Raw genomic sequence first — 57,671 nt, 5'->3', positions numbered from 1 at the left:
TTTGTTACCGGCGATGCAGAGGATAATTTCGACTAGGGCATTGAGTAAAAGAGATCCTAGAGTGTTGATTTTATTGCCAACACGAGAACTTGCTAACCAGGTTTATGGCCAGCTTCGTTTGTTAGTCGCCAACACGCAATACAAGGCGATGAAGATATTGGGCGGTGAGAACTTTAACGACCAGGCAAAGTTACTCGCTCGTGACCCACACTTCGTGGTGGCGACTCCGGGTCGCTTGGCGGATCATCTCGCCCAGCACCATTTACATCTAAATGGTCTCGAACTGCTTATCTTAGATGAAGCCGACCGTATGTTAGATCTTGGTTTTGCCGAACAGCTAAAAGCGATTAACAAGGCCGCCGATCATAAACGTCGCCAAACCTTGATGTTTTCGGCCACCTTAGATCATGGTCAGATTAATGATATTGCCGCCGAATTACTTAAGTCTCCTGAGCATGTGGATGTCGGTGCAGGTAATATCGAAAACCTAGATATTACCCAACGTATCTATCTTGCGGATCACTTAGATCATAAAGAAGCCTTGCTCGACAGTATCTTAAACAATGAGACTCATAAGCAGATCATCATCTTCACCGCGACTCGTGAAGATACCGACAGATTGGCGACTAAATTAGCCGCATCCGGGCATAAGACCGCATCTCTGAGCGGTAACTTAAAGCAGAATGACCGCAATCAGATAATGGATCAATTTAGCCGCGGCCTGCAGAAAATATTAGTCACCACAGATATTGCATCACGAGGGCTAGATCTTCTCAATGTCTCTCTGGTGATTAACTTCGACATGCCAAAGTTTGCCGAAGAGTATGTCCACAGAATTGGTCGTACGGGTCGTGCCGGGGCTAAGGGTGATGCCATCTCTTTCGTCGGACCTAAAGATTGGCTCAGCTTCAAGCAAGTACAGGTATTCCTGCGTAAGACATTCAAACTCACGGTTATCGATGGTTTAGCCGCTAAATTCTCTGGTTTGAAAGATAAGCCAAAAACCAACAAGAGAACTAAGGCAACAAGCAAGAAAGCCACGGAAAACAAGGCCAAGCGTAAGGCAAAGACTAAACCTAAGAAGCAAGATAAGCGCTTCATCACAGGTATTGATGTCGGTGATGCTCCTATGCTAAGAAAGCCAAAATCAAAGCTTCAGGAAACACCAGAGTAAACTAAACAGTTATACCATTCCGAGTAAGTATCTGATAATTCAGCGGGAATTCAAAGCACTGTAGGCAAGGTGAATGTTTGAAGCTAATAGTTATTCTATATCGAGAAAATTAAACGTAGCATAAAGGGCTTTGAAACCCGCACTGCGTGAGTCTCTGAACTGAGCAGATACTTATATGGAATGGTATTAAATAGTCGCTAGATGCGTTTGGCGGCTGAGTATCAATTTACGATTATCAGCTAACGTAACATAGCGTGATCAAGAATATTTTTAAGGGTTAACATGAGAGTTTGTGGCGTAGAGTTAAAAGGCGGTGAAGCGGTAATTAGCCTGCTGAGCTATGAAGGTGAGACATTTAATATACCAGATTGTCGTCAGCAATCATTCATCATTTCACATTCGGAAGCTACCGAATCGATTCGTGATTTTCAATTCACTTTTAAGAAGCTAATGGAAGATTACCATGTCGATAAAATCGTGATCATTTCACGTGAGCAGAAAGGTAAACTGGCTGGTAGTGCCACTAGCTTCAAGGCCGAAGCCGCCATTCAGCTGCTCGACTTGCCAGTTATCTTGATTTCGCCAGTGACAGTCAAAGAGCGCCTGAAACGAAACCCACCTCAGGTAGATTTCGAAGGTCTGGGGCTTAAACGATTCCAAAAGCCTGCATTTGATGCGGCATATGCTTACCATAATCAGCATATTTTTAATGTTTGGGGTGATGACCAATCAGACAGCTAAGTTTTTATGACTTAAGCTGCTAAATAAATATGAGGGCTAAACGCCCTCTTTTTTATGCCTTTAAAAAACAACCTATATCAGATTAACTCATGGAAAATCAGCTTAAATACCTCAACGGTTACCGCCAAGAAATAAAAGATCAAGTGGCTAGCTTACTTGAAAATGGCAAACTTCAGTCTGTGCTGTTGAACCGTCATGGGGATATCCACAATATTCGCACCGACAAGGCCCTATACGATTACACCATAGCAATAAAGAACCGCTACCTGCGTAAGTCTCAGCCCCTGTCGAAAGTCCAATATGACGATAAAATATCCCTCAGTCATCAGGCATTGGGATTACACTCCTTTGTGTCCCGAGCTCAAGGCCGTAAGACTAAGGCAAAGAATGAAATTCGCATTTCATCCCGGTTAAAACGTGTCCCAGAATCTCTGCTAAGAATGGTAGTGGTGCACGAATTGGCGCACCTGAAAGAGAAAGATCACAACAAGGCTTTCTATCAACTCTGTTGTCATATGGAAGGAGATTACCATCAGTTGGAGTTTGATCTTAGGCTGCTACTGACCTTAGTCGAACACGATCAGAATCCCTATACCTAATAGACATCAAACATAGGACAAAAAAATATCAGCCATAGGCTGATATTTTTAATCATTCATCTTATTGAAAGGCGTGAATCAAATAATAAGCTTAAACCTGACCCATCATCATCTTACGTACCTTGACCAGTTGCTCGAACTCATCCATCTGCTTTTTAGACAACTTACTGGACATAGGAATATTGGCTGTCATTGGGTTCACTGGACGACCATTAACATGAAACTCATAATGAAGATGCGGGCCAGTTATGCGCCCGGTATTACCCGAGAGAGCTATTACCTGACCACGAGTAACACGTTGTCCTTTATGAACTAAGGCTTTCGACAAGTGCAGATAGCGAGTTCGGTACTTATTACCATGCTGTATCACCACATATTTACCGGCATACCTATGGTTAGTCACCAGAGTGACAATACCATCACCGGGGGCAATGACCTTAGTACCGATTGGCGTGGCGAAATCTGTACCATTATGAGGGGACGTCCGCCCTGTCACTGGGTGATGGCGATGACGATTAAAACGTGAGCTTATACGGTAGTTCTTCAGCAGCGGAATACGCTGAAATGCACGTGACAGGCTGCGGCCCTGATCATCGTAAAAATTACCATCACTATTTTGAAAGGCGGTAATGTCACTGCGGCCACGATGAATAGTAATACCTAAAATATCACTGACACCCGTTGCAGTGCCATCGATAAACTGATCGTTCATCAATACCGAGAATCGGTCACCCGCACGAAGATCTCGAGCGAAATTGAGCTTCTCTTTTAGCAGAGACTCGATGCGTTGAATCTCTCCAGCATTCAAACCTATCTTCTTGGCCGAAACATAGAAAGACCCATGGATCTCGCCAAAGACACTGCGATTACGCCAGATCCCTTCGATATTGATATCATCGACATTAAAACTGCCGTCATCGAAGCGAGTAAACACCACTTGATGTGCCGCAGAGAAATAGAGCTCTAATTTTTCAAGTTCTCCCTTGTCATCGAGCCAGAATTTTATCTGGTTACCCGGCTTTAACGTATCTAATGCCAACACATTTAAGTCGGCCTCTAATACCCGGTACATGGTTTGTTGATCCACGCTAGCCTGCATGAAGAGTCCACTCAGAGTATCGCCACTGGTGATCTTATGAATAAAATCTGGCCTTGTGATGATATTTTCTGTTTGAGTAGTAGGTTTAAGCTGAGCAATCAAGGTCTCGATATCTAAATCGATCGGAATGCGCTGGGGCATTGATTCGTTATTCGTCGGCCATAGAATGGCTGCAGCGATGATTAGTCCCCCGCCCAGCATGACTTTTTTGTTAAAATTAGACTCTTGTAAAGACAAGAGTGCCTGAATAGTCGATAGAGGTGACTTTAAAAAAGAAACCTTAAGAAATGAAAATTTACCCGTTCGCAACTTGTAGCCCCATCTAACTTATTTTGTTTTAGTACAAAAAACCGGAGCTATCCTGTCAACAAAGTGTCATCCATTCTTGGAATGAGTGATATAAGTGGTGTTATATCAAGGCATGACACACGGTTTTGTTACATTTGTATAAATTTGGCTTGTTCATCCATAGGGATAAACAATCGAGATAACTTATACCAAAATTAAGACAAAGTACAAACTGATCGACTAGAGAATTTTGAATAATTATTCTTAATGTGATTTAACTTGCATTGGAACCCTCTATTTGAACAGAACCAATGTATTAATTAACTGACTTTGAGCAAGCACTCGTTTAAGGCAGAACGATAACCGTTTCACTGCCTTGGGCTGTTTTGATGATATCGATGCGGGTGCCTATCTGCTCCTTCATCTCGGAGACATGAGAGATAACCCCTATCATGCGGCCAGAAGATTGCAGATCCATCAAGGTACGAATAGCTAAATCCAGTGAGTCTTGATCTAAGCTGCCGAAACCCTCATCGATAAACAGGGTATCGAGTTTAATCCCACCGGCATAGGCCTGTACGACTTCTGATAACCCCAGCGCCATAGAAAGCGCTGCCATAAAGCTCTCTCCGCCACTCAGGGTCGCCACGGGGCGCACCTTAGAGGTGTAAGCATCTTCCACCTCCAGCTCGAGTCCTGAGGCCTTATTGCCCTTCGCCCTCTCCTCTTTACGTATCAGTCGGTAACGCCCCTTGCTCATCATCTGTAATCTATGACTCGCCTCGAGCAGCACATCATCGAGCAGCACACTCAAGACGAAGCGCTGTAAACTTATCTTATTGCCTGTCTGTCCATTAGCCACTTCAGATAAGGTACCGATAACGGCATACTCATCCTCAAGTTTCTTGGCCTGAGAATCGGCGTCGTTTAGCTGCTTTTGAGTCTGAACCAATTGTGTGACTCTGCTCTGAATGAGTTGCCAACTATGCTCAGCCGCTTGCAGCTCTGCCTGACTCGTCGCCACCCGCTCCTCAACATCGATTAATTGAGGCCTTACTTGCCCGTCAAGCTTCTCACTGAACTGAGTTAGGGTCGTCTGATTGGCAATACAAGCCTGCTGATAGTTAGCGATTCCATCGGCTATATCTTTAAGGACTTCACTGGATAACAAAGCATGGGTCAATGCCTGCTTATCACTAAAACCTGAACTCGATAATTGGCTACTTAGCTCCGCATGAGCCTCATGACTTAACTCCCTTGCCTGAGCACTGTTCGACAGAGCACTGGCTAAAGCTGCAGACTGTGCCGCATCTTGCTCCAGTGCTTGTGTATGAGACTGGCGTATGGTGTTTATGCTTTGGTGTAGCGCCGTAACATGGGCATTAGCTTGGCGAATCGCATTTTTGAGTACATCTAGGCTACGATATTGATCAGGTATAGCGGCTGATGCTTGCTCCACTTGTCCTTTAAGACTCGATACGAGATTCTGCAGCTTTTGAAAATGCTCTCGTTCAGCATCGAGCTCCGTTTGCAGATCCCTCTCCTTCGATTGCCAGTTTTGTATTTGCTTCCTTAGCTGAATTAATTGCTGAGCGGCAGTATTGGCTTTAGTAAGCTGCTGCTGTAACTCCTGCAATTGTGACTGCAAACTTTCAATGGGTTGAGTACAGCTGTCGCCAATTCTTTGCTGAAGTTCATCTAATTGCTTCAACTGCACTTGATATTGAGTGTTTAAGCCTGAGTAATCGGCTCTAGCTTGGTTAAGGGCTTCATTTGCCAATTCTTCAATTCGCTGAGCCTGTTGCAGCTCCTCTTCAGTTGGCAGTTGCTCCTCACTTTGAGCGGGATTGGGATGTTCAACGCTACCACATACCAGACACGGCAGCCCAGGACTAAGCTGCAATGCTAAACTTGCTGCTTGCCCACGATGCCAAATCAGCTGCAGTTGTCGGTGGCTCGTTTGCGCTTCGCTAAAACGAGACTTGAGTTGTTGACCTTTCTCTTTTGCCTGTTTCAAGGCCTGTTCAGTATGACTAGATTCGATACTCGCCTTTTGCCACTGCAGATAACGCTCAATCAAGTCGTTTTGAACAGTGACAGCTTGCTGGGCATTAACCTGCTCACTAGCACCTTGCTCTAACTGAGAGATTCGTTGCTCTGCGGCATATTTTTCAGCTGCTAGAACTTCTAATACTCCCTTCTCTTTAATACCTTTTTCTTTGGCTTGATCACGTTCACCTGTTGCCTGACTGAACGATTTTTGTAGACCATCTAATCCTTGAAGCTGAGGCTCCAATTGAATTAACTTTTGCGCTTCATTCTGTGCTCGTTGCAGTTCCACATCCAACTCAGCCAATGAGTCAAACTTGGTTTTGCTTAAGGCCAGTGCCTGCTCACTGCTCTGCTTAGCAGATTGAATTCGAGCCAGGCTATCTTGAGCTTGAGCGACTTCTTTTTCACGAGACAGTGAAACATCTAACACTGGTTTTAATTGCTGCGCCTTTTGACCGCTTTCTAGCCTTGCTCTGTCTTGCTCTATCGCCTGATTTTGCTCATCTAATACTGCAGCTGACTGTTGCAATTTTTCCAGAGCATCGAAATCATTGGTCAGTAACTTGGCAGACTCAAACTGCTTATTGGCATCAATAAAGACAAGGCTCGCCTTCTCTTTACTCTCAACGGCTTGAGTTAGTTTAGGTGAAAACTCGGCAAGCTCAGCGTTTAACGCTTCATCTGACTCAAGCTCGATATTGTGTAAGATCCCATCGCGTCTGTTGCGGTGATCCCGAACCTCAGCTTTAATTGCAGAAGCCTGAAACTTGAGTTTATCTTCAATCTTACGATAAATTTGAGTCTGAAACAGCTGACTGAATATCTTCTCTCTGTCTTTAGAGTCTGCCATCAGGAGTTCGCGGAACTTACCCTGGGGCAGCACCATGACTTGACGGAACTGGTCGGCATCCAGACCTGTGAGTTGCTCAATTTCAGCGGTAGCCTCAGAGACCTTACTCGCCACCAACAGATGCTCGCTACAGTCACTATCGATACGGTAAAGCTGAGCCTCAGGTTTCTGCACCGTGTAACCATCACCATTTTTCTTGGCGCGTTGCTGTTCGGGTACACGGCGGATGCGGTATTGAATATCACTCAGGGCAAAACTAAAAGTCACCTCGGTGAGTAGACTGTCAACGGCTAAGTCGCAGCGCATCTGACTGCCTTCACGCTCATCACCTGTGGTCTTACCGTATAGAGCGAAACAGATGGCATCTAAAAGCGTGGTTTTACCCGCGCCAGTTGGTCCGTTGATCAAAAATAATGGATTGGTGCCCAGCGCCGAAAAATCGGTTTCCTGGGTCGACGCGAAGGGGCCAAAGGCCGACATCACCAGTTTTAATGGCCTCATGATGCACTCTCCACTTTGTGTAACTCATCGATTGCCGCTGTCATCGCCTGTTGCTGTGCCTCTGTCATTGGCTCTCCGGATACCTGAGAGAAGAAATCACTGAACATATCCAACTCGCCCTTCTTGATGTGATCCCGGCTAAGCTCTACTCTGCCATTATCCGCCATCAAGCCCGTGCGCTCCAAGTGCAGCACATTAGGGTATACGCTTCTCAACTTACCCATGGCATCTAAAATGGCGGTTTTATCTAACAGTCTCACCATCAGGTAATCTTCACGATTGACGTCTGTTTTTCCTTGCTCGAGTAACTCAGCCAACTCCCCTTCGATGATGCGCACATCCCTCATCGCAGCCAGTGGCAATAGCTCTACGTTAGCTTTACCTTGATTATCTAACTCGACCAAGGTGACTGATTTATTTTGATGCTGCTCACTGAAAGAGTACTTAAGCATGGAGCCGGAATACCTGACATGCTCAGCCCCCTTATACTGCGGCCCATGGAGATGACCCAGCGCCGTATAATTAAACGGAGTAAATAAACTTGGAGAGATTCTATCCGCGCCGCCTATACTCAGCGGACGCTCAGACTCAGACTCGCTGCCGCCATCGAGGAAACAGTGGCTAATCACCACTTTGGGTAAATCTTGGCTGTCATGAATATGCACTTGCTCAAGCAATTTAACCATAGCCTCTTCATGACTCGTCACTTCACACTCAAACACATGACGCACAGTGGCAGGATCGGCGTAAGGCAAGCCATAAAAAACGGCACTGCCCTGCTTGCCTTTAAGCTCTATCGCCGCAACGTTTTTGGTCAGCGGACCTATGATATACAAGCCACTATCTGTCATCTGTCTCGAGGCAAAGCCAAGACGTTCATGGCCATCATGATTACCCGCGATCATGACTACGGGTATCTTAAGTTCATTAACGAGACGATTCACCACCTCATCGAGCAGCGCCACGGCATTAGCTGGTGGAATAGATCTGTCATAGATGTCACCGGCAATAATCACGGCATCGACATCATGTTCGACGGCGAATTCAACGATCTGATTTAACACGAAGCGCTGATCTTCGAGCAGATTCTGGTTATGTAGCTGCCTGCCAATATGCCAGTCAGAAGTGTGGATAAATTTCATGCATTCTCGATTAAAATGAGGAAGATGGAGAACCTGTTTTTTGATTTAGCTATAGTAAGAAAACTATCGCCGTTTCACAAGCATGATAACCCTGTGACAATCACTTTTGCAGCTAAAGATGTGTTAGTCTTTTTTGAGTTAAGCTCATTTAACTGCTCCCCGTGATGACTAGATTCTGATGCAATAAATACCTAGTTTAAGGATTAACTTTTTGTAATGATTCATCCACGTTGGTGCAAGGGACAACACGTACAATTCAGTTCTCAACCAACAACCCACTAGGATAACAAAATGAAATATACTAAATTAATCTGTGCAGCGCTGGCCTTCACATCACTATCAGCATTTGCGGGTCGTGAAGACGATGCACTGTCCGCACTAGCATTACAACGCGCTAATTTCACTTTAGAGCAGGCGATTGAGAAGGTAAGTACAGATTACGCTAAGCACATTGTCGAATTTGAAATTGATGATCATCATAATCAAGCAACCTATGATATTGAAGCTGTCAATCTTGAAACAAAAGAAAAGCATGACATTGAATTAAGCCTTGCAGATGGTGCGGTGTTAAAACATAAAACTAAAAATAGCTTAAGTCGATTAGATAATGATGACCTGTTAGCGTTACAGGAGTTACAAGCGTCAAAATTTAACTTAGGCGCGACCATTGCCCAATTACAGCTTAAATACAGTGCTGATGTTTTTGAGTTTGAATTAGAGAACAAAAAAGGCATTACATTCTACAAATTTAAACTCATGGGCGAGCAAGGCCTTACACGTGTCATTGTAGATGTAACTACTGGCAAAGCCATTCCAGTAATGAAGCGCTAATTCAGTCAACATTTATAGGGGAGTAGCACTCCCCTAGGGAAACTTTTTGCGAATTCTTGTTATTGAAGATAACCAGACGACTCGTCAATACCTACAAAAAGCCCTTAAAGAACAGGGCTACGAGATTGATCTAGCGGATAATGGCCAAGATGGTTTATTCTTAGCGCTTGAAGGCGACTACCAATTAATCGTGCTTGACCGGATGCTACCTAAATTAGATGGCTTAACGGTATTATCGACGTTAAGAAATGCAGGCAAACAAACACCAGTACTTATTTTAAGTGCCTTAGATAGCGTCTCTGAACGTGTAAGAGGGCTGCGTGAAGGCGGTGATGATTACCTAATCAAACCTTTTGCGCTTTCTGAGTTGCTCGTGCGTATTGAGATCTTAATTCAGCGCAAAGGTACTCACAGCGAAAAGCTAACCAGCGTTTTGCACGTTGCCGATCTAAAAATGGATCTGCTTTCTCATAAGGTGTTCCGAGGGTCAACTGAAATCTCCCTGCTGCCAAAAGAGTTTAAGCTGTTACGTTATTTGATGGAGCATAGCGGACAGGTGGTATCTCGCTCGTTATTGTTTGAAGCAGTTTGGGACTATCAATTTGATCCACAAACGAATGTTATTGATGTTCATATGGCAAGATTGCGTAAAAAGGTAGAATTTGATGGTCTTACCCCTTTACTGGAAACAGTACGTGGCGTCGGTTACAGAATGGTGGAGCAGCGTTAAAACCGCCCACTCGGTGTGGCGTTTAACTCGTTTGTATACTGGCTTGTTATTATCGGTGGTGACCATCTTACTGGTAGTCTTGTATCAATTGAGCATTGGTCAAATGAACCGCCAACAAGGGTTACAAATGGCTAATATTATTGCTCAGCAAACATCACTTGCTGAGCAATTAAGTACAGAGCAGTTTATTGAACAATTTAAGCTACAGGCTCAAAGTTCACGTCAATACATTCTGAGTTATCAAATAGAGCAACAGCTCATTGGTAGACTTAGCGCCCCCCCTACGACTTTATCGCAATGCCCGAGCTTATCGCGTTTCCCGATTTGGTTAGACCAATTTGATGAGATCAGGCTGGTTTCCGGTTGTGCTCAGCCTATGGCCTCTGGAACGCTCATAGTGGCTGTCGACGATGAATCATTATATGAACTTAAAGCACAATTTATCAGTGCCTCAGCCGTTGCATTATTACTGGCCGTATTGCTCGGCATAATAACGGGCTTAGTTTTCTCAATGCGGGTGTTAAAACGCATTAACAGCTTTAATCAAGTCGCCTTACGGGTTGAATCAGGTCAATTGAACGCACGTGTCGCAGTATCGGACCATAATGATGAATATGATCATATGGCCTTACATATCAATACCATGCTCAATCAATTGCAACACTCCTTTGAAACGGTTTCCGGGATCACTGATGCGATTGCTCATGATTTACGCACGCCACTGAGCCATTTAAGGCAGCAAATTGAATCGGAGATATTAACTAAACAGCAACTGAATCACCCCAGTGAGCAGCTAGAATCTATGCTAGATAAGCTCGACGAGATATTATTTACCTTTAGTGCAATGCTTGAATTGACTAGGCTCCAGCAACAGAAAGAGAGCAACACCAAACACTTTAAAACGGTTGATTTACAGCAAGTCATTATCGATGCTGTGGATTTAGTAGAGCCGCTTGCAGAAGAGAAACAGCAAGTTGTCAGTATAGAAAGCGCTGAGCCCTTCTCTATTCAAGGTGATGCAACGCTATTGTTTCGAGCCATATATAATCTGCTAGAAAACGCCAGTAAGTACGCCGGAAATAAAGCACAAATCAGCGTTCAGTTAACACCCCGTGGTTTTACTGTTAGCGATAATGGACCTGGTATTTGTGATATCGAAAAGGAAAAAGTATTTCAGCGCTTATATCGCATTGAAAAAAGCCGTGGTGTGGCTGGTTTTGGCTTAGGCTTAACCTTAGTCAAAGCCATTATACAACTGCATAACGGGAAAATAGAGTTACTGGATAACCAACCAGGCTTAATTGTACAAGTCGAATTTTCGAACTAAAAAATACGATTACTGGTAAAGCATATCTATGAGACAATTATAAGCGAGTGATAAGAAAACAGTGCCGTAACACACAATGAGTCAAAGCTTGATAGCCCATCCCTGAACTCTCAAAGCCGCATCTACACTGTATTGGGAAACGGAATTCCTAGCTTTTAGTGTTCACCATAAAAGGCACTACATCAACTCATATCTTCCCCCTATTCCCATAAGCCTAAACTGAACAAATAAATTGCGATTTATTTCGCAAAACATGATGGATTGCAAAATTAGGCACTTAAAAATGAAATAATGAGTGCGTTTCTTACTGAATATTGTTACTACAGGTATTCATAAGAAATTACGATTTTTAGGTATTAGGCTCATGCAGTATTCAAAGTTTGGTGAAAAATTTAATCGTAACTCCGGCATTAATCAGTTGATGAATGATCTCAATGATGGGCTACGCACACCAGGCGCCATTATGTTGGGCGGTGGCAACCCTGCCACTATTCCTGCGATGCAGGATTATTTTCACCAAGCAGCAAGCGAGATGCTGGCAAACGGTGAGTTGATAGCGGCATTAGGTAACTATGATGGTCCTCAGGGTAAAGATACCTTTCTAACAGCCTTAGCGGGCTTGTTACGGGAGACTTATGGCTGGGATATCAGCGAGAAAAATATCAGCCTGACCAACGGCAGCCAAAGTGCCTTCTTCTACCTGTTTAATCTGCTTGCTGGCAAGCAAGTTGATGGCAGCCACAAGAAAATACTCTTACCTCTGGCACCTGAATATATAGGTTACAGTGATGCCGGACTGGACGATGATATATTTGTCTCTTACCGCCCCGAAATCGAGATGCTAGATAACCGCATGTTTAAGTATCATGTGGATTTTGAGCAGCTAAAAGTGGATGACTCGGTAGCAGCAATATGTGTGTCTCGCCCCACCAATCCCACGGGCAACGTGTTGACCGATATTGAGATATCCAAATTAGACCTCTTAGCACGCAAAAATGACATTCCTCTTATCATAGATAACGCTTACGGCACCCCTTTCCCGAATATCATCTTCGAAGAAGTGACACCATTTTGGAACAGCAACACCATACTGTGTATGAGTTTATCCAAATTGGGTTTACCCGGCGTGCGCTGCGGCATCGTGATAGCCAATGAGGAGATCACTCAGGCGCTGACGAATCTTAATGGCATTATCAGCCTAGCCCCCGGAGGATTCGGCCCAGCCATTGCCAAGCACATGATTGAATCAGGCGATCTATTACGTTTAAGCGAATCGGTGATCAAACCTTTTTATAAAGAAAAATCAGAGTTTGCACTGTCTTTGTTACAGCAATCCATCACAGACAGCAGGTTCAAAATTCATAAACCAGAAGGTGCCATGTTCCTCTGGCTCTGGTTCGATGAATTGCCTATCACCACTATGGAGCTCTATGCCAGATTAAAGGCTCGTGGAGTATTGATAGTACCGGGAGAATATTTCTTCTTTGGACAGAAAGAACAATCGGAGGAAAAGTGGGAGCATGCCCACCAATGCTTACGAATGAACTATGTGCAAGATCAAGCCAAGATGCGTGAAGGAATTGCGATTATCGCAGAAGTAGTTGAGAAGGCTTATGCAAACTCTTAGGCTGCCGTGCTTACTTGTCAGATAACAAGTGTCAAATATCTTCTTAGGTTTGTTTCATTGAGCTGGTTTGGTATTTGGTCAATTGGCTAAATACCATAGCCTCAAATAACTTGCGAAAATGTTGAGAGATGAAAGTAGGTTAAGAGTGGCGAATCTTAAATGTTAATAAAAATTGATGCATTGTCCATTTAGACATCACCCACTAAAAACTTATTGGCACATAATGCCCAAAGCAGTCGGCACGCATTAACGTGTCCGACTGCCTTTGCATTTTATGTGCAGCTACCTATCTAAACAGGAACTACTTTATTTGCACAAGGACCTTTTTGACCTTGGCCAACTTCGAATTCAACAGCCTGGCCATCACTCAAAGTTGCGTATCCGCCACCAGCTTGAATTTCTGAATGATGAACAAACAGATCTTTGCTGCCATCTTCAGGTGTAATAAAGCCGAAACCTTTATCTGCGTTGAACCACTTAACTGTACCTTTAGCCATTATATTTACTCATAATTGTTGGTGAAAAACAAAAGTTTATATCCGAATTCACCGTTCGAATATAAATGTAAAAGTATACGACAAAACACATAAAAGCTTAGTATTTATGCGTTGCGCTGGTTACCAAGCATAAATTGCTTGGTAAACTTGGCTGCTGCCACATCTACATTATGGGGTATGCTATAGGAGTTTTCTTTTTTACGGTAGTCGTTTTTAAGCTTATACGATAAAAAGGTCAGACAGGATAATGTCGAATGGTCTTATAGATCAACTTATGTAGATGCTGCTAGCTTCAAAGCAGGGTCAAAGATGATCCCACATTTTCGGGAGTCCCATCATCTGCCCCATATAAATATGGGAAATGTCAGGAACACTTTATACCATATTAAGGTAGAAGTTTTGGCAAAATCCACACTCTCAAGCTCAGTTAAACCCAAGCAAAAAGATCATATTGTGTCGACAGTAGCTTTACACTCATGGCGATAGACATAGTGACGACCAATGGCTTGATTATTTTTGTCCCCTTAGTCAGGACGAGTCTGGAGCCCAGAGTGGCTCCGATTGCCTGACCAACGAGCATGACACCTCCGAGCAACCAAAATACTTTGCCACCGATGGCAAAAAAAATGAGTGAGGCAATATTGGTCGAGAAGTTGAGCACTTTGGCATGAGCTGTGGCTTTGGCGAGGCCAAAACCAGCAAGAGACACGAAGGCTAATGCGAAGAAACTGCCTGTTCCCGGGCCAAAGAATCCATCATATAACCCAACGCCGAATGCTGCTGTAAAACCAAACATAACAGGTGTAAAGACTTGATGTTTGTCCTCTTCGCTGATCTTCTTTGAAAACAGAAAGTAGCCACCTATACCTAGAATTAAGAAGGGTAATAATGTCTCTAAGAAAGCTGTGTCGACCATCTGTACGGCTATGGTACCAATAGCGGCACCGACAAAGGCACAAGCGATAGCCAACTTCATCTCACCGAGTTTCACCATGCCTTTACGCACAAAGTATAGGCTGGCAAAGAAACTGCCACCACAGGCTTGCAGCTTGTTGGTCGCCAGTGCTGCTGTAGGCGGAAGACCTGCCCACATAAGTGCTGGAATAGTGATTAAACCACCGCCTCCCGCAATCGCGTCGATAAAGCCTGCCAACATAGCCACGCCAAACAGGAGTGCGATAAGTTCATAGGATAGTTCCAATGGCATAGATAAGTCTCAAAATAGTTTACACGCGTAGAATGGTATTATTAGACGATATTTGCACAAGATGTGCAAAGGAGTTATCGTCCACTTAGAGTGAGATATTCTCACACAAATAATCAGCGGGCACATGATGCATTCACCTCTTCCACCACTCAATTCACTCCTGGCTTTTGAATCTGCCGCGAGACACTTGAGTTTTAGCAAAGCGGCCAACGAACTCTTCGTTACTCATGGGGCCATCAGCAAACAGATCAAGGGATTGGAGTCATTTGTAGGCGTCCCCTTATTCATTCGCCAACATAGAAAATTATTGCTCACTGATGATGCCCAACGTTACCTCGTTCAGGTGCAGTCGGCGCTGCAGACCATAAATAATGCGACAGATGAGATAAAGTCACAACAGATGCGAACTCAGACGCTCTCTATCAACGTCTTGCCTAGCCTCACCATCAATTGGCTTATCCCCCGGATGGAGGAATTTAAGCGGCGACACCCTCATCTGTATGTGGATCTCTCCATTGGCGATTTTGCGGTAGATTTCGATAAGAGCCGTTGTGACATCGCCATCAGAAGTGCTCAGAATGAGCCGACAGATGCCAACTTTATCAAGCTAATGGATGAAGATCTCTGCTTGGTATGTTCCCCTCTGTTAGCCGAACAACTTAACACCGTCGAAGACATCAACAAGATGACCTTGCTTAAACACACGACCAGGCCAGAGCTTTGGCCCTACTGGTCACAGCAGGTTGGACTGGCTTTGACCACAGATAAGAAGTTTGGCATGGAACATTTCTATATGCTCAGCCAAGCAGCAGCTGGTGACATGGGAGTCGCACTTATTCCAAGATTTTTTATCGAAGAGCAACTGGCTGATGGAAGTTTAGTTATCCCCTTCGATACAGGTTTCACCAGTCCTTACATCTACTACGTGTTGACCCCAAAATCCAGTAACCTGTCACTCAAAGCCCAAGCCTTTATCGATTGGTTATTAGAGATATTCGCCCCCTACCGTAACTAGCAACTCCTAGCTCCTAAACCCTAGCGTCACAGAGTATCAAACATAAAAAAGAAGCCCAAATAGAGCTTCTCTTTTTATGTTTGAGGGTGAAAATACCCCTTAAACTAAACTATCTACCACATCGAAGGCTTGAAGATAATTCATTCCCGGCGTAGCCTCGAATTCAAAATTTAATACCTTCATGCAGGTATCGAAGGTCTTCTCACCAAACCACTGCTTATCGAAAGAATTAAGCGCTTGAATAATCCCCTCACGTCCTCCGTCTCCCTGCAATGACATAGGTGCCAAAGTGGAGATAAAGCCGGCCACTAAACCATAAAGATCTCTCTCAGCATCACCTTCTGCGGCCCAGAGTTTAGGGTCGGCATAGCGACTGGCGTAGTGACTAGTCGCAATGTCTAAGCCGATGCCAAAGTTGACTAAGATAGCTTTCTCTTGGTTACAGATAATATTTTTAGGACAAATGGCACCATGATAAATATCCATCTGATGCATATATTGCAATCCGCTTAGCAGCTGCGTAAACCACATCACAGGCTGACCCAATTGAATTTCAGGCAGCTCATCCAGAGATACGCCATACTCCCATGCTCGTGCGATAAAGAGCTCGTCACTCAGGGGCAACTGGCCAAAACCCAACACCTTTTCGACATGGGGGTGATGTAATTTAGACAGGCTACGATATAAGTTACTCAAGGTGGGCCATTTGGCCTCTACCTTAGTATAAATTGAAACACCACACTGATATTGCCCCTGGATGTGGGTTGCACGCCAGAACTGGCTATTAGGCGTTGCCGCGATAAATTGCTCCAGCTTATAGTGGTGATCGATTATCGCCCCAGTGGTGATTTCTACTCGCTCCGGCAAGGTATCGCAAACGCCATTATCTATCAGTGCCGACAGATCACATCTAAGGGCATCAAGATCGACTGTGCCGCCTTTAGCCGCCAAACGATACCATTGGTATACACGCGGTTGTTTAGTCTGCTCAGCTAGAGCCTGGAATCCTGCTGCATAAGCTTGAATATCTTCACTGCTATTGAGGTTATCTTTGATATCAATAAACTCGACATCCCCCAGATCAGATACAAAAATACAGTTCCCTGTCCAGCCACCAACAGTATATCCTCTGCGGTGGATCTGCTGCAGACCAGAGACTGAGCGCCTTAAGATCTCAAGCAGTTGATAGGTCGTTAATGATTCAGCTTCAAGTATGTTTAATGGTAAGCCTCTTGGCATCCTTATTGGAAGTACTAGCTGCTCACCATCCTGTATAAGCGGTGCGCAATAGGGAACGCCACTACAGCCAGTGAGCGCTTGCAGACGCTTAAACTCAGATCGCAAACGACTCTCATGTTCCTCTGACTGCTCTTTATCGACAAACTGAGTCGGTATCAGAATTTTCAGTAACCAGGGAGCCGTCCACCCACCAGGATTGTACTCTGCCTGCCAGACCTCTAAGCCACTTTGAATGAACAGACACTTGAGCTTAGTGAAATCCTGGATCTTATTATTACGTTGCTCAACAAGGGCGACCTGACCTATGGTTTTAAGCACCATCTCTTTTTGCTCATCAGTCACCTGATGGCTGCGAGGCGCTGTAAGCCCCCACTCCTTGGTCAGAGCGGCAACGATCTGTTGCGGCGTATAGATACTCAAAGACCCTTGTTGCTTCTCCAGCTCAATCTCCTCACCCCTGCGTCCGGTCACAAATACCATTCCCTGACACCAGGGCGCATAGACACCAACAGGGATCTTATGCTTGACGTTACCCGCCAGAACGCGGGCAACATAGTTGGCCTTGGCCAGACTGTTATCCACCTGCCTGCCATCTAAGGACCAGGCATGAAGTCCGGCATCTAAGCGTCCTATATAGCCTTTGACATCGACGACATACACACCCCATTCGCCGATAACCAGCGCATCAACTTCCATGGCTTGCCCGGATTTAGTTGGGATCTCCACATTGGTGAGTAATATGTAATTATCGGGTAGCTCATCCGCCAACAAGGAAAAAGCCCAACGTTCGGCATCATTGACTGGAGTTCCAAAACTTATCTGCTTTGCCATTCTCTCTGGTCCTTCTGTGGCTATTACCCAACTTGTTAAATCTAGGTGTGAGTATGGTAAACCATTTGATGCTACATCATGAATTAGAGGCATAAAAAAAGCCACTCAAATGGTGGCTTAATACAAAATATCTGTCATCTCATCGCTTAGCGATGTAAACCCAATAAAAACGCCACCAAGTGGCATCAATCGAGATGCGTAGCAGACTGATTAGTGCTTACACTCGTCACTACATTCGTGCTCGTCATCGGCAAACTCATCGTCGCCCTCTTGATGCTGCATCACGCCCCAACCATCGGTCACGCCGCCGAACTCTTGGGCAAATGTATTGAGCTCAACTTCTCGATCGACTATGGCTTGATACTCAGGAACCATGGGAATACAAACAATCAGCTCCCACTGGCCAAGCTCGTCGTTGAGATGAAGCTCAAATTCACCTTCAAGCCCAGACTTTGCCAGCTCTTCACTGGCATACTCGGCATCTCTTTGGTCATCAAAAACAAGGAAGAAGTCGACATCAAGTTGCTTGGTCAGATCAATACCCGCATCGGCCATCGCTGCGAGCATCTTGCCATTGTCATCATCTGGAAATTGCATTTATTACTCCACTTAATTGTTATTCAATCACCAATTAAGGTGCAATGACTATCTGTACTGACTCGCCATTGAAAGAAACCACTTCACCAGCCCGGACTTTTTTACGCTTACGGGTCTCAACTTCACCGTCAACGGTTACCTTGCCTTCACTAATAACGAATTTAGCTTCACCGCCCCCGCCAATCATGGCCTGGACTTTTAAAATTTTATATAACTCTATGTACTCTTCACCTGGCAATAGGGCCAAGGTTTCTATTTGTGCTGTCACACGTATTACCTTTAATCAAAATTCTTATGAGATTATAGCACCGAGCTTAGACAAGGATAATACCTATTCGCCTCTTTCATGGCTCAATAGGCCATAAGTACAATCATCAATCCAGATATCATCGATTTTATAGTTGTCTCTCAGCACGCCTTCCAGTTGGAAGCCATTTTTCTCCAACACTTTTACCGATGCGATATTCTGTTTCGCACACAGGCCGATAAACTTGTGCACCTGAAAACTTAAGCAAGCCCAGTCAATGACCGCCTTAAGACCCTCAGTAGCATAACCCTTACCTTGACCTTCGTTGGCTAACATATAACCCACTTCGGCGCGGTCACAATCGTGATTAACGCAATATAATCCGGTATAGCCAATAAATTTATCGGTTCCAATCTCCTCTATGACCAGAGTCAACCAGTCACCGGATTCATATTGCCAGGGTACTAACCTATGCTCGAAATTTTCCAGAATCACAGACGCCACGACCGGCTGTCTGACAAATTGATTGATGATAGGATCTTGATGAAGCATCAAGAAATTATCCCAATCATCGGCTCTGAGACTGCGAAGCCTGAGCCGATCGGTATAGAGTTCGAGCATAGAGTATGACCTTTTGCTAATTATCCGCGGCTTGTCACTTCAAGCAGGTGATAACCAAATTGTGTCTTAACAGGGCCTTGAACTTCATTCAGAGGCGCATTGAACACGACTTCATCAAACTCTTTAACCATCATGCCTGGGCCGAAAGAACCAAGGTCACCACCTTGAGCACTCGACGGACAAGATGAGTTAGCCTTTGCCACATCACCAAAATCTGCACCGGCTAAGATTTCCTGCTTAAGTGCTTCACATTTATCTTCGCTGCTAACTAGTAGATGTCTTGCTGTGGCTTGTACCATGGTGTAACTCCTAACGTTGTGATGAATTTGCCTGCCAGTATCTAGATACCTTAGCGATGACAAATTTTAGAAAAAATAAACCCAGCCAGTATATTGATAAAAGCCGGGTTTAAAAAGCTTTAGCTGATGAAACTGTGTTTAACTAATCTCGTATTCAATTACTTCTGAGTTTCTATCCAATGATGGATCTTCAACTCCATCACCGCCATAGGCAAAGAGCCTGAGGTTAAGATCTGATCATGGAAGACTTTTAGGTCGAACTTATCGCCTAATTCAGCTTCCGCTTCAGCTCTAAGAGAAAGAATCTTGAGTTGACCCACTTTATAGGACAGTGCCTGTCCAGGTATAGCCATATAGCGCTCAACTTCGGCGACGATGTCCGACTCAGCCATGGGCGAGTTATCTTTCATGTATTGAATCGCTTGTTCACGTGTCCAGCCTTTAGCGTGAAGGCCGGTATCAACCACTAGGCGCATAGCGCGTAGCATCTCATCAGACAGCTTACCAAAATACTGATAAGGGTCATTGAACAGCCCCATCTCAACCCCTAAATATTCGGCATACAGGGCCCAGCCCTCTTCGAACGCAGTGTAATTGCCAAAACGTTGAAACTCTGGCACTCCAGTTAACTCTTGCTTTATGGCTATTTGGAAGTGATGTCCAGGGGCAGCCTCATGCAGAGACAGGGTCGTCATCCCCCACTTAGGCTGCGCTTTTAAGTTAAAGGTGTTGATATAGAACACACCAGGACGAGAGCCATCAACGGCTGGAGATTCATATGATGCACCAGCCGCAGACTGCTCACGGAAGCTTTCCACTGGCTTAACCACATAATCGGCCTTTGGCATTATATTGAAATACTCAGGTAGCTCAGCATTTATCTGCTCTTTAAGGCTCATATAACCATCGATAAGGCCCTGGCGATCAGTGAAGAAATATTCTGGCTCAGATGACAGAGATGCGAAGAAAGCCTTCAAATCTCCCTTAAATTTAACCTGCTCACGTACCTTATCCATCTCAGACAAGATACGAGCCACTTCACTCAGACCAATCTGATGGATTTCATCCACTGGCATCAGGGTAGTCGTGTGGGAATTAGCCAGATGCTGATACCAAACTTTACCGTTAGGTAAGTCCCACCAACCATCGCTAGCGCGGGCAACAGAGAGATATTTAGTCTCGAAATACTCAGTTAATGAGGCTAGTGCCGGGATTAACTCTTGATTGATAAGTTGAGTGTAACTCGCGGTGAGTTCAGCTTTATCTGTATCAGAAAAGCTCTGCGGCAGATTATTTATTGGCGCGTAGAATAAGCTCTTACTGGCATCATCGACAAGCTGAGCCTTAAGCTGAGGGATAATGCGCTCGACTAACACCCGAGGCAGAACGACCTTGCTTCTTGCTCCCTCGTCCATGCGCTCTTGTGCAAGCTTAGTCCAGGCGATGAACCCAGATAAACGAGATGCCCAGTTATGGTAATCTTCGACGGTATTAAATGGTTGAGCACTTTCACCACTGCCCAGTTGTACCATACTGATAACTGTGCTGTAGAACTGATTCATTGGCATGAAACGAGCTGGGAATGTTTCATCTACCAGAGCGACATTTCTATCATAGGTAAACATGTCATAACTTAGCTGTAGCTCAGGAGATAAAGCACTTCTGTCTATCATCTTGACTCTTGCCAAATAACTGGTATTTAAATCATGACGCGTCTTCAAATACTCATTTGTAAGATCACCGCCAAACTGATCGTTATAATCATTGACCCCAACAAATGTGGCATAGATAGGCTCAAGCTTAAGATAGTCCTTAAAGAATTCGTCCACCAATGCCAGGTAAGCCTGCTCTACAGATGCTTCTTTTTTCTGGCTGGTTTGTACGACTTCAGAAGAGGTACTGATTGCGGTTGAACCTGCGTCTTTGCTTACTTTATTTTCATTATCTGAACAGCCTGTGATCCCCAGTACTAACCCTATTGATACGGCTAAAAAAGCTCTTCTCATCTGTTTCTTTCCCTATATTCGGTGCAATTGCTTGTTATTTTCTATACTTATTGCAAACGTACAAAATTATTTGTACTGCTATATTTATACAGCTATCTCAATCTTCTTCTTTGTAGGACCGAAAGGAGCCAGTCTATGATCTATTCATTTCGCAACTCAGGTTTCAGAGATCCAGAAACTGGCGTCTATAATCAAACCTACTTTATGGAGGTTTTCAACCGCGAATGGCATCGCCATATCAGAGATCACCAAAGTCTGGCTCTATTGTATCTGTGCCCGCACATACATGAAACAGTTAAGCAACCTCATCTGCTCGAATTCTTTATGAAACAGGTACAAGAAGCCATCTTAAGAACAACAGACCTAGTAGCGAGACTCAACAATAACAGCTTTGCATTAGGGTTATTCAACATTGATGAGGCTGGTACTCAGATTGTGTTGCATAGAATTGAAAAGAAAATTGAAAACTTCAATATAGAATACGGCAAAAAACACACGAGTCACATCGATTACGAACTCGCTGGCTATACTTGCACGCCGGCGCGTAACCTAAGCATAGAGTTGATTTTTCAAGACGTAGAGAATTTAACTCATGAATTAGAGATGGAAAAACATCGACATATTGAGTTGAGGCAGATGCAGTAAATGAAGGTTCTAAGTTCTAGTAAGATTGCAGTTTTCTAGGAATTCACAGCAATAAAAAAGCCCCTTTCGGGGCTTTTAAAAACTCATTTAGTCAAGTTAAAGTTACAGTGTTACGTTATGAACACGTGCCTTCTCTTTGATATAAGAGATATAACTCTTCGCTGAACGAGCCGTCTTCTTATCCTTCGCCGCTAACTTAGCACGCGAATAAGCAGACTTATATTGCTTAAGGTTTAAATAAGCAAGTGCTAGCTCAAATTGAGCCTCACCCGGATTATCAATGCCTGCGTCGAGTGACTTCTTAAACGCGGAAACAGCGGCTTTAGACTTACCATCCAGAGACAGGATTCGACCCTGTCTTAGATAATATTTGCCATTGTTGCCCGCATCTGCAGCCTTACCATAATATGAAGCAGCTTCTTTCAACTCTTTCGCGTTGTGATAGAAACCAGCCAAAATCCCAAGAGTTTTCTCTTCCTCTTTGATCATGCCCGACTTCATGTGCTTCTCATATATTTTGGCTGCACGGTATGGCGAACCATTCTGTGCAAGTAGCTGAGTTAAACGAGTAATGTTACCCGCAGTCTCAAGAAAACCATTTTTATAAGCAAGATCATAAGTGGCTAACGACTTAGTGTACTTTTCAGTCATCAAATAAAACTGAGCTAACTGAACCCAAAGACGTTTATCATCCTGGAAAAGTGGCACCATGGTTTCTAGCACTTTTACCGCTTCCGGATACTTCTTCTGATTGAAGTAAGCCGTTAGCTTCATCTGATACAAACCTTTATCAGGCTTATCAGACAGTGATAGTCCCTTGTTAGCGGCCTCAAGAACCTTGTTCCAGTTCTTCTGCTCTGAGTAACCAATACCTATACGACGGTAGACTTGAGCATCCTCTTTACAGGTAAACTCCATCCACTTGTAGTAATAAGTGATCGATTCTTTAAACTTCTTCTCTTGAATCAAGAGGTCGGCATAAAGTCTCAGCGTCGCAGCATGGTCACCGCCACCTAAGATATCGGCATCGACAGCAGTCTTAAGATACTTAATTGCTGTACCCATCTGAGACTTTTCGGCGTAGAAATTACCCAACATGCGGTCAATATATGCTTTATCGAAATCACTCTTAGGGTTGGCCTCGAGTAATATCGCGATGGCTCCGTCAACGTCGCCTTCAGTATAAGCTTTGAAAGATTTTTGCACTTTCTTCGCTGCACTTTGACCAACGGCTTTAGACTTACGACTCTCGATAGGACACTTCTCGACAGCCGATGCTGCCGGAACTAGTGCTAAACTACCACCAAAAGAAAGTAATAAAGCGGCAGCTATACTAGTCGTTCTTAAACTAAGTTTACGCATCGTTATCTGCCTCCTTTGTCTAAGGTGAAGTCCAACTGAACTTTCATACCAGTTTGTCTAAGTGCCTTACCGTCAACAATCTTCGGCTTATATTTCCACTTTTTAAGTGCGCGCCTAGCTTCTTTGTTAAACAATCGCTTAGGTTCAGCCTTAATAATTTTAACGTCTTCAACACCACCGAGTTCGTTAATGGTAAAGCTAAGCTGTACCCAGCCTTCTTTACCATCGCGTGCTGCGGCTATCGGATACTGAGGCTCGATGCGAACGATAGGTGTAGCATCACCATCGCGCGTCATCATGTTACCCAGTTTAAAGCCTGTGTTTGCACCACCAGTTTCAACACCACCCATGTTAAATGACATGTTTGTATCTATGTCAGATGAACTGTCAGGCGGAGTTGTATCCGGCTTAGGTGGCTGCTCAGGTGGCGCAGGAGGCTTAGGTTTAACCCTAGGTTTCTTCTGTGCTGATGCATCCTCTTTGCTCATGGTTATTTCGATGATAGGTGATTCTGTTGAAGCATCGTGGCGGGTTGGACCGCCACCTATCAAAAATGCCATGAAGACAAATAAGGCATAAGTCACAGCACCACCAAGTAGTAATGATACTATTCCTCTAAGCATATTAGTCTTTCCCCGCCGATACAGATATCTTATCTACGCCCGCCTTCTTCACACTATCCATTACCTTGATAACCAGACCATGCTTGGCATCTTTATCGGCTTGGATTAGCACGGCCGCTTCTGGAGCCTCTGCAAGCATACGCTCTACGTTTGCAGTTACACGCTCGATATCGACCAGACGGTTCTCCATCATAATGGTTCCTGTCTTGCTCACACCGATGAAGATGTTAGCAGAGGGCTTCTTAGTCGCTGTAGACGCTTCTGGCTTGGTATAATCAAGGCCTGAAGGTTTAACAAACGAAGTTGTTACAATGAAGAAGATCAACATGATAAACACGATGTCTAGCATCGGTGTCATATCAATTTGAGCTTCCTCTTCCACGCTGGAATGCTTTCTACGTGCCATGTTCAATCTCTCTCTAGTGGTGACGCATGCTGTCTTTTAGCTTTTCTAAACTGATTTTCATCTTAGCGTCCAGACGAGTACTAAAGAATACCCCCGATAACGCCGCTACCATTCCCGCCATTGTCGGCATGGTCGCCATTGAAATACCAGCTGCCATCATACGAGCATTACTCGTCCCATGAACTGCCATCACATCGAATACCGAAATCATACCTGTCACTGTGCCTAAAAGACCTATCATAGGGCAGATGGCAACTAAGGTTTTAATAAACAGCATACGTGCATTCAAATTTTGTTTCGCTTGGGAAAGCCAGGCTTCACGGATGCGGTGTGCATACCAAGAGGTAGAATCCTCTCGGGCATCCCATGAGGTTATGATTGCCTTATGTTCGTTTGGTGATATCCAATTGAGATACCAGTAACGTTCAAGCATCAATACCCACATGACAAACAACACTGCCGCGACCAACCAGAGAACATCGCCTCCGGCGGCCATAAAGCCCCTGACGGAATCCCAGATATCCATCAGGAATAACATTAGGCGTTCCTCTTCTCAGCGTGAGTCGCAACCATGCCTGCACTCTGTTCTTCAAGTACCTGTACGATTGACTTACTGCGAGCAATAACAATTGCGTGCATAAGCATCAGAGGTAGAGCAGCGACCAGACCCTGTACAGTAGTCATCAATGCCATCGAGATACCGCCAGCCATAAGCTTAGGATCGCTAGTACCAAACAACTGGATGCTTTGGAAGGTAGCAATCATACCGGTTACTGTACCGAGTAGACCCATCATAGGTGCGATTGCAGCGAGTACCTTAATGATCGAGATACGAGCCTCTAGTGCCGGTGTCTCTTTCAGAATGGCTTCATCAAGCTTAAGTTCCAGCGTTTCAACATCGACATCTTTGTTGTCGTGGAAAGCCTTAAGAATACGACCTAAGGCATTGTCACCTGGGTTATCCAGATTTTTGCGTTGGGCTTTAACTTTAGCGCCTACAAGAGTAAGCGTGACTATACGCTCGATAGAGATGATGGCACCGATAATAAGCAGGCCAATAATGATGTAACCGATAGTTCCACCCGCTTCGATACGATCTTCAATAGTCGGCTTCTGCGTGAAGATGCTCAACAACACACCCTTAATAGGATCTATGTAGAGAGGAGCGATACCAGAAGTGATATCCTGAAACTTAGACACAGCTTTGACTTGGTAACCGGATGGTTGCTGCGATAGCTCCTGAATCAGACCAAGGTCGGCGTTATAAACAACATATTTACCATCGGCAAGTAAGTTAAAGGCACCCACTCGTGTGATGGTCGTATTACGGATATTACCGTCGATATCGGTAACAGCACCTTCGAAGTTGACAACCTTGCCAGACTGCGCCATTTCAAATAACTGCTCTTCCCAGAAACGCTCCAGTTCGTCGATCTTTGGCAGTTGCTTACGCGCACCAAGTTCTGCGATGAAGACATCACGTCCAGGATATTGAGCACTGATGTTAGACGCTACCAGTTTACCGGAGAAATCACCGGCATCACCTTTAACGACACCGAACATCTCACCCAAGTCACCTTGAGCCGTTTTTAGGTTCTCTTCCAACTCGCCAATTTTGCGCTCGTTATCCAAGAAAGCTTGGCTTAAATCTTTACCGCGTTGACGCTCGGTAGCTAAAGCATTCTTTTCACGTTTAAGTAGAGCGGCCTTATCGCCACGTTCATTTCTGAACTCTTGCTCACGCTTCTTGTTTGTCTTCGAAGCATTAGCACGATCTGTTTGAACCTGCTTAAGCAGCTGGTCGATCGTTTTAGGCGCATCTGCTGCACTCGCAATACCTGAAGATAAAACCAGGGTTGCAGCAACGATTGCTGTAGTTATTAACTTCTTCATTATTGTGCAGCCTCCGCAGCAGGGATTGGTAACGAGAATAGATCCGGAGCACCCTGTTTACGTGCAATGCGGATGCCTTTAGTCAGTTCACGAAGATAGCTTTCATCTAGCTCATCCCATGCCTTAGTTTCATCGTTAAACATCCAAGCTGACTTCTGGTCTAAGCTCTGTGCATAAAGGGCTACTCGGCCTAAGTTGAAGAAATCAACCAAGACCTCTTTACCATTGAGTTCAAGCTGACCGGTTTTAACGGCAACGAAACTGCCGTATTCACGCTCGATGCTGTATGCATCAAGGATCAGACGAAACTTCTCGGCAAGTGTCACTTCTGCACTGTTCAATAGTGCCTTAAGATTGTTTACGCGCTCAATACGAGTTTCTTGATTGAAAGGAAGATCCAGAGCAATAAACTGCTCCAGTGCGTCAACCATCTTAAACATAAGAGGAACAACACCTTGACGAAGTGTATCAACGCCATTGATGTCATCTTGAATTAATTTCATTGTTGCTTCTTGATCTGCTACCAGACCAGCAACGTAATCATTGTAAGATTTTAGTGATTCGCGCTCATCTGCAACTGAACCATACTCGAACACCATGTCCTGAGCTTGGTCAAAGTACTTATCTACTTTCTTTTGAGATGTTGCTGCTTCAGCGTGAATTTTGCTGTCAGCCTTCTGAACGTCAGAAAGAGGATCTGCAATCACTAAGTTTGAGCCAGCTAAGGCTAGTGCGCCTACGAGCGCTGTAGCGATTTTTGTTTTATTGCTTACCTTGGACATAGTTCCCAACCAATTTGAAGTAAAATTAAAAAGGTTTAACTTATTAACAACATGGAATTCCGCTTATATTTGCGATAATTTCCTGCTTATAAGTATGTCTTTCTCTTGTGATTGTTAATTATTATCTTATTTTTCTACACCGAATAAGGTGTAGCACCGCTGGCATCATTTCACAAATTGTTGACCTGTGTCAACAATTGAAACGACCTAAAACTAGTGAAAAAAGGCATTAGAGGGGGGAAAAGCTACAAAAGGCAGGTTTTCGAACAAGTCATATATCATATGATTAACAGGAGTCAGGGCTTAAAGACAAAAAAAACGCTGTAAGACTTTGGTTTTAATTAACAATAACGCAGCAACAAACTGGCAATATTATTCACAATCTCGCAACAGTTGCTGGTTTTACCAGTAAACTAATTATATATTCTCCTTTAAAAGCAATCCATTTCTTTGCTAAATGCTAATGTGTAGATTCAATTACATCCAAGATTCACACCGAGCGCACGACAAGGTTTGGCGTGACGCAGATCACAATGACAATTCTCTGGTGAGTGACTTAATTTCGACAGAACAGGATATTAGGTGATAATTCCATCATTTTCAATGTAGAGCGTTTCACTGAACCCAAATGTGATGCTATGAAATATTCACAAAAACGCGCGATCTATTCTGTTGCGTTTTAGCGGTAAAAAATCAAGTCTTCAATACTATTTCTATAGAGTTAGGGTCTACTGCTTCGCGAACTCAATATTGTCTCTCTTTTTATCTACACTCCAAAATATTCTCTGGTTAAACAGTGTAGAAAGATAGGTCAGAATGGGAAGTGGTAAAATAGAGAGGTTTAAAAATCATCCATGGCAGATCTATGTCCAAATTTACTATCCATACATATGACTGCACGACTAGCAGGCTCAGCTATTTAGAAGAGCGATTTTAAATATTGTCTCATTACTGTACTCCTGAAGTAGAAGAATCAGCATCTTATTTTGAAACCAAAAACTACCGAGATTAAACTCTTCTTTGATGTATTACTGGAGAACGTTGCCTATTAATCGCCACCATTTGCTTTAACCTTGCATTCAATTGTTGTTTTTGTTCATGAGAATAGTTTGTAGGCCTGTTTAATGGCTAACTAGTGGTGCATAACCAAAATATCGGTTACACATCTGACAAAGAGATACTGAAGTAATTCTAGAGACATTTTAATATAAAAAATGCCTATCAGTGATCACCGATAGGCATTACAAAATTAAAATCTATATCTTAATTATTTAAAACTTTTGCGATATTCTTACAAATGCACCACGACCATTAACTCTATAAGTTTCAGGGATTGTGCTAGCGTTAAATCCTTGATCAAGATATGGAGCTTTTTCATCGGTAATGTTAGTTACACCAAGAGTTATCTTTGTATTAGTTGGGAAAATATATGAACCCGTAATATCATGATACAACTGCGACTCAATATGTTGGTCTTGTTCATCGAAGAAGAAATATGGAGACTCAATTGAAGATATATATTCAGCACTATAAGTAATCGAAATATCTTCTAAACCCCAATTGAGAAAGAAATTAGCTTTATCAGTTGGATAAACATCTCTTGCAGTAGAAGTATCGATTCGCCCATTCAATTCAATTACATCAGCACCTTCATATGCAGTTTTCTCACGCTCAATTAAATGCGTCCAGTTTAAGCTTGTACGCCAATCACCAATACTAGTAGAAAAACTGTAAGTAATCTCAGTATCTAAACCCGTCGCTTTTTCGTCTGCAAGGTTAAGGTTGGTAGTATTGATTGTATCGATATTACCACTTGGCATACGATTTATCTGACCACAAGCTTCATCAATTCCTTCTTCATAACACAGATCCATAGTCGCTTGAGCACCTAAACCATCGATGCCTTTAGTTAACTCTATATCCCAGTAATCAACGGTTAAGCTAAAACCATCAATAAACTCTGGAGACCATGCCAAACCAACCGTAAATGTATCACCTTCTTCAGGTTGCAATTCTGGGTTACCACCAGAACGACCACGAACCTGAGTATCGGTTTGCTCATATCCACCAGCAGCTACACCAGATGCCATACAACGTGCTTGTCCATCAGCACTTAAGCCACCGTAGTTAATCGTACTACATGGATCGACAGCTTGGTCGAAATCATCGGCTGGCGAGCTGAACAGCTCATCTACAGATGGAGCTCGGAAAACATTACCCGCTGTAGCACGAACAAGTAAACTAGAAATCGGCATATACTTCAGTGAACCTTGTACCGAAGTATTACCACCAAATGAACTAAAGTTATCATAACGAACACCGACATTAGCTTCTAAGAGTTCAGCACCCGGAACACCAGCTAAAATAGGAACAACAAACTCACCAAAGAGACTGTTTACACGGTAACCGCCTTCAGTACCCGCTCCTTTGTTACCTGAAACTGCACCTTTCGCTTTACCCGAGTCAGGTGAATAAGTGTACTGTTCATCACGATATTCATAACCTACACTCATTCCAACATAACCTGCAGGTAATTCAAACAGTTCTGAATTAGTGAGGTTAAGAGTTAATACATCTTGACGAGTATTGTATGTATCTGTGAGGTCGGCTTCAACATAGTCCAATGCTTCTTGAGAAATATTTCCTTCCCCAAACATGTTCATTGGAGTACAACCTTCGATAATCGCACCAGCTTCACCACACTTTACGACACCATCCGTGTCCATAAAAGAAGCACCTAATGCATTAGCAATGTTTGCAGCAACAAACTGACCTTTATCTATATCTGTACGTGTACGGTAGCCCCAATTATAAGTGGCATTCCATTCCCAAACCTCAGCGAACTCACCAGAGAAACCTGCAACAGCTTGAACGTTAGTTACATCTTGTGAGAACTCTCGGTTACTTTCAGTAACACGACGTCTAACATCTGTTACATCTACACCGAATGGGTTGTAATAACTGTCGGCTGAAATACCTTGAGCAGCATTACCGTCAGCATCTCTCACATTTGCACCTGGATCAAATCGAGAATCATAAGGCATTGGAGCTAAACGCTGAATAGATTTACGATTACTCAAACGAATTGCACTTTCAAATCTCACAGAATCAGAGATTTCGAAATTCCCTTCAGTAAAGACGTTGATGCGTTCAAACGGGGTTTGTAGGTAGTTTACTGGAGAGTAATTATAAAAATCATTATTTGCATCACGGAAACAACTCGTTGATGCAGGGACACTACCACTACATCCAGCTAGACTAGGATCAAAAACTTGTCCGCCAGTAGCACCATTAGGTAAGAATCGACCATTTGGAATACGTGAAGACCCCCAAAAAACAGAGTTATCATCAGTTAGGCCATTCTTTTCAAAATCTTCAACATCCCCTACGTGCAGAGGCTCTTGGAAATGCTTAACACCTTCGTACTGTCCCTGTACAGCGCCTTCTTGCTTGTTGTACTCTGCACCGAAAACGATATTACCACCGTCAAAAGCTTTACCCGCGATTAATGAAACAGAATCGTTAGCGGCCCCATCAGTGATTTCTGTCCACTCTTTTCGCTGAACACTAATTTCAACACCTTCGAAATCATTGCGAGTAATGATGTTTACAACACCAGCAACGGCATCTGCACCGTAAATAGCAGAAGCACCATCTTTAAGAATTTCAACACGCTTAATCATAGATGCTGGAATAGTTTGAAAGTCACCACCATCAACCGTACGTTTACCATTAATAAGGACTAGAGTTCTAATTGATCCCAAACCACGTAAGTTTACAGTTACAGCCCCCGAACCGCCATTGTTTGTCGTCGAAGTAACCACACCACCGTTCATTGCTGGAAGTTTTTGAATTAGCTGACCGATATCAGTGATACCGAGATCTTCAAGCTGACTTCTTTCAATTACTGTAACTGGGTTGGCACCTTCAATATCTACTCGTTTGATACGTGAACCCGTTACTGAAATTCTCTCTACGTTTGCAGACTCATCAGCCGCAAAAGCTGTTGGAGCTGTAATTGCTGCTGTTGCTGCAGCACCACTAATTAGTGCGAAACGCACTGAATTAGCTAATAAGCTATTTTTGTACATGTTGTTTCTCCCTGGACTCTTATTTTTTATATTTTTTAAATGCATTAGAATGAACACAAATCGTTACATTGGAATACATTCGCAAACAAATAAGACCACACATGAAACATTTAATCAACAAGTACACGCTAACTTTCACAGACGTTCCAGTTTATTGATTATTTTGTATACAATAAAGATTTATAAGCTGATTTAAATCCTCACAAGAGTTGTAGTAAAATGCTCAGCGGTAAGAGAAGGAATGAACAAGAAGAAGGGATTAACTTTCGACATTATTAATTATCGATTTAAAAACAGCACATTAGAGTCACGAGAAAACATGGATATCGCTTTTGAATTTTTCATTCCCCTCATAACAAGATTAAATTAAGAGTGTTTTGACATAATTAAACTTGTATATGTCGACTCTAGCTCTCTACCACAGTTCTCGTTTACGTAAACTTTAATGTACGGTTTGTCAGTTTTTGTTTTTCAATCTGGAAAATAGAGTCTAGGAGATAGTAGTCATATATATTTGATGGGTTGGTTAATTACACAAGAATATTTACCCATATGAAGTATTCTTCGCACATAAAAAAACGCCCGTATAGGGCGTTTACAACAAGCTAAGTAGCCAGCTTATTACATGTAGTATCTAATGCCGATTGCCACGCCATCACTCTCATCTGGAGTCTGGTTTGCAACATTGAAGTCACTCATGTCTTTACGGGCTTCGATGTAAAGCATTGTCTGCTCATCCCACACATAGTGAAGACCCGCTACAATAAACTGACGCTTAAACTCGCCATCATTATAAAGTGCTTCATAAGCGTCGCCAGCCTTTAGGTAGTTATAAGCAAAGATAGGCTTAAGACCATTATCAAACTTGTAGCTGAACAGTGATTCAAGACCTACAGCATCAGGCATTAAACGACCAATGTTATCTGTATCATGGAATTCGTTCTTGTTGATGTTAATCGCCGCATAGAAACCAGGTTGTTCAAACCCGCCCCAAGTCAAACCAGCACCATAGATGTAGTCTGTTTCAGAGATACCTTCACCAGACTCCAAAGTACCGTCAAACTCACCTAAGTTAAAACCAGCAGTAAGCGTTAGCATATCTGTGGCAGCATAAGTGATAGAGCCACCAACAGTATTGTTGTATTCAATTGTACCTAAAGAGTCACCCGTAATAGCCATTGGGCTACCGATCATCACGCTATTATCAGCTGTCGGGAACATTAAAGAATTATCTTCAATCAGATCAAAACTATCTTGCTTTAGCTGCACTTGCAGGCCGAAGCTGACATCACCGAATGCATTACGGTATTGAACTGTGTTATCACCACGACCAGTACCGTTTACTGCACCATCGGCCTTGTTGTAAGTGTAAGTACCCGACGCATTACCATCCCAAGTGTTTACCAGGTTGGTGTTATAGACTACGTCGTACCAAACGCCCCACTGCTTACCGATAGAGAGTGAACCATACTTATCGTGTGCAAGACCTGCATAACCGAGACGGTTGGTAAGGAAGTCACCACTTTGAGATTCGAAGTTACTCTCGCTACTGTAAACAATGTCACTAGTACCAAATGGGTTTACACCCCACTCAAGTTTTACAAATGTTTTCCAGTCATTATCCATGTCACGGGTAAAACCAAAGTTGATACGTGATGAACCATTTACCACCTCTGTAGCACCTTGAGTGTTGATGATGCGGGCATCCATCCAACCGCCGATCTCTACTGAGTTTTTGTCATCTTTATAGATTTCAATTGCCGATACTGACGGGACAAATATGACGGCTGCCAATGCCGATGCTACTAAAGTTCTTTTCATGTGATGTCTAACCTTTATGTTTTCAGTCTGCTTGGTTCTATTTTTTGTCATTCCATTGTTCTTTGTCTTCCTAGTTGCAGCTGAGGTTAGCAAAAGATTAGTTATCGCTCAAAGACGAAAGTCACAAAAACCACCTGTTTTTTCATCATTTTAACCAAGAAAACCTTTTTATAGCAGACGATAAACCATTTGTTAACATAAAAGCAGAACAATCTTAAGAAAGTACTCACTAAATTAACGACATCTGCTTAGAGCTGATGTCCGAGAAGCGTTTATCGAGCAAACCTAGAACAGGTTCGGCGATGGGGGCAAGCTGCCTTGTTAAATAGTAATGATAATCAATAATAGATTGACGATACTTAACCGGTTCGGCGCCGTTGAGTGTCATAAGGTACTCAATTTTAGTCCCCCTCTTTGAGAAACGCTCAGAGCCTGAAAAGTCGCACATCATTTTCGCCGCCTTAACATGAGGAGATGACTTAGCCGTATAATCGGCAATATCTCTACGCAGGCGCTTACTAAAGACGAGTTCTTCATCCAACTTGCCTTGCATCAAGTCATTGACCACCTCTTGTAAGAAGGCCATCACATCTTCTTTAGAAAATAGCCGGTAATAGAGTGCCTCTTGTATACGTCTGGCAAGCGGACTCCAGTCACTGCGCACTTGCTCCATTCCTTTAAAGACGAGCTGCAATTCTCCTTCATGATTAGTAAAAGCACCTACGTATCGTTTCTTAGACCCTTCAGTAGAACCTCTGAGAGTTGGCATAAAAAACTGCTCATAATGACATTCAAATTCCAACTCTAGATGACACGCTAAATTCATCTCTTTATCTAACTTATGTTTCCATCTAGTGTTAATCGTTTCAACTAAGCCCTTACCTATCTTATCGACATCGATATCCGTCGGATCTTTCCCCAGCCAGACAAAGGTTGAATCGGTATCGCCGTAGATGACCTGGTAGCCAAGTTCCTCAATCCAGGCTCGTGTCTGTTTCATTATCTGATGACCCCTTAGGGTAATAGAGCTAGCAAGCCTGGCATCATGGAATACACAACCACGGGAGCCTAATACGCCATAGAGAGAGTTCATAATTATCTTTATGGCCTGTGACAGCGGCGCATTATTTTCGCTCTTCGCCTCTTCCCTATGCTCCGAGAGTGTTTTAATCAGCTCTGGTAATATGGGAGAATCCCGGCTAAATTTTGCTCCCAAGAAACCCTCAACATTATCTGCTTCAGGTTCCGACAGTCCCTTGATAAGTCCTTTAGGATCGATTAAGAAGGTTCTGATGATGGAAGGATAAAGGCTCTTAAAGTCGAGCACTAAGATATGCTTATAAAGGCCGGGGATAGAATCCATCACATAGCCACCCGGACTCTCTAATCCTTGGCTAGTAGCCATTGCGGGGGCAACGAAACCCGCCCTGTGCAGGTGAGGCAAGTATAAGTTATTGAATGCCGCTACCGAGGCGCCGACTCTGCCGAGCTCTAACCCGGTCAGCCTAGAACGCTCTAAAGCAAACTCAAACAACTGGGTTTTCTTGAACACATCCCACACCAAGCGGCTATCGGTTAAATTATAGTGGGCGAGCGCTGCTTTATTATGATGAAATAGCTCGGTTATCTCCTCTCCTCGATTCTCAACCCCCTTCTTACCGCTGGGCAATGCTTTGCCCTCCTCGAGCAAGGCACGTGCAACAGACTCTAATGAGAAACTATCGAATCGATAGAATGCCGCCTTTAACCAATCAATGCCGTCTAACACAACTCTGCCGGGCAGAGAAAGAGTCTCAGGACGGTACTTATCCGGAATTTTCCAGCTCAGTTCAGCGCCTCCCCTGCCGATTGCAAGCTTGATCCCATGTAGTTTTGCTCTTCTATAAACAAGCGCCAGATCGAACGTCACCACGGCCCAACCTATGATGATGTCAGGATCATACTCTGCAAACCAATCAATTAAACTGAGGATAAGTCCTCTCTCATCAGCTACCCACTCTATATAATCAGCTTGGTCATCAGATATTGCCGATGTATCGCTGCTTATCTCACAAGGTGAGCCCACCATGATCACTTTCTTATACTCGTCATTTGATGTCTTGCCGTAGAGGCCGACCGAGTAAAGCTCGCCCGACATACTGCATTCAAAATCGAGAGATATGGCTTGAAGTTGGATATCAACAGAGTTTTTTCTTGCTCGAGTGGCAGTAAAACTGGCCAGTCCTCCCTGCTTTTGAGGATCGAATTGACCGATAAACTCTACATCCAGCGCTATGTATCTCTCTATCAAGTATCTGTGTTCTGGACGAATATCAGTTTCAAACAGAGGAATGCCGAGATCGACAGCGCCTCTGATCACCTGTCTGAATACTTGTGATGAGCTCGCATAAATGGCGGTGACAGGGTCGCTATTAAAGTTATTAAGCGGCAGATCCACCAGTCTTAGTTTTGCTGACTGCGGCAATGCTTGCAGACTGGGCACAGCAGATGTTGCACAGAAACACATATATTCAGCATGAGGAACTTTGACTAAAACGGGGCCATCGGTGGTTTTAATATAATAATGCAGCCAAGCCATACCCGAATGCTGCACCGTATGGCGAGAAAGAATCCGCCCCTTAACCGATGAGGTTCCACTGAGCTCTAAAGAGGGCTTTACTGACATAATTTGTCTATCCAAAACAAGGACTCGATGAAAATGGGATCACATTTAACTCAATAATATAAAATTAGAGTAGTTAAGGCTATGCAATCACTGTTATTATGTACAGCTCTATTTCTCTTCCATATATACCTATGCTATCGGCCGACGTAAAAACACAGATCCGCTCCATATATAAAGGTATTGCAAACTCCTTGCCTGACTTTCGTCCAAGGCGTGAGCAAAACTACATAGTCGCCGAAATATCTAAGACCTTAGCCGGTGAATACGATAAAAGCAGGCGAATTATCGTGGTCGAAGCTGGCACAGGGATAGGTAAATCATTAGCCTACATATTAGGCTCTATTCCATTGGCACTGGCCAGTAAGAAAAAAGTCTGTATCGCCACTGCGACCGTAGCCCTGCAAGAGCAGCTGTTGCACAAGGACCTGCCCTTCTTTTTACAGCAATCTGAGCTAAACTTTACCTTCGGTTTAGTCAAAGGTCGGCAACGCTATGTTTGCCTATCTAAATTAGAGATGTTAATCGGATCCGATAACAGCACTCAGATGGCGATGTGGCAGACCAAACCCGACAACAGCCAGATAAAGCTGCTGCAGACATTATTGAAGCAGTACCATGAAGGTAAATGGAACGGCGAGCGTGACACCTTAGTCAAACAGCTCCCCGACCACCTATGGCAGCAGATAGCTTGTGATAAACACAGCTGTCACAGACAACTCGCCAGCCACAGGAATTGTCCTTTCCATAAAGCACGTGAAGATATCGATAACTGGGATGTGTTGATCGCTAACCACAGCCTCTTGTTTGCCGATCTGGAACTAGGTGGTGGAGTCATTCTGCCCGATCCCGAAGACGTGTATTACATCATAGATGAAGCTCACCACCTGCCAATGGTTGCCAGAGACTTCTCCAGCGCACAAACCACACTCAGGGGCGCAGTCGACTGGCTGGAGAAAATAGAGAAGACCTGTAGCAAGTTACAAAACCAAATAAAGAGTAACCACATCATAGGCCCGGCGCAGGCAATGCAGGACCATATTACCGATCTTACGGGTCAACTCACTCAGATAGCTCATTTTTGTGATAGTCAAACACACAGGTTCGACAATCCTGAGAATCGTTTACGCTTCGAGCATGGCAAGCTACCCCAGGCGCTGCTTATCCAGGCAGAGAACTTAGCCACGGTATCGACTACGGCCCTCAAGCAGTTCAATAAGATGTTAGCCTTGCTCAGTGAAGCCATAAAAGATGGCGATATTCCAAAACATCAAGCCGAACAGCTGCTCACAGAAACGGGCTTCATGTTGCAGAAGCTGGAAAATCTCCAGAAGCTGTGGAAGATGATGGCGAAGGAAGATCACCCCAAAGGGGCTCCTATGGCACGCTGGATTGAAATATTAACCGGTAAACAGACAGATTACCTGTTCAGTGCATCCCCCATAGAAGTCGGCTTCATGTTAGAAAAGCTACTTTGGGATAAGGCCGCAGGTGTGGTGCTTTGCAGCGCGACTTTACGAGCCTTAAATAATTTTAATCATTTCACCCATCAAGTTGGCCTGTCACTCAACGACGGTAGCCGCTTTCTAGCCATGGACTCGCCCTTCGACTTTGAACAGAATGCTACCCTGTTTCTGCCTCAGATGAACAATGAGCCTACGGACGAAAAATTCACCGAAGAACTCGCCCAGCAGATCTTAGCCCTGATTGAAGGTGAGATGGCCACCTTAGTCTTATTCGCATCTTATTGGCAGATGGAGAAGGTCGTCGATATGGTCGAGAGTAAGATCAAAACAGGCTTACTGATCCAAGGCACTATTTCCAGACAAGAAATTTTATCGGCCCATAAGAAACGATGCGATAACGATGAACCTAGTATCATATTCGGTACAGGTAGCTTCTCTGAAGGATTAGATCTACCGGGCGATTACCTGACTAACTTGATCATCACAAAACTGCCTTTTGCGGTGCCCACCTCTCCCGTCGAACAGGCTCACGCGGAATATATCAAGATAAAAGGCGGAAATCCCTTCATGCAGCTGACAATCCCCGATGCTTCGCGCAAATTAATACAGAGTTGTGGTAGATTACTACGCAACGAGCAAGACTATGGACGTATCACGATTTTAGATCGACGTTTAGTCACTAAACGGTATGGAAAATCACTGCTCGATGCACTCCCCCCCTTCAGACGCGTAATTGAGTAGGATTTTTTTTTGGATTTACTGTTTGAACCCAGCACTTGGGCCATTCTAGCCGGGATCGGTTTACTCGCAGGTTTTATCGACGCCATCGCGGGAGGTGGAGGTTTACTCTCTATTCCGGCCCTTCTCGCTTTGGGCATCAATCCTCATACGGCACTGGGCACCAATAAATTAGCCGCATGCTTTGGGTCTTCTACGGCTGCCTATACCTATTATAAACAAAACCTATTCACGCCTCAGTTGTGGTACTACACCTTTATAGCCACTTTTTTCGGCGCGATAGCTGGCACCTTCATCGTCTCTCTTATCGATAGCCGTTGGTTAGAAAAACTGCTACCACTGATGATCATGATTATTGCGATTTACACGCTACTCAAACCCAATGCCATGGGCTGCAATACATTCACACCACTTAAGCAACCAGCGTCTAAAATTAAGCAATGGCTCCAAGGCTTTCCACTTGGATTTTATGATGGCTTCGCCGGGCCTGGTACAGGCGCATTCTGGACTATAACCAGTACCACTTACCATAAGCTGCCGCTTCTTCACAGCTGTGGCTTAGCCAGAGCAATGACATTCACCAGTAATCTCACCTCTTTAGTGATCTTTCTCACACTTGGGCAAGTGAATGTCATTATCGGTCTTTCAATGGGTCTATGTATGATGCTAGGTTCCTTTATCGGTGCAAGAACGGCGATAAAATTCGGCGTCCAGTTTATCAGACCCGCATTTATCACTCTGGTATTGTTGATCGCGGCAAAGTTAGCTTGGGATGCATGGGTCTAACTATGAATACGAATGAACTCCTAAGGCAGTTATCAGTCCAATTGAAGCAGCTAGAGCAGGACGTGCTTCAACACGATGCTAATTTGCCCAAGAGAGAGCAGAAACTGCTTAGAGATACCGACAGATTTAACGACCAACTCTTTATCCAATCCGGCGCTAAGCTTGCGCCCTGTATAGAACAGATAAACAAGAGTATTAAGCAGCTAGGTCAGCTGATAAAAGGTAACATATCTACCCATACCATAGCCTTGAGCTGTGAACGTATCCAAGATAGGTTTACCGCCGTAAGAAGAGCGCTAAATACCACCTCATTAGGGGCCAATTCGGCATCGCAGCAAAGAGCTTTTCGAGTCGCCCAAGCAAAGAGGCGTAGAAATAAGTCCCACGATGAGAGCGGCTTCAATTGGATCGCCGCCGGAGTCATGCATAATAGTCACCAACTGTATGCAGAGCTCAACAAACATCTCAATTGGGTGAGTAAATTTGAACAGAAAATCCTCATTTTGCAATCACAACTGAATAACTGTCATAGTGCTGACAAAATCCAGATGCAAAATGAGATCCTGTTGGTTCATCGACGACTAGGAAAGTGTCGACAAGCCATCAGCTATATAGAAGATCGCATTCAAGCGTTTGAGCGTCCATTCTCTCAAAACTATAAGCCTTTTAATCGTTAAGGAGCAACAATGAAGTCACTCATGTCTATCACCGCAATCTTGGCTCTGCTGGGTTCATCTTCGGCCCTGGCAGCTAATTTGAATATCCCAATGTCATTTGAATATCTGGCCATCGACGGTAAGAAAGTCGAAAGCAGTTTATTCAGCCATAAATCAGATCTTGAATTAGGCCAGGGCACACACAAGATTGCGATCCGTTACCATGATATGGTTCAAGATGATTTCAGTGACAGTGAAAGCTTTATCAAGTCATCTCCCTTCATCGTTACCCTTGCAGTTGATGGCGACTATGAGTACACATTGAAGCCCGCCGATGGCGACATCGTAAAACAACCTAAGTCTTTCGCTAAATCTCCGCAGGTGGTGATCACCCGCACTGACAAGGGGACTGTAAATTATAAGGTCCTTCAAACAGACTTCACCGAAGACTCCTTCGTGACTAGCCTATTTGGTGGCGGAAATAAACAAGACATTGCAGCGATAACGACTGCTGCTACTGGTGGAGCTGTGATTGCAGCCTCGGCAAGTTCGACACCGACGGCTCCAGTCAGTATCCCGGCCCCAATTGATGCTATGCCAATGGTTCCGGCTGCAGGGAATAAAGCCGATAAAGGCGAGCATGCCCAACAGATGTTGCAGTACTGGTGGCTTCATGCCGATGATAAGACCCGTAAAGAGTTTATGGGTTGGGCCATTCAGCAGCTATAAATACAGCGTCCATCTCGCATAAAAGCCAAACGCCAGCATAACTTGCTGGCGTTTTTGTATCCGGATTTAGTAGAGGTGAGAGGCATTAATGCCGAATTAGCGCTAAAGTTATCTTTGAAGATATTGCACTTTTCTATTGCCGCTATATAAATATGATTGCAAACTAAACTATCTTTCTTATTAGACACTAACTGTCACGGAGCATCTGCATGCAATTAGAAATTCGAAACTATTACGAAGTCCTTCTTATGGAACTCTTGTCCGATGAAGGATTACTCGATGAATTACCGGAAGACTATCTGGCAGATCTTTGTTGTGTCACTCTAAACCAGCTCCCGGTTCGCTATATACGGCATCTGGTCGATACCTATTTTTTTGAGGATTACAGTGAGCTGTCCGAAATGAGATCTGAAATCCAAACCGCATTGGAGAAATCGAGAGCATTTCTCAAGGCTAACTTGCATAAGAAAAACAGCTGAAAATAATGGTTAGTCACTGAAGAAGTATTTTGAAATAGAAAAGGATGAACTAGGGGAGATTGGAGGTTCCCCTAGAGCCACACATCAGTACATTAGTCACTTGCAGTGCTCCCTTGCATCTTCTTATAAAGTTGACCAATACTTGCAGTGACTTACGAGCAGCTTAAAATCTGTCTTTGGTGGCTAATGACTTTCTCAGCTCGCGCTTGCCAATACTAGAACGCAGAATTTCAGGTACGACTATACGCGCATACCATAACCAGATTGGAGCAAATAAGGAGAGTTTGTACTGAACTGATTCTCACGAAATGTACCACCAGAGGTGATTATGACGTAAGCTATTGATGTATAGGATATTGATGTACCAGGAGATTGGAGGTTCCCCTAGAGCCACACCCCGGCACATGAGTCACTTGCTGCGGTTGCTCCCTTCCAGGCCTGGCCGAGTTCACAAGTTATCATTGCGAGGGGACCCTAAGGTCACCATTGCTTTCTTTGAGTAAAATACCTCAGAGAACGGCGAGCATTATCTACTAAGCCCGCCGAGCAATCAAGTCCTAAACAGCAACTATCGTCTTGTTGACTGCTGACTGCTGTTTCTATAAACAGATAGTCTATAGATCTGAGCTATAAGCTTAGAAATACCCTATTTTTCTCAACAAGCTTAGGCCCGATACCCTTCACATTTGAAAGATCACCGATCACCTTAAACTTGCCGTTAGTCTCTCTATATTCGACAATCGCTTTCGCTTTTGATTCACCTATTCCCTTAAGTAAAACCAATTCCTCTATTGAAGATGTGTTGATATTGACATTAAGCTGTTGAACTTGGCGTGCATTTTCATTTTGATGGGTCGTTTTCGATTGGCTAGAAACCTCACCAGCGTAGACGCTGAGTGAAAAAATTGCAGCCATAAGTGTCGCAGATACGAGTGTGCTTTTCATAGTAACTCCATGTTGAGTATTATTCCGTTAATATGCAGCCGTTAATCCATTTATCCCTAGCCACTCATTAAATGTAGATCAAGCCCTCACTTCTTGCCATTTTTAGATCTAACGGCAACCCAAAAGAAGTTAAACCGGACGGGTGTCACAGTTTTTAGTTTTGGAAATTTTCATTTTGACAAGCTTTTAAGAAGGTGAGTGCAAATTTGAAATTCAATCACATATTTTTTCGATCAGAGCGCCGTAAGACTTGTCACACAAATGGCTAAAACACCATACCTGTCACTCAATCATTTCTACTTGAATGTAACAAAGATACACCTCAAATTATTATGCCGAAGTCCTCGTCTAGGTTAGTGTGTGCTAAATATAATAATGAGAAAGAAGGTCGAACTTAGATGGAACAGATCAAAAAAAATACCGGTGCCCCACAGAAAAAACTGGTCATATTATTCACCGATATTGTCCTTTTTATCATGCTGTATAACTTTCTTCCCTTCGAAGAAGGCATTAATACTGGTTTATCAATTCTGATCTTCGCTGCCATCTTGTGGTTAACTGAAGCGATTCATATCAGTATTACAGCAATATTAATCCCTATTCTTGCTGTTGTTCTCGGCGTCTTTGAAACCAAAGTGGCGATGAGTAACTTCGCTAACCCAATCATATACCTTTTCTTCGGTGGGTTTGTACTAGCAGCGGCCCTGAACCATCAAGGAATAGATAAACTCATAGCACAAAAGGTGCTAACCGCCTCGAAAGGAAAACTTAGCATTGCTTGTATGTTACTTTTTGGCATAACGGCTTTACTCTCTATGTGGATAAGCAATACTGCAACCGCAGCCATGATGTTGCCTCTGGCACTGGGAATTCTACAGCAGCTTGATTTCAAAGAGCATAAGAACACTTATCTGTTTATGCTTCTTGGTATTGCTTACTCAGCCAATATCGGCGGTATAGGGACTCTAGTCGGCAGTCCTCCTAATGCCATTGCCGCTGCACAAGTTGGTTTAAGTTTCAGTGATTGGCTAGAATTTGGCTTGATCACCGTCGCCTTGATGCTACCAAGTATGCTTATTGCTTTGTATCTGTTCCTTAAGCCCGATCTTTCGGTGATATGTAAAATACCGACTTCTGATACTAAGCTGAATTTTCAGGGTAAATTAACTCTCCTGGTTTTTATTATCACAGTTTGCTGCTGGATATTTAGTAAGCCTATCGCTCAAGCACTTGGAGGCATTGCCCAGTTTGATACTGTGGTTGCACTCGGCGCAGTCGTCACGTTAGCGGGTCTTGGTCTGGTTGAATGGAAGAAGATTGAGCGAACCACAGACTGGGGGGTCTTGATCTTGTTTGGTGGTGGTTTAACATTAAGTGCAATTTTAAAAGCCACTGGCACTAGTGTGTTTCTGGCACACTGGGTTACTGATATTTTCGGTAACACACATATGGCATTATTTACTTTAGCTGTCATCTTCTTTGTAGTGATGCTCACCGAGTTTGCAAGTAATACAGCCAGTGCCGCATTACTAGTACCTGTATTTGCAGCAATTGCCGAACCACTGGGGTTATCCCCTATCATGATATCTGTGCTTATTGGTATTGCAGCCTCTTGCGCCTTTATGTTGCCAGTGGCGACTCCTCCCAACGCCATTGTTTACGGCTCAGGTTTTATCAAGCAGTCAGAGATGATGCGTGCGGGTGTGATAATCAACTTTATCAGTATGTTAGTCCTATACGTTGTTGCTCATACTTTCTGGAGTTTCTAGGCATTATCCTTATAAAAAAGCCACTTCATGAATGACATGATGCGGCTTTTTTATATAGGCTCCATAATGAAATTGGACAAATGTCGATTGGTATTGAGTTATATGTTAGCTAAGCCTTGTTCCAGATCGACAATAAGATCTTCAACTGATTCTAGCCCCACAGATATACGTAATAAATTTTCTCCTATGCCAGCGGCTTCCCGCTGCTCTTTCTCATAGGTAGCATGGGTCATAGAAGCTGGATGTTGTATGAGAGATTCGGCATCACCTAAACTCACCGCGATAGAAAATAATTGCAGACTATTGATAAACTCGATGGACTTGTCTAAGTCTGCATTGAGCTCGAAGGCAATCACTCCACCACCCCTGCGCATCTGTTTACCAAGAAGATACTGACCATAGCTCCCCTCGATTCCCGGGTAATACACCTTAAGTACTTTCGGATGAGATAACAGATATTCGACCACTCTGTCGGCATTATCACAATGCCGTTCCATTCTAACATCTAAGGTTTTGAGCCCCCGCAAGATCAACCAGGCATCATGGGGAGACAAGACTCCACCTAAATCTTTCATGGTCTCAAATTTTATCTTCTCTATCTGCTCATCACTGCCACAGATGATTCCGGCAATGACATCACCGTGTCCGTTGAGATACTTAGTCGCACTATGAACAACCAGATCGATCCCGTGAGCCAGAGGTTGCTGTAGTAAGGGAGTCATAAAAGTATTGTCTATGACGCTTATCAAACCATGCTTTTTTGCAATAGACGCCAGTGCATCCAAGTCAAAAACATCAAGGTGAGGATTAACTGGTGTCTCACAAAAAAGCACTCTGGTCTTATCGGTTATCGCTGCAGAAATCGCATCGAGATCCTTAAAATCAACCAATGAGACGTCGATACCAAACTTGTTTAACTGAGTACTCATGAGTGAAAAGGTACAGCCGTATACGGCCTTGGAAGCAACCAGATGATCGCCTTGTGAAAGGTTAGCCAGCAGCGCCGAAGAAACCGCCGCCATGCCAGAGGCCGTAGCCGCTGCCGCTGCGGCACCTTCGAGTCGAGCCATTTTGCGCTCTAACTCAGCTGTGGTCGGATTACCCAGTCGAGTATAGATATAGCCAGCTTCATCGCCGGAAAACCTGGCACCTCCCTGTTGTGCATTATCAAATACGAAAGTCGCACTCTGGCACAAGGGGGTAACGAGTGCCCCTGAACTGTCTTTGATACGTCCAGCGTGTATGACTTGCGTGGCCTGCTTCCACTTTTCTTGCATAAAATTTCTCCGAGGTCTGCACTTGAGTATCCACCGGCGGTTAATTTTATTATACGTAAATACCGATAGTTATTTAACCATGTACCCAGACACTATCCGGAGTAAACAGCGGATGAGAAATAATCAAGTTCAAGATGTAAAGTCTTTATTACATTTGACTTTTTCTTTGACCTTGCCATTAAATACCGAAGAAGATAACTCCTTAAGATCTAACAATAACTCTTTATGTATTCCTGAAAGCCTTGGCCTGGAAGACTCTTTAAAGGAGAGTGGTCTACACAGTGCCATCGCTTGATAACCTAGACGTGCCGTCAGTAGGCCGCCACCGAGTCCTTGTCCAAGACGGGCGGACAACTTACCGGACATCTCAACTGAAAGCAATTGAGTGCCAAGATCTGTGACAATTTCACTGGTGCCAGCATAGATGATGTTAGTGATAACACCTCTTATCAACTTGATACGGCTCCAATAACCCAATTCAATACCATAGCAGTGGGCAATCTTGACTATCATACGTTGATTTCGCCAGAGAATAATGGCCATATCGAGCACTGCCAGAGGGCTTGCCGCTAATAACAGCGCCGACTCTTGAGCGAAGCGGCGAACAATTTTCTTTGCCACTTTATCTCTATCACTCAATATGATCTCATCGAATAAAATCAACTTTTCAGCATCATTATGCCCATCTCGGCTGGCGTCATGATACTTATTAAAGTCAATGCCTTCAGGTAGATTAGTGATGATATTACCGATAAATTTATCGGCTTCACCCTGCTGCATACTTTGAGCGAGTCTATCCCCGGTTTGTTGCGCCTCTTCCACCGACTTTAGCCTGAGTAAATGACGCCATTCACGAAATATGAGTTTCCCCGCCCATAACGTGATCAATAAAGTCACACTGGAGTACAAACCGAATAACCAAGGGCTCTGTAACCAAGCGTCCCTCAGTCCCAGAGTCGTCTCTGTGATAACCAGGCCGATGAGTCCCATGATGATAAGTTTGGCAAGCACAGACCATCGAGGTTTGACTGTACGTTTGGAACTATTTTCAAATAATCCAGAACGTTCGGATAAGCTGGAGGCGACTTCATTATCTATGACCTCATCGGTCAAGACCTCCTCCTCTTTATCATGAGGGGTCTCAATAAATTGAGCTTGCTCTTCGAATCGCTCAGCTTCCCGAAAGCTTGGCGCTACTTCACCCGCTCTGGATTCAAATACCTGCTTCTGTTTTATCGTATGCTCAGCCTCTTTTTCACTATCTTTCTTATTCTCTTGCGAAGAGGCAGCTTCTCTATCTTTCATATGATTCTCTCAACACGGCCAACTATTTAAGCTTGTCACCGAGCAAAAATTGCAGCAAGTGGTCTAGTCGTATATGTTCAAAATCGGCTTCATCTGATTGAGGAGCATAATTAGGTGGCGCGAAGCTGGTAAACTCAAACCCCTGAGAGCCCCAAAAGTTAGCCCCAGGCAATGATTTTGGCACTTCCCCCGGAAACAGGGTAATTGGCTCTCTCTCATTCAAACTGACACCTTTGACGACTTCTATTTCGCCCTTACCCGATCTGATCATTCCGTGCTGGGTAGCCTTGATGGCACTGATGGCCATGGTCTCGACCTCACAGCCTTCAAACTTCGCCTGTCTCTGACTCTGTTTAACCAGTTGGGTCAGTAATGACAACACATTACCTTGTTGATCCCGGGTGATATGATCTACCTTACTCGCCGCGAAGAGCAGTTTATCGATTCGGGGGGAAAACAGGCGTTTTAATAGGTTAGATTGTCCAAATTTAAAACTCTCCATGATGCCATTAAGCGCTTGTGTCATATCATCGAACTGCTCCTTGCCTCTGTTTAGCGGCGTAAAACAATCGACCAGTAGCAACTGACGGTCAAAGGTAGAAAAATAGTCTTTATAGAAAGGCCTTATCACCTTGTCCTGATACTCTTTGTATCGGGTTTTCAATACTTGATAGGCCGAGTTAGCATGGGTGTTTTCAAGACTTTCCCGCGCATCTTCGGATGTATTTAGCAAAGGAAAAAAAGCCAATACTGGGGAGCCGGCAAACTCACCGGGAAGGAGTAATCGACCCGGCTGAGCATAATAAAAACCATGTTGATGCACGCAATCTACCAATACCTGTCGGTATAACTCGGCGATGTGCTTTAACTCTGCTTCGTCGGCATTAGACCCTAATTCCAGCGAGTCCAAGGCCGTAACAAAATCCGGATAATATTGTGACTTAGCCAATATCGGCTTACGCAGCTCCTGCGCCATGGACCAGTGCTCATAGCTTTGTTTGAGCATAGGCAGGTCGAGTAGCCATTCTCCGGGATAGTCGATAATGTCCAGATACAGGCTGGCGCTATCGGTGAATTTAGCCAATATTCCTTGGCTAGGTTGATATTTGAGGGTTAACCTGATTTCACTAATATTGCGTGTCGATGCAGGCCATTGCGGAACGGCTTGCTTTAAGGCATTCATGCCTAAATCATAGTCGAAACTTGCCACGGTCAAGTCAGGCTGAAGCGCACGCTTTACGCCATACAAACGCTCATCTCTGGTGACTTGCCATAAAGGAAGGTTATTACTCTTTCCTGAGAGACCCGCGTTAAGAAGTTGATTAACAAGGCCTGTGATGAAGGCTGTTTTTCCTGAACCTGAGAGTCCAGTGACTGCTAATCTGATATTTCGATCTGAAGCCCTATGGGCGAATGATTGGGTTTTATTACTGACTGTTTTGCCAAACTTAGATAAAGAGCGGTTGATACGACCCATAGCCTGCACTTAAAGTTATGTGGGCGACAGGGCCGCCCATTGGAAGGATTAAAGGTTATTGATCTCTTGTTTCAAGTCGAAACTGTCCGAGGTGACATGACGTTCCAATTTTTGAAGCCTGATTTCCAAACTTCTAAATTGAGAGTTTACATCACGCAGAGCCATCTTCGGAGGCTCACCCGATTGCCAAACCTTTTTCTTTATTTCTATATCCTTATGCGCTTTTTTATTTTTGTCGGTCCCGGGTTTAATATCTAAAATCATCCAAAGTAATACATAGATGATCAACACAATTCCCGAGCCACCTAAAAGAAATATTGAAGCGGCGACGACTCTTACTAGCCAGGTTTCAAAGCCGAAATAGTCTGCGATTCCAGAACAAACCCCAGCTATTTTACCTGATTGAGGAATGCGATATAAGGTACGTCCTCTAGTGTCACTCATTTCAATTCCTCCGCGTTAAAAGGCCTGCCTCGCCGATTGTAACCACCCTAAGTCTGTTGCCACTATAGCTTACTGCTACTCCCCGATTTAAAGAGTCTGCCCCGCCGGTTGAAACCGCCCAAAGTCTGATGTCACTGTTACTCATTGCGTCCCCTCCATTGTGGTGATTCGCTGTCTAAAATCGCTTCCAATGTATCGATACGTTGAGCCATTTTATCGGCTCTGCCAATGAGCTCATTAAGCTGTGAATACTCTTCTTCAGTAAGTCCCTGGCTCACCTGACGCTTACTGCGGTAGTGAAGTATCAGCCAAATGGGAGCCACGATTATCAGAAAAATAATAATTGGGGCCATTAAAATATCCATGTTCATAACTCACCTCTGAATTGTAATTATTTGGCTTTAGTCTTTGCCTTGCTGCTCTTTATTTTGGCTTTTAATGCCTCAAGCTCGGCATTGACAGAGTCTTCAGCTTCCAGTGCTGCAAACTCATCACTTAAACTTTTCTTATTGCCCAGGTCATAGGCATCGACTTGTGACTCGAGTCCCTCTACACGACGCTCATACTGCTCAAACTTACTCATAGCGTTATCTATCTTGCTAGAATCAAGTTGCTTCTTCACTTCTAAACGTGAAGATGCTGTTTGCTTACGCATAATGATGGTCTTTTGACGAGCCTTGGCATCGGCCAGCTTCTGCTGCAGCAAGTTAACCTCCTCTTTTAAGCGAGTAATCTGCTCTTCAACAACCACAAGTTCATGAGTCAAGGTATCGGCAAGCTCACTCGCCTTCTGTTTTTCAACCAGAGCAGCTTTAGCAAGGTCTTCACGGTCTTTCGACAATGCAAGCTCGGCTTTTCCTTCCCAGTCGTGGACCTGCTCCTGCACCTTAGTGATGCGACGGATTATCTCCTTCTTCTCTGCTAATACTTTGGCCGATGTAGAACGAACCTCTACTAAGGTGTCTTCCATCTCTTGAATAATCAAGCGAACCATTTTTTCTGGATCTTCGGCTTTATCCAGTAATGAAGAGATATTTGAATTAATGATATCTGCGAAGCGAGAGAAAATTCCCATAATGCTGTCCTTAAATTAACGTTGGTTTCGTAGATATTAATCCACTTTCTGTGCCAACTTTTCATATTTCATAAAATACAGTAACTTAACCAATATATTAACTTTTTCTTTCTTTTAATAACAGAGGGTCTTATTATTATTTTCACCAACTATTAGCGTTAAAGACTAAAACTTACTGTGGCAAATCAATTTCAGCAAGATAATCTTATCGGTCAATCAAATGCGCTCCTCGAAGTATTGGAGCATGTTTCACAGATCGCACCTCTGTCTAAGCCCGTCCTTATTATTGGCGAACGTGGTACAGGTAAGGAGCTCATTGCAGAACGCCTCCATTTCCTGTCCACACGTTGGGATCAAAGCTTTATTAAACTTAATTGTTCTTCACTGAGTGAAAACTTACTCGAAAGTGAGCTCTTTGGCCATGATGCCGGTGCTTTTACTGGCGCAAATAAAAAGCATGAGGGTCGATTTGAGCGCGCCGATGGCGGTAGCTTGTTTCTCGATGAACTCGCTAATACTTCTGGGCTGATCCAGGAAAAATTGCTTCGCGTAATAGAGTACGGTGAATTTGAGCGAGTAGGTGGCAGTAAAACAGTACGAACAGATGTCAGGTTAATCTGCGCGGCTAACGAAGATCTTCCCACCTTAGCCGAAGCCGGTGAATTTAGAGCCGATTTACTCGACAGATTGGCCTTTGATGTGATCACCTTGCCTCCTCTGCGTCACAGGCAGGAAGATATCATGACCTTAGCCGAATACTTTGCCATAGGAATGGCAAGGCAACTAAAGCATGAGCTATTTCCCGGCTTCAACCCCAGAGCGATACAACAACTGATGGATCATAACTGGCCGGGTAACATACGAGAGCTTAAAAACGTGGTGGAGAGAAGCGTCTATCGAAACCCTGACACCGAAACGCCTATTACCAATATCGTGGTCGACCCTTTTGCCTCCCCCTATCGCCCTACAACAAGAGTGAAGACACGCGAGAGACAACATCTGGCTAGCAACCAAGCTCCGGTTGCGAGCAGCGATGCAGTGTCATCGGACTCAGCTGAACTCAGCTGTGACCAAATAACCTTCCCCATTGATTTTAAAGAACATTGTGAAAGTTTGGAAGTCTCACTTCTAAAACAAGCATTAGAGGCGGGTCAATTTAATCAAAAGAAAACCGCCGAACTTTTAAACTTAAGTTATCACCAATTACGCGGCATTTTAAAAAAATACAACTTACTCGATAAAACTTAATACGCCTTAATAACATATGTTCATTGCTCATCGACGATCAGCACTGCTAAAATGGCCACCAAAGCCCTGAAAAATTGATCTGTCGATGAGAGTGCTGCTTAAGCGTCTATCTTTATACCCTACCATATCCTGCATCTGTGTTTTGCTTGCAGGTTGTGGCCCCAAGCTAGTCCCACCTGGGATAGTCTATTGCTCCGAGGGGAACCCTGAATCTTTCAATCCTCAACTGGTCACTTCAGGAACGACGGTGGATGCAACTTCACAGCAGATCTACAATGGGCTAGTGGATTACGATATAAGATCCGGCCAGATAGAACCCTCCTTAGCCACACATTGGCAACTCAGTGACGATGAATTAACTTACACCTTTCAATTACGAAGAGAAGTTAATTTTCATCACACCTCAAAATTTGCACCGACACGTCATTTCAATGCTGACGATGTGTTGTTCTCATTCAACAGGGTTATCGATTCATCCCACCCATTTCATCATATCTCCAAGACGGGATACCCGTTTTTTCAGAGCATAGGCTTCGATAAACAGATCGAATCAATTGAAAAACTGTCTGACTATGAAGTCGCCTTCCATCTAAAGCATAAAGATGCCTCTTTTCTCGCCAACTTAGCATCTGGGTTTGCCGTTATCTTGTCGGCCGAATATGCAGATACCTTGGTTGAAAAAGGTGAATCAGAAAAAATTGACCGAGAGCCCGTCGGCACTGGACCTTTTCAGCTGGTGAAATATGTCAAAAACGACTATATACGCTACCATCGTAATGAGGATTATTGGCGACGCTTACCCAGCGCAGAACTGTTAGTGTTTGATATCACTCCTAAGAGTACCACCAGACTGGCTAAACTCATCACAGGAGATTGCAGTGTCTCCGCCCTCCCAAAGGCTGGTGAGCTCTCGGTTGTTTTCGAACATGATGAACTAGAAGTAGATTCACTGCCTGGATTTAATGTCGCATTTTGGGCGTTTAATACTCAAAAAGCCCCCTTTAATGATGTCAGAGTACGCAGAGCCCTAGCCCACGCCGTAGACAGGGATAATATTCTCAGAGCGGTTTACCAGAAGACAGCTGTTGGCTCCACGGGCATGCTCCCGCCAATGTCCTGGGCATATTCGAAAAATCAAAGCCTGGTAGATTATAATCCCGAGAAAGCCAGACAACTCTTAAGAGAAGCAGGCATAAAAAATCTCGCTATCGATATCTGGGCCATGCCCGTCGCGCGTATATACAACCCTAACGCTCATAAAACGGCTGAACTCATTCAGGCGGACCTGGCTGACATCGGCGTTAAGGTCAATATCGTTAGCTATGATTGGAGTGTATTCAACCAGAAATTAAGTCAAAGGAGCTACGACTCTGTGCTTATAGGTTGGAATGCCGATAACAGCGATCCAGACAACTTCTTTACTCCGATCCTCAGCTGCGCATCCGTACTGTCGAACAGTAATCGCTCCCGTTGGTGTAACCCAAAATTCGATGAGATTCTCTTTAAAGCAAAATCAATCACTTCAAAAAAAGAACGTAAAGCCCTCTACCAAGAGGCCGAGGCTCTATTTGCACAAGAGCTACCTATGCTGCCCTTTGCCCATGCGACCCGACTTATTTTGAAGAAAAAAGGAATAGATAATAGCCAGCTCACTCCATTTGGTGGAATATCCTTTAATGCCGATCGCCATAGGGATATGATGACTATTGAGGAGGTAAGATAATGGCTCGATATCTGTTACGTAGAATGAATCTGTTTGTGGCCACATCCTTGGTACTACTCGCGGTGCTGTTTATCGCCACACACCACTTCCCAGTCGAGATACGGTTTTCGCTGACCGGCATACATGCGCCAACAGTCGAACAGATCGCACAAATCGATCAAGATTATCGACTCGAGAGCAACCAATTCGGCCAATTTATTGGATATCTTCAGCAAAGGTTAACGGGTAATTTGGGGATTTCAGCTACATCACAGCAACCAGTGACAGATGAGCTAGCGGCAGTATTACCCGCCTCATTCGAACTGGCTATTGTCGCTGCAATGTTAGCACTGCTTTTCGGTATACCCCTTGGCGTTTTGGCGTCGATGAGTAAAAACAAGATCACCCAACACACCATAATGACCATCACCTTAACTGGATATTCTATTCCTGTTTTTTGGCTGGGTTTAACCTTATCACTCTGGTTTGGTGTACAACTGGGCTGGTTGCCCATCTCTGGTCAGCTAAACTTGCTCTATGAAATTGCCCCTGTCACAGGATTTGTGCTGATTGACACGCTTGTTTCAGATTCACCCTATGCAGACTCAGCCTTTATCGATGCCCTGCAGCACATCATATTGCCCGCTGTTACACTGGCCGTACTCCCATTCACTGTGGTGCTGAGAAGCACACGCTCGGCGATCATATCCATCATGGATAAGACCTACATTAAGGCGGCAGAGGCCAGAGGCCTACATACCAGTCACATAGTGTTACGTCATGCCCTTCCCAACGCCTTGATACCTGTGCTGAAAAATCTAGGTCTCATGTTAGGCACATTCGCCAGCTATGCCATGGTTGTTGAAGTCATCTTCTCATGGCCAGGTGTAGGAGCCTGGTTAGTCTCGGGCATCTATCAAAGGGATTACACAGTAATCCAAGGCGGTGTGTTAGCAGTTGCCTTGATCATCATATTTTTAAGTATCATGATTGAAGTCCTTCATACGGCAATCAACCCCCTAAGCAGGAAAGAGCTTTATGCCGCAAATTAAGATCTATCAGGAAGATGAGATACCCTCTCCAATGCGCAGATTCTGGCATGCTTTTTCAGATAATCCGTTCGCTTTTGCTGGATTATGGACTGTGATTTGTTTCTTATTGCTGGCCCTATTTGGTCCGCTTATCGCCCCCTATGCTCCGGAGCAGCAAGATCCACACGCACTCTTGTTGGCACCATCCTGGGATGCAGCCGGAACAGTAGAGCACTTCCTTGGTACCGACGATTTAGGTCGCGATATTTTCAGTCGCCTGCTCCATGGCGCTCACTTAACCTTCGGTATGGCCTTAGGCATAGTCCTCGCATCATTGATTCTCGGTTTTATTATCGGTTCAATCTCAGGCATGATGAAAGGGCTAAAATCAAGTATTCTCAGTCACCTGCTCGATGCCTTGTTGTCAATCCCCTCTCTGCTAATGGCGATATTAGTAGTCGCAGTGATGGGACCGGGATTAGAAAACGTTTTTTGGGCCGTGGGCATTGCGCTTACGCCTCAGTTTGTCCGTGCCATTCATCAAGCCATTCATGAAGAGTTGCAAAAAGAGTATGTCACAGCGGCAAAACTCGATGGTGCGAATCAGTTTCAAATTTTCTGGTATGTCATCATGCCAAATATATGGGACACATTAATCATACAAACCACCTTAGGGATCTCGGCAGCCATTTTAGATATCGCCGCGCTGGGCTTCTTAAACTTAGGCGCACAAGCCCCGAGCCCTGAATGGGGCGCCATGGTATCCCAGGGAATGGATAACCTGTTAACCGCCCCATGGACTGTGACGATACCCGGCATTGCCATCTTGTGCTGTGTCCTAGCCATTAACTTAGTCGGTGACGGCTTACGATCTGCACTGTCGCCGATCAATAATTAATGTTGATACCTGATTATGCCTTTACTCGATATTCGTAACCTCACCATTGAACTAGACACCCCTCACGGGCGCGTCAAGGCACTGGATAGAGTCAGCTTAACCATCAACCCGGCTGAAATTCACGGCTTAGTTGGAGAGTCCGGTTCTGGCCGCAGCTTATTAGCTCGAGCTATCTTAGGGATTCCAGGCCATAACTGGACGATCAAGGCCGATCGCATGTTGTGGGATGGACACAATCTGTTAGAGATGAGTTCGAAGCAGCGACGCAACCTGATGGGAAGCGAAATGGCCATGATATTTCAAGACCCATCCAGCAGCCTAGATCCTGTTATTTGTGTCGGCACTCAGCTTGTTGAAGCTATGCCAGAAAATAAAAAACTGCCTTTCTGGCGACGCAACGCAGATAAAAGGAAGACCGCCAAAAAATGGCTGCATAAGGTTGGCATCAAGGACACACAAAAAGTCATGGCCAGTTATGCCTGGGAGCTATCCGAAGGCGAGTGTCAAAAGGTGATGATAGCCATGGCTATTGCCAACCAACCTAGGCTATTAATAGCCGATGAGCCAACCAATTCCATGGAGATGGACACACAGGCGCAGATCTTTCGCCTGCTGACTAAATTAAACCAGCTACAGGATGTATCCATTCTGTTGATCAGTCATGAGCTCGAGACCTTATCAATCTGGTGTGATCAACTGTCGGTAATGTATTGTGGACAAATCATGGAGTCAGGCCCTACGGCTGAAATTTTAGCCCATCCTTATCATCCATACACTAAAACACTGCTTAATAATATTCCGGACCACACGGGACAAATCGCTCACAAATCGATCATGCGCACACTACCAGGCTCAGCACCTGCACTGCAACATCTTCCCATAGGTTGCCGACTCGGTCCAAGGTGCCCACGCGCCGAAAAGAAATGCGTGATCCGTCCTAATTTAAGTCATAAAAAAAATCGCTATTTTGCCTGTCATTTCCCTTACCAAGAAGAAACATGTAATGAAGACACCACTGCTTCAAGTTAACAACCTAAGTAAGCGTTTCTATGCAGGCTACAAAGGGTTTAAACGTGAGTATAATCAAGCTTTGTCTCCGGTCTCCTTTGAGCTCAATACTGGTGAAACCTTAGCGATTGTTGGCGAAGCTGGTTCGGGAAAGAGCACCCTGGCAAGGATACTCGTTGGCGCCGAAGTCCGCAGTAGTGGCGAGATTTATTTCGAAGGTGAAGCGCTGGAAAAAAGAAACCTAAAGCAGAGATGTAAACTCATCAGGATGATTTTTCAAGACCCCAACACATCACTGAATCCTAAATTGACAATCGGGGATTTACTCGATGAACCACTCAAGTTTAATACCAAACTCGATGCCAGACAGCGTAGAGCACAAGTCGTTGATAAACTCAGAAAGGTGGGTCTGTTACCCGAACACGCGGATTTCTATCCTCACATGATTTCAGAGGGGATGAAGCAACGCGTTGCCGTTGCCCGTGCGCTGATGTTGGACCCCAAAATAATCATAGCGGATGAAGCGCTCACCGCCCTTGACCTTTCGGTCCGATCGCAAATTCTCAACTTACTGTTAAAACTTCAAAAAGAGATGGGATTGTCTTATATTTTCGTGTCGCATAACCTCAGCATCATTCGTCACTTTAGCGATAAGGTGATGGTGCTTCATCATGGGGAGATGGTTGAGAAAGCGACAACAGAAGAATTATTCAATGCACCAAAACATGAATATACTCAACGTCTGATCCAGGAGCTAACTCTGTTTAGTCAGAAACGACACAACAGGACACTCAAGAAGCATGGTTAACCCATAGGGTATAGTCAGTTCATCCATGCTTAACCATCAAGATTAACCGTCTTAAACGATATTTAAATCCAGTAAACTGCTCTTACCACTGGCCATTTTTAAAGAAAATCAGGAATAATCAGTGCCATTTGGCTCTTGATTAATTATCCTATCGTCACTTTTTAAAGAGAAGCTGAAACATGATAATCAAACCTAAAACACGTGGCTTTATATGCACCACTACTCATCCTGTTGGTTGTGAAGCTAATGTACTCGAACAGATCAATATCACTAAGGCAAAGGGAAGCTTAAAAAACGGCCCTAAGAAAGTTTTAGTTATCGGCTCTTCAAGTGGATATGGTCTATCTTCTCGTATTGCTGCCGCCTTCGGCAGTGGCGCAGCCACTCTAGGTATCTTCTTCGAAAAACCAGGGACTGAAAGAAAGTCAGGCACTGCCGGCTGGTATAACTCTGCAGCCTTCGATAGGTTTGCCAAAGCCGATGGTTTGTACTCTAAGAGCCTCAATGGTGATGCATTCAGTCATGAAGCTAAACAAAAAGCCATCGACATTATTAAAGCCGACTTGGGCCAAGTCGATATGGTGGTCTACTCTTTAGCCTCTCCAGTGCGTAAATTACCCGATTCGGGTGAGCTTATCCGCTCAGCGCTCAAGCCTATTGGCGAGACGTATACCGCTACCGCAGTAGACACTAATAAAGATCTTATTATCGAGACCAGTGTAGAGCCTGCCAGCGAGCAAGAGATCCAAGACACAGTGACAGTCATGGGTGGTGAAGACTGGGAGCTGTGGCTAGCAGCGTTATCTGAGGCTGGGGTACTGGCCGATGGTTGCAAGACCGTCGCCTATAGCTATATCGGCACAGAATTGACTTGGCCTATCTACTGGCATGGCGCCCTGGGTAAAGCCAAAATGGATCTTGACCGCGCGGCTAAAGCATTAGATGAGAAATTATCTATCACAGGTGGTAGCGCAAATGTCGCCGTACTTAAGAGCGTAGTCACTCAAGCCAGCTCGGCTATTCCGGTCATGCCTCTATATATCGCCATGGTATTTAAAAAGATGCGCGAAGAAGGCCTACATGAAGGCTGTATGGAACAGATCAACCGCATGTTCACTGAGCGTCTGTATCGTGAAGATGGTGAGGCGCCACAAGTTGATGACGCTAACCGCTTACGTCTCGATGACTGGGAGCTAAGAGAAGAGATCCAGCAGCATTGTCGCGAACAATGGCCATTAGTCACCACTGAAAACTTGGCTGAGCTTACCGATTACCGTGAGTATAAGGATGAATTCCTCAAGCTATTCGGCTTCGGTATTGAGTCTGTGGATTATGAACTAGATGTTAATCCAGAAGTTAACTTCGACGTCGAACAGATTTAGACAAATACTTATGGGGTGTTTGTCATCCCAAATAAGTTAAGTCTTTAAAAAATGCATCACTTTGAAGTGATGCATTTTTTTTACTTAAATTGGCTGTGCCTATAGGTTCTAGGTTCTAGGTTCTAAAAAGCATAAATTTTCTGACTGCCATGAATGAATGGAACATTTATGGCCAGACATAAATACCAGCCCTATTCCATCCATGGGGGTTGGCATAAATCTTCCAGACATAACGAAGATTTATACCCATCCCTAGTAAATCTTCATAAGTGTTCCGGACATAAAAAAGGTCAGCTGATGCTGACCTTTAATTTAAGTGAGTAAACTCACAATGCGTTCATTACTGCGTAGAGCTGTATACCACATCGCCTTTGGCTTTTAATGTCGCAATCAGTGCGCGGTAATCACCTTCACTGTATTGTGCGCTCAGACGTTGTTCAAGAGCACCCAGTAAGTTGTCATCGATACCTTCAGCAAGATTAACCTTGTCTAGCACGATAACGGCATAACCATTGGCAAGCGCCACTGTATCGACAACGGCTGAATCAGCAGGTTGAGCCATCTGGAATGCTTTGCTGGTGATAGAGGCATCGATACCTTGTTCGAAACGTCCAAGTTTTGCCTTAGTTACAAACTCAGTGCT

General features: G+C 44.1%; 51 protein-coding genes and 1 other RNA gene (2 of these 52 cut by a window edge). 22 read left to right on the top strand and 30 right to left on the bottom strand.

From position 1 onward, the window contains the following. The 3 genes from FS373_RS06635 to FS373_RS06625 all read left to right on the top strand — a co-directional run. Positions 1-1,174, top strand: partial view of a DEAD/DEAH box helicase gene (locus FS373_RS06635; RefSeq protein ID WP_144047233.1) — the 3' portion only. 164 nt of this gene lie to the left of the window's left edge; only the last 1,174 of its 1,338 coding nucleotides appear in the window; the start codon falls outside the window, past its left edge; it ends in the stop codon at positions 1,172-1,174. A gap of 282 nt (positions 1,175-1,456) precedes the next feature. Then, positions 1,457-1,915, top strand: coding sequence for a DUF3010 family protein (locus FS373_RS06630; RefSeq protein ID WP_144047234.1), 459 nt, complete (start codon positions 1,457-1,459; stop codon positions 1,913-1,915). A gap of 89 nt (positions 1,916-2,004) precedes the next feature. Continuing rightward, positions 2,005-2,514, top strand: coding sequence for a M48 family metallopeptidase (locus tag FS373_RS06625; RefSeq protein ID WP_144047235.1), 510 nt, complete (start codon positions 2,005-2,007; stop codon positions 2,512-2,514). Between the two features lie 91 nt (positions 2,515-2,605). Here the strand turns inward: FS373_RS06625 and FS373_RS06620 are convergent, their stop codons facing one another. The 3 genes from FS373_RS06620 to FS373_RS06610 form a co-directional block, all read right to left on the bottom strand. Beyond that, positions 2,606-3,922 (bottom strand): peptidoglycan DD-metalloendopeptidase family protein, encoded by a 1,317-nt coding sequence (locus FS373_RS06620; protein WP_416221744.1) that lies wholly within the window; start codon positions 3,920-3,922, stop codon positions 2,606-2,608. Between the two features lie 325 nt (positions 3,923-4,247). Then, positions 4,248-7,304, bottom strand: a complete 3,057-nt coding sequence (locus FS373_RS06615) for an SbcC/MukB-like Walker B domain-containing protein (protein ID WP_144047236.1) — start codon at positions 7,302-7,304, stop codon at positions 4,248-4,250. Next, a complete protein-coding gene (locus tag FS373_RS06610; RefSeq protein ID WP_144047237.1) occupies positions 7,301-8,446 on the bottom strand; it encodes an exonuclease SbcCD subunit D in 1,146 nt (381 codons plus the stop codon). The genes FS373_RS06615 and FS373_RS06610 overlap by 4 nt, the downstream gene beginning before the upstream one ends. Positions 8,447-8,737: 291 nt before the next feature. Here FS373_RS06610 and FS373_RS06605 point away from each other — a divergent pair, with 291 nt between their 5' ends. The 4 genes from FS373_RS06605 to FS373_RS06590 all read left to right on the top strand — a co-directional run bounded on the left by FS373_RS06605 (position 8,738) and on the right by FS373_RS06590 (position 12,961). After that, positions 8,738-9,277 (top strand): PepSY domain-containing protein, encoded by a 540-nt coding sequence (locus tag FS373_RS06605; protein ID WP_144047238.1) that lies wholly within the window; start codon positions 8,738-8,740, stop codon positions 9,275-9,277. 46 nt (positions 9,278-9,323) lie between these two features. Then, positions 9,324-10,007, top strand: coding sequence for a response regulator transcription factor (locus FS373_RS06600; protein WP_144047239.1), 684 nt, complete (start codon positions 9,324-9,326; stop codon positions 10,005-10,007). Then, positions 9,943-11,334, top strand: a complete 1,392-nt coding sequence (locus tag FS373_RS06595; protein WP_144047240.1) for a HAMP domain-containing sensor histidine kinase — start codon at positions 9,943-9,945, stop codon at positions 11,332-11,334. The genes FS373_RS06600 and FS373_RS06595 overlap by 65 nt, the downstream gene beginning before the upstream one ends. A gap of 364 nt (positions 11,335-11,698) precedes the next feature. Beyond that, positions 11,699-12,961 carry a valine--pyruvate transaminase gene (locus FS373_RS06590; RefSeq protein WP_144047241.1) on the top strand — a complete coding sequence of 421 codons (1,263 nt, stop codon included), beginning with the start codon at positions 11,699-11,701 and terminating at the stop codon, positions 12,959-12,961. 290 nt (positions 12,962-13,251) lie between these two features. Here FS373_RS06590 and FS373_RS06585 read toward each other — a convergent pair whose 3' ends face one another. Beyond that, positions 13,252-13,458, bottom strand: coding sequence for a cold-shock protein (locus tag FS373_RS06585; RefSeq protein ID WP_144047242.1), 207 nt, complete (start codon positions 13,456-13,458; stop codon positions 13,252-13,254). Between the two features lie 427 nt (positions 13,459-13,885). Then, positions 13,886-14,665: a TSUP family transporter gene (locus FS373_RS06580; protein WP_144047243.1), complete on the bottom strand. Its 780-nt coding sequence runs from the start codon at positions 14,663-14,665 to the stop codon at positions 13,886-13,888. A gap of 127 nt (positions 14,666-14,792) precedes the next feature. Between FS373_RS06580 and gcvA the strand changes: the two genes are divergently transcribed. Continuing rightward, positions 14,793-15,680, top strand: coding sequence for a transcriptional regulator GcvA (gene gcvA, locus FS373_RS06575; RefSeq protein WP_144049042.1), 888 nt, complete (start codon positions 14,793-14,795; stop codon positions 15,678-15,680). Between the two features lie 99 nt (positions 15,681-15,779). Here the strand turns inward: gcvA and FS373_RS06570 are convergent, their stop codons facing one another. From FS373_RS06570 to FS373_RS06545, 6 genes are all read right to left on the bottom strand, one after another. After that, a complete protein-coding gene (locus FS373_RS06570; RefSeq protein WP_144047244.1) occupies positions 15,780-17,750 on the bottom strand; it encodes an NERD domain-containing protein kinase family protein in 1,971 nt (656 codons plus the stop codon). Positions 17,751-17,960: 210 nt separating this feature from the next. Continuing rightward, a complete protein-coding gene (locus FS373_RS06565) occupies positions 17,961-18,347 on the bottom strand; it encodes a ribonuclease E inhibitor RraB (protein ID WP_152828982.1) in 387 nt (128 codons plus the stop codon). A gap of 34 nt (positions 18,348-18,381) precedes the next feature. Further along, positions 18,382-18,615, bottom strand: a complete 234-nt coding sequence (locus FS373_RS06560) for an RNA-binding S4 domain-containing protein (protein ID WP_144047246.1) — start codon at positions 18,613-18,615, stop codon at positions 18,382-18,384. A 63-nt stretch (positions 18,616-18,678) separates the two neighbouring features. Continuing rightward, positions 18,679-19,215, bottom strand: a complete 537-nt coding sequence (locus FS373_RS06555) for a GNAT family N-acetyltransferase (protein ID WP_152828981.1) — start codon at positions 19,213-19,215, stop codon at positions 18,679-18,681. 20 nt (positions 19,216-19,235) lie between these two features. Beyond that, entirely contained in the window at positions 19,236-19,514 is a 279-nt protein-coding gene (locus tag FS373_RS06550) for a peptidylprolyl isomerase (RefSeq protein ID WP_144047248.1), read from the bottom strand. A gap of 158 nt (positions 19,515-19,672) precedes the next feature. Beyond that, a complete protein-coding gene (locus FS373_RS06545; protein WP_152828980.1) occupies positions 19,673-21,520 on the bottom strand; it encodes a DUF885 domain-containing protein in 1,848 nt (615 codons plus the stop codon). 135 nt (positions 21,521-21,655) lie between these two features. Between FS373_RS06545 and FS373_RS06540 the strand changes: the two genes are divergently transcribed. Beyond that, positions 21,656-22,165, top strand: coding sequence for a diguanylate cyclase domain-containing protein (locus tag FS373_RS06540; RefSeq protein WP_144047250.1), 510 nt, complete (start codon positions 21,656-21,658; stop codon positions 22,163-22,165). 102 nt (positions 22,166-22,267) lie between these two features. Here the strand turns inward: FS373_RS06540 and FS373_RS06535 are convergent, their stop codons facing one another. The 9 genes from FS373_RS06535 to FS373_RS06495 all read right to left on the bottom strand — a co-directional run bounded on the left by FS373_RS06535 (position 22,268) and on the right by FS373_RS06495 (position 35,808). Further along, a complete protein-coding gene (locus tag FS373_RS06535) occupies positions 22,268-23,527 on the bottom strand; it encodes a tetratricopeptide repeat protein (protein WP_144047251.1) in 1,260 nt (419 codons plus the stop codon). 2 nt (positions 23,528-23,529) lie between these two features. Next, a complete protein-coding gene (locus FS373_RS06530) occupies positions 23,530-24,150 on the bottom strand; it encodes an energy transducer TonB (RefSeq protein ID WP_144047252.1) in 621 nt (206 codons plus the stop codon). Between the two features lies 1 nt (position 24,151). Beyond that, the gene (locus FS373_RS06525) at positions 24,152-24,556 is read right to left on the bottom strand and encodes an ExbD/TolR family protein (protein WP_041419965.1); all 405 of its coding nucleotides are present in this window, start codon (positions 24,554-24,556) and stop codon (positions 24,152-24,154) included. Positions 24,557-24,569: 13 nt separating this feature from the next. Next, complete coding sequence (locus FS373_RS06520) at positions 24,570-25,094, bottom strand: MotA/TolQ/ExbB proton channel family protein (protein ID WP_144047253.1); 525 nt, start codon at positions 25,092-25,094, stop codon at positions 24,570-24,572. Next, positions 25,094-26,449, bottom strand: a complete 1,356-nt coding sequence (locus FS373_RS06515; protein WP_144047254.1) for a MotA/TolQ/ExbB proton channel family protein — start codon at positions 26,447-26,449, stop codon at positions 25,094-25,096. The genes FS373_RS06520 and FS373_RS06515 overlap by 1 nt, the downstream gene beginning before the upstream one ends. Continuing rightward, positions 26,449-27,231 carry a DUF3450 domain-containing protein gene (locus FS373_RS06510; protein ID WP_144047255.1) on the bottom strand — a complete coding sequence of 261 codons (783 nt, stop codon included), beginning with the start codon at positions 27,229-27,231 and terminating at the stop codon, positions 26,449-26,451. Before FS373_RS06510 ends, FS373_RS06515 begins: the two co-directional genes overlap by 1 nt. A gap of 1,271 nt (positions 27,232-28,502) precedes the next feature. Next, the gene (locus FS373_RS06505) at positions 28,503-31,322 is read right to left on the bottom strand and encodes a TonB-dependent receptor domain-containing protein (RefSeq protein WP_185976855.1); all 2,820 of its coding nucleotides are present in this window, start codon (positions 31,320-31,322) and stop codon (positions 28,503-28,505) included. A gap of 621 nt (positions 31,323-31,943) precedes the next feature. Beyond that, positions 31,944-33,143 carry a porin gene (locus FS373_RS06500; protein WP_144047257.1) on the bottom strand — a complete coding sequence of 400 codons (1,200 nt, stop codon included), beginning with the start codon at positions 33,141-33,143 and terminating at the stop codon, positions 31,944-31,946. A gap of 229 nt (positions 33,144-33,372) precedes the next feature. Then, on the bottom strand, positions 33,373-35,808 hold the full coding sequence (locus FS373_RS06495; RefSeq protein ID WP_152828979.1) for a DNA polymerase II: 2,436 nt from the start codon (positions 35,806-35,808) through the stop codon (positions 33,373-33,375). Between the two features lie 131 nt (positions 35,809-35,939). On the opposite strand from FS373_RS06495, the gene dinG reads away from it, so the two are divergent. The 5 genes from dinG (at position 35,940) to FS373_RS06470 (ending at position 40,659) form a co-directional block, all read left to right on the top strand. Continuing rightward, positions 35,940-38,012, top strand: a complete 2,073-nt coding sequence (gene dinG, locus FS373_RS06490) for an ATP-dependent DNA helicase DinG (protein WP_152829103.1) — start codon at positions 35,940-35,942, stop codon at positions 38,010-38,012. 9 nt (positions 38,013-38,021) lie between these two features. After that, on the top strand, positions 38,022-38,795 hold the full coding sequence (locus FS373_RS06485) for a sulfite exporter TauE/SafE family protein (RefSeq protein ID WP_144047258.1): 774 nt from the start codon (positions 38,022-38,024) through the stop codon (positions 38,793-38,795). Positions 38,796-38,797: 2 nt separating this feature from the next. Next, the gene (locus FS373_RS06480; RefSeq protein WP_144047259.1) at positions 38,798-39,472 is read left to right on the top strand and encodes a primosomal replication protein; all 675 of its coding nucleotides are present in this window, start codon (positions 38,798-38,800) and stop codon (positions 39,470-39,472) included. Positions 39,473-39,481: 9 nt separating this feature from the next. Continuing rightward, positions 39,482-40,180 (top strand): DUF2057 domain-containing protein, encoded by a 699-nt coding sequence (locus FS373_RS06475; protein WP_144047260.1) that lies wholly within the window; start codon positions 39,482-39,484, stop codon positions 40,178-40,180. A 209-nt stretch (positions 40,181-40,389) separates the two neighbouring features. Further along, on the top strand, positions 40,390-40,659 hold the full coding sequence (locus FS373_RS06470) for a late competence development ComFB family protein (protein WP_144047261.1): 270 nt from the start codon (positions 40,390-40,392) through the stop codon (positions 40,657-40,659). A gap of 163 nt (positions 40,660-40,822) precedes the next feature. Here the strand turns inward: FS373_RS06470 and FS373_RS32680 are convergent, their stop codons facing one another. From FS373_RS32680 to FS373_RS06460, 3 genes are all read right to left on the bottom strand, one after another. Continuing rightward, positions 40,823-40,903: a hypothetical protein gene (locus FS373_RS32680; protein WP_416221750.1), complete on the bottom strand. Its 81-nt coding sequence runs from the start codon at positions 40,901-40,903 to the stop codon at positions 40,823-40,825. Positions 40,904-41,040: 137 nt separating this feature from the next. Next, positions 41,041-41,137: signal recognition particle sRNA small type (ffs, locus tag FS373_RS06465), an RNA gene on the bottom strand. A gap of 149 nt (positions 41,138-41,286) precedes the next feature. Next, a complete protein-coding gene (locus FS373_RS06460; protein ID WP_144047262.1) occupies positions 41,287-41,604 on the bottom strand; it encodes a ComEA family DNA-binding protein in 318 nt (105 codons plus the stop codon). A gap of 398 nt (positions 41,605-42,002) precedes the next feature. Between FS373_RS06460 and FS373_RS06455 the strand changes: the two genes are divergently transcribed. Beyond that, positions 42,003-43,373, top strand: coding sequence for an SLC13 family permease (locus FS373_RS06455; protein WP_152828978.1), 1,371 nt, complete (start codon positions 42,003-42,005; stop codon positions 43,371-43,373). A 98-nt stretch (positions 43,374-43,471) separates the two neighbouring features. Here FS373_RS06455 and FS373_RS06450 read toward each other — a convergent pair whose 3' ends face one another. The 6 genes from FS373_RS06450 to pspA all read right to left on the bottom strand — a co-directional run bounded on the left by FS373_RS06450 (position 43,472) and on the right by pspA (position 48,951). Beyond that, complete coding sequence (locus tag FS373_RS06450; protein ID WP_144047264.1) at positions 43,472-44,650, bottom strand: trans-sulfuration enzyme family protein; 1,179 nt, start codon at positions 44,648-44,650, stop codon at positions 43,472-43,474. Positions 44,651-44,779: 129 nt separating this feature from the next. Continuing rightward, positions 44,780-45,955, bottom strand: coding sequence for a TIGR01620 family protein (locus FS373_RS06445; protein ID WP_152828977.1), 1,176 nt, complete (start codon positions 45,953-45,955; stop codon positions 44,780-44,782). Positions 45,956-45,977: 22 nt separating this feature from the next. After that, on the bottom strand, positions 45,978-47,432 hold the full coding sequence (locus FS373_RS06440) for a YcjX family protein (RefSeq protein ID WP_152828976.1): 1,455 nt from the start codon (positions 47,430-47,432) through the stop codon (positions 45,978-45,980). A 48-nt stretch (positions 47,433-47,480) separates the two neighbouring features. Then, positions 47,481-47,876, bottom strand: a complete 396-nt coding sequence (gene pspC / locus FS373_RS06435) for an envelope stress response membrane protein PspC (RefSeq protein WP_144047266.1) — start codon at positions 47,874-47,876, stop codon at positions 47,481-47,483. 137 nt (positions 47,877-48,013) lie between these two features. Then, positions 48,014-48,247: an envelope stress response membrane protein PspB gene (gene pspB / locus FS373_RS06430; RefSeq protein WP_005502001.1), complete on the bottom strand. Its 234-nt coding sequence runs from the start codon at positions 48,245-48,247 to the stop codon at positions 48,014-48,016. A 20-nt stretch (positions 48,248-48,267) separates the two neighbouring features. Then, positions 48,268-48,951 carry a phage shock protein PspA gene (gene pspA / locus FS373_RS06425; RefSeq protein WP_144047267.1) on the bottom strand — a complete coding sequence of 228 codons (684 nt, stop codon included), beginning with the start codon at positions 48,949-48,951 and terminating at the stop codon, positions 48,268-48,270. A 177-nt stretch (positions 48,952-49,128) separates the two neighbouring features. On the opposite strand from pspA, the gene pspF reads away from it, so the two are divergent. The 7 genes from pspF (at position 49,129) to fabV (ending at position 57,028) form a co-directional block, all read left to right on the top strand. Further along, entirely contained in the window at positions 49,129-50,199 is a 1,071-nt protein-coding gene (pspF, locus tag FS373_RS06420) for a phage shock protein operon transcriptional activator (RefSeq protein ID WP_144047268.1), read from the top strand. A gap of 85 nt (positions 50,200-50,284) precedes the next feature. After that, complete coding sequence (locus FS373_RS06415; RefSeq protein WP_144047269.1) at positions 50,285-51,922, top strand: ABC transporter substrate-binding protein; 1,638 nt, start codon at positions 50,285-50,287, stop codon at positions 51,920-51,922. Beyond that, entirely contained in the window at positions 51,922-52,953 is a 1,032-nt protein-coding gene (locus FS373_RS06410) for an ABC transporter permease (RefSeq protein WP_144047270.1), read from the top strand. The genes FS373_RS06415 and FS373_RS06410 overlap by 1 nt, the downstream gene beginning before the upstream one ends. Beyond that, complete coding sequence (locus tag FS373_RS06405) at positions 52,940-53,830, top strand: ABC transporter permease subunit (protein WP_144047271.1); 891 nt, start codon at positions 52,940-52,942, stop codon at positions 53,828-53,830. Before FS373_RS06410 ends, FS373_RS06405 begins: the two co-directional genes overlap by 14 nt. A gap of 15 nt (positions 53,831-53,845) precedes the next feature. Next, the gene (locus FS373_RS06400) at positions 53,846-54,859 is read left to right on the top strand and encodes an oligopeptide/dipeptide ABC transporter ATP-binding protein (RefSeq protein WP_144047272.1); all 1,014 of its coding nucleotides are present in this window, start codon (positions 53,846-53,848) and stop codon (positions 54,857-54,859) included. Further along, the gene (locus FS373_RS06395) at positions 54,834-55,646 is read left to right on the top strand and encodes an ATP-binding cassette domain-containing protein (protein ID WP_144047273.1); all 813 of its coding nucleotides are present in this window, start codon (positions 54,834-54,836) and stop codon (positions 55,644-55,646) included. Before FS373_RS06400 ends, FS373_RS06395 begins: the two co-directional genes overlap by 26 nt. Positions 55,647-55,825: 179 nt before the next feature. Next, a complete protein-coding gene (fabV, locus tag FS373_RS06390; protein ID WP_144047274.1) occupies positions 55,826-57,028 on the top strand; it encodes an enoyl-ACP reductase FabV in 1,203 nt (400 codons plus the stop codon). Positions 57,029-57,368: 340 nt separating this feature from the next. Here the strand turns inward: fabV and FS373_RS06385 are convergent, their stop codons facing one another. Then, positions 57,369-57,671: the end of a SurA N-terminal domain-containing protein gene (locus FS373_RS06385; protein WP_144047275.1), read on the bottom strand. 1,563 nt of this gene lie beyond the right edge of the window; only the last 303 of its 1,866 coding nucleotides appear in the window; the start codon falls outside the window, past its right edge; it ends in the stop codon at positions 57,369-57,371.

It is taken from the genome of Shewanella sp. YLB-07 (assembly GCF_009377275.1).
Note: the sequence above shows the minus strand (reverse complement) of the source record. Positions and strands in the feature narration are given on the sequence as shown.

What these genes read in the sequence shown, in the direction of transcription:
- FS373_RS06400 (WP_144047272.1), top strand. Translation starts at nt 53,846, where the DNA reads ATGCCTTTACTCGATATTCGTAACCTCACCATTGAACTAGACACCCCT.
- FS373_RS06440 (WP_152828976.1), bottom strand. Translation starts at nt 47,432, where the DNA reads ATGGGTCGTATCAACCGCTCTTTATCTAAGTTTGGCAAAACAGTCAGT.
- FS373_RS06415 (WP_144047269.1), top strand. Translation starts at nt 50,285, where the DNA reads ATGAGAGTGCTGCTTAAGCGTCTATCTTTATACCCTACCATATCCTGC.
- FS373_RS06480 (WP_144047259.1), top strand. Translation starts at nt 38,798, where the DNA reads ATGAATACGAATGAACTCCTAAGGCAGTTATCAGTCCAATTGAAGCAG.
- FS373_RS06595 (WP_144047240.1), top strand. Translation starts at nt 9,943, where the DNA reads ATGGTCTTACCCCTTTACTGGAAACAGTACGTGGCGTCGGTTACAGAA.
- FS373_RS06525 (WP_041419965.1), bottom strand. Translation starts at nt 24,556, where the DNA reads ATGGCACGTAGAAAGCATTCCAGCGTGGAAGAGGAAGCTCAAATTGAT.
- FS373_RS06605 (WP_144047238.1), top strand. Translation starts at nt 8,738, where the DNA reads ATGAAATATACTAAATTAATCTGTGCAGCGCTGGCCTTCACATCACTA.
- FS373_RS06460 (WP_144047262.1), bottom strand. Translation starts at nt 41,604, where the DNA reads ATGAAAAGCACACTCGTATCTGCGACACTTATGGCTGCAATTTTTTCA.
- FS373_RS06470 (WP_144047261.1), top strand. Translation starts at nt 40,390, where the DNA reads ATGCAATTAGAAATTCGAAACTATTACGAAGTCCTTCTTATGGAACTC.
- FS373_RS06540 (WP_144047250.1), top strand. Translation starts at nt 21,656, where the DNA reads ATGATCTATTCATTTCGCAACTCAGGTTTCAGAGATCCAGAAACTGGC.
- FS373_RS06570 (WP_144047244.1), bottom strand. Translation starts at nt 17,750, where the DNA reads ATGGCAAAGCAGATAAGTTTTGGAACTCCAGTCAATGATGCCGAACGT.
- fabV (WP_144047274.1), top strand. Translation starts at nt 55,826, where the DNA reads ATGATAATCAAACCTAAAACACGTGGCTTTATATGCACCACTACTCAT.
- FS373_RS06405 (WP_144047271.1), top strand. Translation starts at nt 52,940, where the DNA reads ATGCCGCAAATTAAGATCTATCAGGAAGATGAGATACCCTCTCCAATG.
- FS373_RS06585 (WP_144047242.1), bottom strand. Translation starts at nt 13,458, where the DNA reads ATGGCTAAAGGTACAGTTAAGTGGTTCAACGCAGATAAAGGTTTCGGC.
- FS373_RS06455 (WP_152828978.1), top strand. Translation starts at nt 42,003, where the DNA reads ATGGAACAGATCAAAAAAAATACCGGTGCCCCACAGAAAAAACTGGTC.
- FS373_RS06530 (WP_144047252.1), bottom strand. Translation starts at nt 24,150, where the DNA reads ATGCTTAGAGGAATAGTATCATTACTACTTGGTGGTGCTGTGACTTAT.
- FS373_RS06510 (WP_144047255.1), bottom strand. Translation starts at nt 27,231, where the DNA reads ATGTCCAAGGTAAGCAATAAAACAAAAATCGCTACAGCGCTCGTAGGC.
- FS373_RS06555 (WP_152828981.1), bottom strand. Translation starts at nt 19,215, where the DNA reads ATGCTCGAACTCTATACCGATCGGCTCAGGCTTCGCAGTCTCAGAGCC.
- FS373_RS06535 (WP_144047251.1), bottom strand. Translation starts at nt 23,527, where the DNA reads ATGCGTAAACTTAGTTTAAGAACGACTAGTATAGCTGCCGCTTTATTA.
- pspC (WP_144047266.1), bottom strand. Translation starts at nt 47,876, where the DNA reads ATGAGTGACACTAGAGGACGTACCTTATATCGCATTCCTCAATCAGGT.
- FS373_RS06545 (WP_152828980.1), bottom strand. Translation starts at nt 21,520, where the DNA reads ATGAGAAGAGCTTTTTTAGCCGTATCAATAGGGTTAGTACTGGGGATC.
- FS373_RS06410 (WP_144047270.1), top strand. Translation starts at nt 51,922, where the DNA reads ATGGCTCGATATCTGTTACGTAGAATGAATCTGTTTGTGGCCACATCC.
- FS373_RS06610 (WP_144047237.1), bottom strand. Translation starts at nt 8,446, where the DNA reads ATGAAATTTATCCACACTTCTGACTGGCATATTGGCAGGCAGCTACAT.
- FS373_RS06520 (WP_144047253.1), bottom strand. Translation starts at nt 25,094, where the DNA reads ATGTTATTCCTGATGGATATCTGGGATTCCGTCAGGGGCTTTATGGCC.
- FS373_RS06495 (WP_152828979.1), bottom strand. Translation starts at nt 35,808, where the DNA reads ATGTCAGTAAAGCCCTCTTTAGAGCTCAGTGGAACCTCATCGGTTAAG.
- pspA (WP_144047267.1), bottom strand. Translation starts at nt 48,951, where the DNA reads ATGGGAATTTTCTCTCGCTTCGCAGATATCATTAATTCAAATATCTCT.
- FS373_RS06515 (WP_144047254.1), bottom strand. Translation starts at nt 26,449, where the DNA reads ATGAAGAAGTTAATAACTACAGCAATCGTTGCTGCAACCCTGGTTTTA.
- FS373_RS06475 (WP_144047260.1), top strand. Translation starts at nt 39,482, where the DNA reads ATGAAGTCACTCATGTCTATCACCGCAATCTTGGCTCTGCTGGGTTCA.
- dinG (WP_152829103.1), top strand. Translation starts at nt 35,940, where the DNA reads ATGCTATCGGCCGACGTAAAAACACAGATCCGCTCCATATATAAAGGT.
- FS373_RS06565 (WP_152828982.1), bottom strand. Translation starts at nt 18,347, where the DNA reads ATGCAATTTCCAGATGATGACAATGGCAAGATGCTCGCAGCGATGGCC.
- gcvA (WP_144049042.1), top strand. Translation starts at nt 14,793, where the DNA reads ATGCATTCACCTCTTCCACCACTCAATTCACTCCTGGCTTTTGAATCT.
- FS373_RS06630 (WP_144047234.1), top strand. Translation starts at nt 1,457, where the DNA reads ATGAGAGTTTGTGGCGTAGAGTTAAAAGGCGGTGAAGCGGTAATTAGC.
- FS373_RS06550 (WP_144047248.1), bottom strand. Translation starts at nt 19,514, where the DNA reads ATGGTACAAGCCACAGCAAGACATCTACTAGTTAGCAGCGAAGATAAA.
- FS373_RS06445 (WP_152828977.1), bottom strand. Translation starts at nt 45,955, where the DNA reads ATGAAAGATAGAGAAGCTGCCTCTTCGCAAGAGAATAAGAAAGATAGT.
- FS373_RS06615 (WP_144047236.1), bottom strand. Translation starts at nt 7,304, where the DNA reads ATGAGGCCATTAAAACTGGTGATGTCGGCCTTTGGCCCCTTCGCGTCG.
- pspB (WP_005502001.1), bottom strand. Translation starts at nt 48,247, where the DNA reads ATGAACATGGATATTTTAATGGCCCCAATTATTATTTTTCTGATAATC.
- FS373_RS06395 (WP_144047273.1), top strand. Translation starts at nt 54,834, where the DNA reads ATGAAGACACCACTGCTTCAAGTTAACAACCTAAGTAAGCGTTTCTAT.
- FS373_RS06625 (WP_144047235.1), top strand. Translation starts at nt 2,005, where the DNA reads ATGGAAAATCAGCTTAAATACCTCAACGGTTACCGCCAAGAAATAAAA.
- FS373_RS06450 (WP_144047264.1), bottom strand. Translation starts at nt 44,650, where the DNA reads ATGCAAGAAAAGTGGAAGCAGGCCACGCAAGTCATACACGCTGGACGT.
- FS373_RS06590 (WP_144047241.1), top strand. Translation starts at nt 11,699, where the DNA reads ATGCAGTATTCAAAGTTTGGTGAAAAATTTAATCGTAACTCCGGCATT.
- FS373_RS06500 (WP_144047257.1), bottom strand. Translation starts at nt 33,143, where the DNA reads ATGAAAAGAACTTTAGTAGCATCGGCATTGGCAGCCGTCATATTTGTC.
- FS373_RS06580 (WP_144047243.1), bottom strand. Translation starts at nt 14,665, where the DNA reads ATGCCATTGGAACTATCCTATGAACTTATCGCACTCCTGTTTGGCGTG.
- FS373_RS06505 (WP_185976855.1), bottom strand. Translation starts at nt 31,322, where the DNA reads ATGTACAAAAATAGCTTATTAGCTAATTCAGTGCGTTTCGCACTAATT.